The organism is Phenylobacterium sp. (genome assembly GCF_037968635.1).
Lineage (GTDB): Bacteria > Pseudomonadota > Alphaproteobacteria > Caulobacterales > Caulobacteraceae > Phenylobacterium.
This window is the reverse complement of the sequence record NZ_JBBKVV010000104.1, coordinates 1-55,967: the sequence shown is the minus strand read 5'-3', so window position 1 is coordinate 55,967 and position 55,967 is coordinate 1. Positions and strand designations below refer to the sequence as shown.

Sequence of the window (55,967 nt, the reverse complement as noted above, 5' to 3'; positions counted from 1 at the left end):
GGAAGCCTATACGGTCGCCGACGAGGGGATGTTCTCCTATCCGGGCATGACCCGCGATGGGACCCTGTTCCTGGCCGACCAGGGGGCGAAGATCCTGGGCACCGACGCCATGGGCTGGGATCGCCCGTTCCCGGTGATGCGCAAGGCCTTCCTGGCGACCGGGAACGCCGGGGAGATATGGGACGGGCACTTCGCCGGCCGCGACCGGGAGGTTTTCATCGTCCAGCAGTTGGACAACCTGAGGAGTCTGCCGGCGAGCGGCTTCAAGGTGGGCTTCTTCCCCCTGCGGCTGGCCGGATGCAGCGCGGCCCCCGCACGGGTCGTGGCCTTCGTGGAGGCCTGACTATTCGGCGAGGAAGGTCTCCACCTCGGCCATGAAGCCGTCGAGCCGGTCATGGTGGACCCAGTGCCCGGCGCCCTCGAAGTTCACCAGCCGGGCGTTTCTGAAGTGCTGGATTCGGCCGTCGATGACCGGATCGGAGGCCCAGGACTCCGCGCCGCGCACCAGTAGGACCGGTGCAGTGATCTGGCCCCACAGTCGGTGCTGGTCGGCATGGCTGAGGCCGCCGACCCCGCCGCCGGTGTGGTTGTCGAACTTCCAGGAATAGGTCCCGTCCTCGTTCTGATTGACCCCGTAGATGGTCAGGTGTCGCGCCTGTTCGGCGGAAAGGTGGGGGTTCTGCTGCGCCATGCGGGCGACGGCCTCGTCGATGCTGGCGTAGCGGCGCGGGGTGCGGCCGGAGTTCTTGCGGCGGTCGGCGACCCAACCGCGCAGCCGTTCCTCCACCGTGCGCTTGGCTTGCTCGGCCATCACGGCGGGGGAGGGGCCGAGGCCCTCGATGGCGACGATCTTCTTCACGCTGTCGGGGAAGGCGCCGCAGTAGTTCAGCGCGATCCCCGCGCCCAGGGAATGGGAGATGATGGTGACCGGCGCCATGTCCTTCTGATGGATGATCTGGGCGAGGTCGTAGAGGTAGGCGGCGTTGTCGTAGCCGCCGCCCACCGCCCAGGCGCTGTCGCCATGTCCGCGAAGATCCGGCGCGATCACGTGGTAGCGGTCACGGAGCCGTTCGGCGACCCAGTCCCAGTTGCGGCAATGGTCGCGGCCGCCATGGACCAGGACCAGGGGCGGCGCCCCTTCGTTGCCCCAGTCGACATAGTGCAGGCGCAGCCGCTGCGAGAAGTAGAAGTGGGATGTCGGGCCTTCCATGGCGGTCTCCGTGAGCAGGGCGGGCCACCCTTAGCACAGCAGCTCGCCGCCTCCGCCAGTGGTCGCCCGCAGCCCCATCAAGGGGGCCTGCGCCTAGAGATCGCCCTGTTCGAGCTGGCTGAGGTAGAGGAACTGCGGCGCGCGGACACCGGCCCGCCGGCGGATCTCCACCAGGGCCGGGGACTCGAAGAAGGTTCGGGCGCCTTCCAGGCTGGCCCAGCGTGAGAAGTGGACGATGCGGTTGGCGTCATCGTCGTGGCGAAGGACCTGGAAGCTCAACTCGCCGGCCGCCTTGCGGATGGCCGCCGCGTCGTCGAACACGACCTTCCAGGCGGCATAGTCCTCGACCTCGTGCAGGATCAGGACGTAGGGGCCAGCGTCAGGCATGCAGTCTCCGGCGGAAGAAGGCGAGAATCTCGTCGCGCGCGGCCAGGGTCGGCTGACCAGCCTCGTCGATCAGGTGGGCGGTCACGACGCTGTGGGGGAAGGCGACATGGCGCTGGAAGAAGGGCGGCGGCGCGTCATGAGCGGCGCTGTCGGGCAAGGTTCTGCTGACGAACCGGTCGCCCAGCGCCTGGGCGAGGGCCACGAACCGCTCGGCGCGGCAGACCTGGTCGCCCTCGAAGCGGTAGCCCAGCACGGTGAGGTCCTCCCGGTCCAGGCGGTCGCGGACGGCGGCGAGGTCCTCCGGTGCGATGTCCAGGCCGCCGGGATCGTCGAGGGGCAGGGATGGCTGGGAGAGTACGGGGGCCAGCACGGCGCTCTCCAGCATCAGGGACAGGGCGAAGTTTCCGGTGAAGCACATGCCGATGGCGCCGACGCCAGGACCGCCGCAATCGGCGTGCGCCTGGCGCGCCAGGGCCCTGAGCCAGACGGTCACAGGCGCCGAGGCGCCCGCGCCGAAGGCCCGGAACTCCGCGCTGACGCAGGCGCGCCGGAAGACCGCCGCCCCCTCGTCGGCATCCGGGATCGCCCCATCCCGGCCAAACAGCGAGGGCATGTAGACGGTGAAGCCCGCGTCACGGACCCAGCGGGCGAAGCGGGCCACATGGGGGCTGATCCCGGGCATCTCGGTCATGACGATCACCGCCGGACCGGTCCCGGCGAGATGGACTCGCTTGGTGGCGCCTTCAAGGGTGAATTCTCGGGCCTTGAAGTCGTCCAGGGCGTCGTCCTGGGTCAGGGTCTGTTGGCGCATGGATGGGCTCCGATCGGGCGGGGGGAAGGTGCGGCGGAGGCTTGAGGCCGCCGGCCTTGGCCAAGTCGAACGCACCCAGACGGACCTTGGCGATGAGGGTTGGCATGGCGACTTCCGGAGGGCGACGTTCCACCCATGTTTGCGATAGGCGGCCGCTGTTGATAGGGTCGAAATCGACACCTTTCGGGGATAACTTGCCAATGACACGGGTCGCGGTTCTTGCCCTGCCCGGCGGGCTGGCCTCCAGCCTCGCCATCACCCTGGACGCTCTGGAGACGGCCAACGACGTTAGTCTGCGCGGTGGGCGAAAGGCCCCGTTCGAGGTCATCGCTGTCCGGGCCGAGCGGGGGGGCATGCCGGAGCTGGGGCGCGGGGACCTGCTCATCATGCCGGGCCTGGGGGTCCGTTCGGAGGCGGAGCTGATTGAGGGACTGGCTACCCCGGCGGTGCGCCGCGCCGCCCGTTTCGCGGCGCAGGCCCATATGGCGGGCGCCTGCGTTGCGGCCTCCTGCGCCAGCACCTTCATCCTGGCCCAGGCCGGCCTGCTGTCGGGCCGGCGGGCGACCACAACCTGGTGGTTGGCGCCGGTATTTCGGCGTCTGCACCCCGAGGTGGCGCTCGTCACCGAGCAGATCGTCGTGGCCGACTGGCCGATCGCCACCGCCGGCGCGGCCATGGCGCAGATGGATCTGATGCTGGCGGTGGTCGCCAAGTTCGCCAGCCCGGGCCTTTCCGAGGCCTGCGCCCGCTACCTGTTGCTGGACCAGCGCCGCTCGCAGGCGCCCTATATGGCGGTGACCTTCCTGGCGGGACAGGACGCCCAGATCTCCCGGGCGGAGGCCTGGGCGCGGGAACACATCGCTCGCGACTTCAGCATGGACGAGCTGGCGGCCGCGGCCGGCCTGTCGCCCCGCACCTTCGCGCGGCGGCTCGCCTCTGTCTGCGGCCTGTCGCCGGTGAAGTTCGCCCAGCGGATCCGCATGGAAGCTGCCGAACGCCTGCTGGAGACCACGCGCCTGTCGGTGGACGAGGTCGCGCGTCGGGTCGGCTATGCCGAGCCTTCCACCCTGCGGCGGTTGATCCGGCGGGAGGCGCGGCGCTCGCCGGCCGAACTTCGGCGGCCGTGAAACTGGCGAGCCAACGCCGGCTGTGAAATACTGCCGGCATGACCGACACGCTCGCCCCCGTGATTTCGGAAGAATACCGCAGGCAGCAGCAGGTGCTGCACCAGAACCCCAACTACGGCGTCGCCTCCATCTGGTTCGCCCCTCATGTGGCGGAGGTGCTCAGCCGGAACGGCGCCAAGACCCTGAGCGACTACGGGGCAGCCGGCTCGGCGAGACGTGATCAGGGGCGAACCACGCAGCGGAAGCCGACGTGGGAGGTGGAACTGTCGAGGCTCTGCGCATGGCGCGCGGCCGGCCGATAGCGGCGGCAGTAGGAGGGCGCGCAGAGGTGCGAACCGCCCTTCAGGACCTTGCGGGCGATGGTGGGGGCGTCGGGATCGAAGGTCTCCGCCGGCGCGGCGCAGCAGGCCGATACCGTCCGACGCGTGTCCGCGGTGGACCAGCTGTCCGCGGTCCATTCCCAGACATTGCCGATCATGTCGGAAAGTCCGTAGCCGTTGGCTGGGAAGCTGCCGACCTTTGAGGTGCGGAAGCGGCCGTTCGGCTTGAGGCTCTGGTGCGGAAATTGCCCTTGCCAGGTATTGGCCATCGGCTTGCCCTTCGGCGACAGTTCGTCGCCCCACGCGAATTCCGTGTCGGCGAGACCGCCGCGGGCGGCGAACTCCCATTCCGCCTCGGTGGGCAGATCGGCGCCGGCCCAGGCGGCGTAGGCCTCGGCGTCGATCCAGGCGACATGGACGACAGGATGTTCCCAGAGGCCCGCCAAGCCGCTGTTGGGGCCAAGCGGATGACGCCAGACGGCGCCGGGCTCATAGCGCCACCAAGCCCCAGGATTGTCCAAGGCGACGGGGCCCGCGGGCGGGGTGAAGACCAGGGAGCCGGCCACCAGGGTTTCCGGCGTCGCGCCGGGATAATCGGCGGGATCGGGCGGGATTTCGGCGAAGGTGATCCAGCCGGTCTCCCGCACGAAACGGGCGAACTGGCGGTTGGTGACGGGTGCGGTGTCGATCCAGAACCCGTCCACCCATGCGTCGCGGGCCGGGGCCTCCTCGGGATAGTGACGCTCGGATCCCATGCGGAACGCCCCGCCGGGAATCCATGACATGCCGGGACGTCGCGCGCCCGGCGCGATGGCGGGGTCGGATTTCGTGTCTCTCATGGCCGCTCCCTGTCGCGCATTGTCACCACCGACGCCAAACCGTATCGCTCAAGGCGCGGGTCATGGCGACTCGGGGAGTTGGGCATGGCTGATCACGAGGCGTGGTTCGCAGCCGGCGGCGGCATGGAGAGCGTGGCGGGTTTCATCTCGCCGCGATCGGCCCGCGTCTTCTCGACCCTGCTGTCCTGGCAGACCCAGGCCGGCTTGCGGGGGCCCCTGGCCGAGATCGGCACCTACCATGGCAAGACCTTCGTGGGCATGGCCCTTGCGGCCGGTGAGGACAGGTTGCTGGGTGTCGACGTGTTCGAGGGCGACATCGCCGAGGTGCTGGTGGGGCACCTGACCCGTGTGGTCAGCCCGGAGGCTGTGGCCAATGTACGGTTCGCCAAGGCCGATTCCCGTACCATCGATCCGGCGGGATGGGCCGACCTTCTGGGGGCGCCGGCGCGCTTCGTCCACATCGACGGTGACCATGCCTATGAGGCGGTGTTCAACGACATCCAGTTGGCGGCCAGCTACCTGGTGGAGGGCGCGATCGTGGTGATCGACGACTACCTGCATGACTGGTTCCCTGACGTGACCGAGGGGATTATCGACAGCCTGAGGCAGGCGCCGAACCTCTATCCGGTGGCGGTGATCCCCCGATCTGGTCCGCTGATGGGCGGCGGCACCAAGCTGGTCTGCACAACAGAACACGCTGTGGAGCCCTGCTTCCGGCTGATCCAGGCGACCCTGCCGGAGCTGACCTTCCGCGCCGCGCGGATCGCCGACCGGCAGGCCCGCGCCTTCATGAATTACGACTAGGGCCGCCATGGCCGAACACTTCGACTACATCATCGTCGGCGGCGGCTCGGCCGGCTGCGTGCTGGCCAACCGGCTGTCGGCCGACCCGGCCAAGCGCGTGCTGGTTCTGGAGGCGGGCGGCAAGGACGACTGGATCTGGTTCCACATCCCGGTTGGCTATCTCTTCTCCATCGGCAACCCCCGCGCCGACTGGATGTTCGAGACTCAGGCCATCCCGGGGCTCGCGGACCGCAAGCTCGCCTATCCGCGGGGCAAGGTGATCGGTGGCTCATCGGCCATCAACGCCATGATCTATATGCGCGGCCAGGCCGCCGACTATGACGCCTGGCGGCAGACGGGGCTGGCCGGCTGGGGCTGGGATGATGTCCTGCCGCTGTTCCTGTCCCAGGAGGACCACATCGCGCCGGAGGGCGACCATCACCGCAGCGGCGGCGAATGGCGGGTGGAACATCCGCGCATGCGCTGGGAGGTGCTGGACTCCTTCGCGCAGGCCGCCGAGATGGCCGGCATCCCGGCGGTTGGAGATTTCAACGGCGGCGACAATGCCGGCGTCGGCTATTTCCAGGTGAACCAGAAGGCGGGGCGGCGTTGGAGCGCGGCGCGGGGGTTCCTCAAACCGGTGCTGACCCGGCCGAACCTGAAACTTGTGACCGGCGCCCAGGTGAGCCGGGTGTTGATCCAGGAGGGCCGCGCCATCGGGGTGGCCTGGACCCATGGGAGCGAGGCCTTCGAGGCCCGAGCCGACGGCGAGGTCGTGCTGGCGGCCGGGGCGGTGGGGACGCCGCAGATCCTGGAATTGTCGGGGATCGGCGACGGCCGCCGGCTGCGGGCCCTGGGGGTCGAGACCGTGCGACATCTGCCCGGCGTGGGTGAGAACCTGCAGGACCACCTGCAGATCCGGCCCTATTACGGGGTCACCGGCGTGCCGACCATGAACGAGCTCTACGCCTCCTGGTGGCGCCGGCCGCTGATGGCGGCGGAGTACGCCCTGTTCCGCAGAGGGCCGATGTCGATGGCGCCGTCGCAGCTGGGGGCTTTCGCCAGGTCTTCGCCCGAGCAGGCGACGCCGAACCTGCAGTTCCATGTCCAGCCCTTGTCCCTCGACAGGTTCGGAGAGGCGCTGCACCTGGCGCCGGCCATCACGGTCAGCGTCTGCAACCTGCGCCCCGCCAGCCGGGGCTCCATCCATGCCGCCAGCGCTGATCCGCGCGAGGCTCCCCTGATCCAGCCCAACTACCTCTCGACCCGCGAGGATGAGCGGGTGGCGGTGGACGCCATGCGCCTGGTTCGCGCCATCGTCGCCCAACCGCCCCTGGCGCAGTTCGCGCCGGTGGAGCAGCGACCGGGCGCGCAGGCCCAGAGCGACGACGAGTTGCTGGCTGCGGCCCGCACCCTGGGCACGACGATCTTCCATCCGGTTGGGACCGCCAGGATGGGCCTGGAGAGCGACCTCGGCGCGGTGGTGGATGCGCGGCTGCGGGTGCATGGCGTCGGCGCCTTGCGGGTCGCCGACGCTTCGGTGATGCCCACCATCACCTCGGGCAACACCAACTCCCCCACCATGATGATCGCCGAGAAGGCCGCGCGGATGATGGTCGAGGACGCCCGGCGTCAAGCCTGAGAATTTTCAGGTCGGGCTCGCAACCGCGCCCCGCGCCCCCTAAGTGAAGACGAGACGCGCCTCGGGCGCGGATAAGACCACAACACGGGATTGGAAACGCAGATGAGCAACGAAACTCAAGGGCTGGAGCTGCGCTCCCTGGTGAAGTCGAGCGGCGAGCTGGAATTGTCCCTGGCCACTGTTTCGCACCCTGAGCCCGGTCCCGACGAAATCCTGGTCCGCGTCCAGGCCTCGCCGATCAACCCGTCTGACCTCGGGCTGCTGCTGGGCCCCATCGACGTGGCCCAGGCCAAGACCTCGGGGACGGCTGATCGCCCGGTGACGACCGCCCCCATTCAGCCCAACTTCATGCGCGCCATGGCCGCCCGGGCCGATGAATCCATGCCCGTCGGCAATGAGGGCGCCGGCGAGGTCATCAAGGCCGGCGCCAACGTCCAGGCCCTGCTGGGCAAGACCGTCGCCATGCTGGGGGGCGCGATGTACGCCCAGTACCGCCTGCTGAAGGCCGCCGACGTCCTGGCGTTGCCGGCCGGCGCCACCGCCGCCGATGGCGCCTCGTGCTTCGTCAATCCGCTGACCGCTCTGGGCATGGTGGAGACGATGCGGATGGAGGGCCACAAGGCGTTGGTTCACACCGCCGCAGCCTCCAACCTCGGCCAGATGCTGAACAAGGTCTGCCTCAAGGACGGCGTCGACCTGGTGAACATCGTCCGCAGCGCCGAGCAGGCCAAGATCCTCAAGGACATCGGCGCCAAGCATGTGGTGGACTCCACCGCGCCTGACTTCATGGAAGAGCTGATCAAGGCGCTGGTCGCCACCGGCGCGACGCTCGCCTTCGACGCCATCGGCGGCGGCAAGCTGGCCGGCCAGATCCTCAGCGGGATGGAGGTCGCCGCCAACATGACGGCCAAGACCTACAGCCGCTACGGCTCCACCACCTACAAGCAGGTCTACATCTATGGCGGCCTGAACACGGGTCCCACCGAACTGAACCGCGCCTTTGGCATGTCCTGGGGCCTGGGAGGCTGGCTCCTGACGCCATTCCTGATGAAGATCGGCGCCGAGGCCGGCGGCAAGCTGCGCCAGCGGGTGCTGGACGAGCTGAAGACCACCTTCGCCAGCCACTATTCGCACGAGATCTCGCTGGCCGAGACCCTGAACCCCGAGATCATGGCCGGGTACAACCGCCGCGCCACGGGCGAGAAGTACCTGATCAACCCGAGCAAAGGCCTCACCTAGCTGTGAGCGGCGGGCTGACCCGGCGCGCCGCTGCGGGCGCGATCGGCGGCACGATGCTGCTGGGCGGCGGGCTGGGTTATGCCCAGACCCCGCCCGCCATGGCCCCGCAGATAACGCCGGACGATGAGGCGACGCTCGAGCCCACCCAGGTCGACAGCGGCAAAGACGCCTTCTCCCGCATCACCGTGCCGGTGACGATCGACGGCCAGGGTCCCTTCGACTTCATGGTGGATACCGGGGCCAATCGCTCGTGTATCTCCACGACCCTGGCTGCAAGGCTCGCCCTGCCGTCCGCAGGCAAGGTGGTGGTGAACACAATCATCGGCCGGCGCACCCGTCAGAGCGTGCTGGTTGACCGTCTGCAGGTTGGCAGCCGCGCCCAGCGTCGCGTGAAGGTCCCCGTCCTGCCCTTCGTGGGCACCGATATCGAGGGCCTGCTGGCGGTGGACTGGCTGCGCGGCCAGCGGCTGGTGCTGAACATGGCGCAGAAGCATGTCGCCATCACCAGCTCACGGCGTGATGTGAGCACGGTGAAGAGCGTGGTGGTGCCGGCGCGGCGGCATGCGGGGCAACTGACCATCGTCGACGCCGACATGGGCGCCAGGCCGATCAGCTGCATGATCGACTCCGGGGCCCAGCTCTCCATCGGCAATCCGACCTTGCGCAGGATGCTCGACCCGAGGATCGAGCGGAAGCTGGAGAAGGTGACCATGGTCTCGGTGACCGGTGAGACCTTCGTGGGGGACTTGCTCTATCTGCCGTTCCTACGGGTCGGCGGCTTGCAGTTGGGCAATGTGCCGGTGGTGTTCGCCGACCTGTCGGTCTTCGGCCTGTGGGGCCTTGGGACGAAGCCCGCCCTGGTGCTGGGAATGGATCTGATGGCGGAGTTCACCTCGGTGGCTCTGGACTTTGGGCGCTCCACCGTCACCTTCGAGATCGCGTAGCGCTGCCGCGCGGGTCGGGGTCAGCGCCCGGCCACGCCACCCGACCTTGGCGTATCGGCAAGACCGCCAGCCACGTCTGCATGATCGAGACCGGCCAGCGGCGGATCGACACCCTGAAATTCTATAAGGTCGCGCGCTCGGTGGGCGTGGAGCCGGTGGCCCTGTTCGAGCGACTGTCGGCGCGGCTGGATGGGTTGGCGAAGCCGGGCAGGGCCTAGAGGGTCTTCTCCAGAACGACGAAGGCCAGGTCGTCCCGCAGGGGGTCGCCGAAACGTTTGTCGCCATAGGGAAACGGCCGGGTCTCGCCGGTGGGGTCGTAGCCGCGGCGGGCGTACCAGGCGATCAGGGTGTCGCGGATGTTGACCACGGTCATGCGGATGCGGCGCGCGCCCTTGCGCTCGGCGATGGCTTCGGCGGCGTGCAGCAAGGTTCGGCCCAGGCGCCGCGCCTGGCGGTCAGGGCGAACAGTCAGCATGCCCAGGTGCCAGACACCGGCTTCCGCCGGCTCCAGCCAGACCGTCCCCAGCAGGGGGGTGTCGGGATCGTCTCGCCACATGAAAAGCCCCGCGCCTGGTGTCTCAGCGAGATCGCGGGTCAGGGTCACGAGATCCGTGCGCTGGCCCTCGAGAAAGTCAGCTTCGGTGGTCCAGCCCTGGCGGGACGTCTCGCCGCGATAGGCGGCGTTCACGAGGTCGACGATGACGGGCAGGTCGGCGGCGGTGGCGGGATAGAGCGGCATGAATTCCTAAAGTCATGGGCGGTGTTTCGCCGCAAGCCCGGGCCTGGGCCTATTCTCCTTGCGCGGCGTTCGACCCCTAGCGGCCGAACGGCGCCTCGAGGCTGTCCTGGGGCTGCGTGAACCAGGCGGCCCCGTCCTGCGTGACATGGAAGTGGTCTTCCAGCCGGACGCCGAAGGTCTCGGGGATGACGATCATGGGTTCGTTGGAGAAGCACATGCCGACCGCCAGCGGCGTCTTGTCCCCGCGCACCAGATAGGGCGCCTCGTGGATCGACAGGCCGATGCCGTGGCCGGTGCGGTGGGGCAGGCCGGGCAGATCGTAGTCTGGGCTGAAGCCTCCGGCGGCGAGCACGCGGCGGGCGACGGCGTCGATCTCCTCGCAGAGAACGCCGGGCTTCACGGCGGCGAAGGCGGCGGCCTGGGCGCGTTTCTCGATCTCCCAGACACGGGCCTGGTCCGGGGTCGCGTGGCCGAAGACGTAGGTGCGGGTGATGTCGGAGTTGTAGCCCTCAACCTTGCAGCCGGTGTCGATGAGCACGAGGTCGTTCTTGACCAGGGCCTGCTCCCCCGGCAGGCCGTGGGGATAGGCGCTGGCCACCCCGAACTGCACCGCGCAGAAGGACGAACCATCGTCGGCCCCGAGCGCGCGGTGGGCCTGGTCGATGAACCGACGGACCTCACCCGTGGTGATCCCCGGCGCCAGGATACGGGCGGCGCGGCGGTGGACCTCCAGGGTCATGGCCTTGGCCTGGGACATCAGGGCCAGTTCGGCGGGCGACTTGATGGATCGGCAGCCGTCCACAGCCGGAGCGCCGTCCAATAGGGCGAGCTCGGGGGCGGCCAGGCGCAGACCGTTGAAGACGAAGAAGGGCAGGGCGGGGTCTATGGCCAGGGACGTGGCGCCCAGGTCGGCCAGGGCCCGGGCGGTGAGGACGTAGGGGCTTTCATGCTCCTCCCAGAGCAGGAGTTCGGCCTCCACCAGCAGGGCGGCCTGCAGCGAGCCCAGCTCGAACCGGGGGCAGATCATCTTCAGCGGGCCGGTGATCGGCAGGATCATCGCCACAAGTCGCTCTGTGGGGTTCCAGGCGACGCCGGTGAAATAGCGCAGGGACGGCCCGGCCCCGATGATCAGGGCCTCGGCGCCGATCTGACCCATCAGTTCGCGGGCGCGGGCGAGGCGGGCGGCGCGTTCCGCAGGCCCGATGGCCGGCGCCTTGGGCCAGGGCGCGAGGTCGGCCAGCTGGTCTTCCGCCGTCGATCCGCCGATGCCGTGGGTCATCCGATGCTCCTGGTCTAGCTCTACGCCGCCTCCACCCCTACAACGTCACGCCATGGCAGGCAGTCAGGATTTCGCCGTCGATCCGCGCAACGCGGCGGCCCGGCTCTATCTCAACGGCGATCTCGTCAGGCGCGAGGACGCCAAGGTGTCGGTGTTCGACGCCGGGTTCGTGCTGGGGGACGGTGTCTGGGAAGGCCTGCGCCTGCACAAGGGCAGACTGCTGTTCCTGGAGACCCATCTCGACAGGCTCTATGCGGGGCTGAAGGCCATCGCTCTGGACATCGGCCTGACGCGCGAGCAACTCACGGCCGAGATCTGGAAGCTGCTGGACGGCAACGGCATGACCGACGGCGCCCACCTGCGCCTGATGATCACCCGGGGCGAGAAGGCCGCCGCCAACCAGGACCCGCGCAACTGGCTAGGCACGCCCACCATCGTCATCACCGCGGAGTACAAGTCGCCGAGCCCGGAGATCGTCACTCGAGGCCTGTCGCTGTTCACCTCCAGCATCCTCTGCACCCCGGTCCAGATGTTCGACATGCGGCTGAATTCCCACTCACGCCTCAACCTGATCACCGCCCTGCTGCAGGCCATCGAGGCCGGCTGCGACGAGGCGCTGATGCTCGATCCCAGCGGCTTTGTCTCGAGCTGCAACGCCACCAACTTCTTCTTTGTCCGCGAGGGCCGGGTGATGACCTCCACCGGCGACTTCTGTTTCAACGGGGTGACGCGGGGCAATGTCATCGCGCTCTGCCGCGCCAAGGGTATTCCGATCACGCTGGGCGACTTCAGCCTGGACGATGTCTACGACGCCGACGAGGCCTTCGTGACCGGCACTTTCGGCGGCTTGACCCCCGTGCGGGAGATCGACGGCCACCTCCTGCCAAACGCCCTGCCGGGGCCGGTGACCGCCGGGCTGCGGGCAGCCTATGAGGACCTGAAGGACGCGCAGGCGTCATGACGGAGACCGTGCGGATCGCCATGTGGTCGGGGCCGCGCAACATCTCCACGGCCATGATGCGCAGCTTCGAGAACCGCCCCGATACCGCTGTGGTGGATGAACCGTTCTACGCGGCCTATCTGGCCAGGACCGGCCTGAACCACCCGATGCGGGACGAGGTCCTGGCCTCGCAGCCGCAGGACTGGCGCGAGGTGGCCGCCGCGATGGCCGGACCGGCGCCGGGCGGGGCGGCTGTCTTCTACCAGAAGCACATGACCCACCACATGTTCGACGGGGTCGGCCTGGCCTGGATGGACGCCTGCCGCAGCGCGTTTCTGATCCGGGATCCAGTCGCCGTCCTGGCCTCCTACACCGTCAAGCGGGCCGAGGTGACACTGGCCGACATTGGTGTCGCCCGTCAGAGGGAGCTGTTTGATCGCGAGGCCGATCGCCTGGGCGCGGCGCCTCCCGTGGTGGAAGGCCGCGACGTGCTGGCCGATCCGGCGCGTATGCTGCGCGCCTTGTGCGAAGCCCTTGGCATTCCATTCCGCGCCGAGATGTTGAACTGGCCCGCGGGCCGGCGCGATACCGACGGGGTCTGGGCGCCGGCCTGGTATGACGCGGTGGAGCGGTCCACCGGGTTCGAGCGGCCCAAGGAGAGCCGCGAGGTCCAACTCTCCGGCGATCTGCGCCGCATCGCCGACCAGGCCCGGCCGCACTACGAAGCCTTGGCCGCCCACGTTCTCCGTTAGCCAGGGTCAGCGACCCGACATTTCCCGGCGCCATAAACCCGATCTCAATGCTCACCGAGCATGTTCGCCAAGGTTTGGGGATTTTTGGGGCCGATGAGTTCGCAACGACGTTTGCCAAGTGCGAACCTGACGCCCGACGATCTGTCGGGTCTCAAGATCCTCGTGGTGGATGACCACGCCAACACCCTGCGTCTGATCACCGACGTGCTGCGGGCCGGTGGCGTAGGGGATGTCTATACCGCCCCGGACGGCCATCGCGCGCGCGAACTGCTGCGCCACCGCTGTCCGCACATAATCTTCACCGACTGGTCGATGCCGGTGATGGACGGGCTGGAGCTGGTGCGCTCGATCCGGCGCGCCGCGATCCATCCCGATCCCCTGGTGCCCAACGCCGAGGTGCCGGTGGTGATGGTCACCGGCCAACGGAGTGAGCGCGACGTGCAGGTCGCCCGCCTGGCCGGGGTCAATGAATTTGTGATCAAGCCCTTCACGCCGGCGGCCCTGCTGTCGCGCATTCAGCTGGTGCTGAGGAAGCCCAGGCCCTTCATCATCAGCGAGGCCTATGTCGGCCCCGACCGGCGCCGGAAGGTGGAGTTGAACTATTCGGGGCCGCTGCGCCGCACCTGTGACCCCGAAGAGGTGGCCGACGAGGTGGAACGCGAGATCGCCCGCGAGACCATCAGTGTCGAGCTGGAGGCCATGCGCCGCCTGATCGCGGCGCGCGGCGGCGTGGACCGCGCCACCCTGCAGATGATCTACCGCGTCATGCAGCACACGACCTTCCGCGCCCGGCAGGTGCGCGACAAGTCCGTGGAGCGCGCCTCCCAGTCGATGATCGCCTATGTGGACGCCATGGGCGGTCCGGACGCCTGCGACCCGGCGGTGATCGAGATCCACTTCGACGCCATCCGCAATCTGCTGAGTCAGAACGAGATTGAGCCTGTCGAGGCTGACCGCATCGCCCGCAACCTGGAGGCGGTGGTCTCCCGCAAGAGCGCGCGGCGTCTGGTGGCGGTGGGCTAGAGGCCTATATAGGTCGCCCATGGCCGAAGCTTTCAACGACCTGACCCTGCCCGACGACAAGGCCACCCGCTATGCAGCGGTGGCCGAGGAGATCGCGTCCGTTCTGGACGGCGAACCCAATCGCACCGCGCGGATGGCCACCATCGCCTCCATGCTGGCCGCCAGCTTCGAGCACTATTTCTGGACCGGCTTCTATGTGGTCGACCCCGACAAGGAACGGGAACTGGTGGTGGGACCCTATCAAGGGACGCTCGGCTGCCTGCGCATCGCCTACGGGCGCGGGGTCTGCGGCGCGGCGGCCGCGACGGGCGAGACCCAACTGGTGCCCGACGTCCACGCCTTCCCGGGCCATATCGCCTGTGACGGGCGGTCGGCTAGCGAGGTGGTGGTGCCGGTCTTCGATCACGCCGGAAAGCTGATCGCTGTCTTCGATGTCGACGCCACCGAACCCGCGGCGTTCGACGCGGTGGACGCCGCCTGGTTGGAGAAAATCCTCAAGGCGTCGTTCGCCGCGGATCGTTAGGATTCAGGTAAGGCTGACGGCCGGTTAATTTCATATAAAACAATAAGATAGCCCCCGTCGAAGACCCGCCTTGCGACCGCTGGTTCCGGTCGCCTCTGGCGCGAAAGAGCACACCTTCCAGGGCATGTGAATTGCAGCGCGGAAGTCCACCTTTCCCTAACCGGGACAAGCTAGGGCTTAAGACGATGCTGAGTGCCGAAACCTTCCACCCGAGCGACCTTTCGCAGGCCGACATCGCCACCTGGCGGATGCTGTGCGCCAGCCGGCCGGAATTCGCCAATCCGCTGATGGGCCCTGATTTCGCCCAGGCGGTGGGCCGGGTTCGCGCCGATGCCCGGGTCACCGTCTGGCGCTGGCCGGGTCGCACCGCAGGGTTCCTGGCCTATCACCGCCGTCCGGGATGCTATGCCCGGCCCATCGGCGCGCCGCTGTCGGACTATCACGGCCTGGTGGCCGAGCAGGGTCTGGACGCCGACGAGGCGATGGCCGCCGCCGGCCTGTCGGTCTATCGCTTCACCGGCCTGACCGACCCGAACCTGGCCTTCAAGGGCTTCGGAGCCGTGGCGCGCGAGAGCTTCGTGATCGACCTTACGACCACCGCTGAGGCCTATCTGGAGGCCCTGCGCGCCGCCAGCCCCAAGCGGTTCAAGAACTATCGCCGGCTGGATCACAAGCTGGACCGCGAGGTCGGCGAGTTGTCGATCCGGGGCGCGGATCGCGACACTTCGGCCTTCAACACCCTGCTGCGCTGGAAGCGTGAACAACTGGCCCGGACCGGGGCGCACGGCTTCCTGGACGCCGACTGGACGCAAGGGCTGTTGCAGGCGCTGTTCGAGCGCCAGGACGGCGATTTCCAGGGGCTGATGGTCAACCTCTATGCCGGCGATCGGCTGGTGGCGGGACATTTCGGCGTTCGTCAGGGGGGCGTCTACCACCCCTGGATCGCGTCGACAGACCCTGAACTCGGCGCCTGGTCGCCGGGCCAGGTGTTTCTGGGCCGCGCCATCGCGGCCATGCCGGAGATGGACCTGACCACCTATGACCTCGGCCCGGGTCACGAACACTATAAGCGCCCCTATGCGCTGACGACGCGGATGATCGGTGAGGGCGTGGCCACGGCCGCCAACCTCGGCGGTCGGGCGGCCCAGATCTCGGAGCAGGCCTGGAGCCTGGCCGGCGCCCATGGCGTGGGACCGGTGGGCAAGCTGCGCCGTCGCCTGGATATCATCGCCAGCAGCGAACTCTCCTTCGCCGGCCGCGCGCGCGGCGTGGCCCAGGCCATAGGCTCTCGCGTGCGCCGCCAGCCTGCCGAGCTGGAGTCCGTCTGACCCCATGCCCTCGCCGCGTGTCAGTCTGATCATTCCCACCCAGCGACGCCTGGATGGACTGGCCACGGCGGCGCGCTCGACCTTCCGCCAGGCCGGGGTTGATCCCACGACCCTGGAACTGGTGGTGGTGGACAACGACCAGGTTCCTTCGGCCCACGCCCTGGCGGAGACCCTGGCGGCTGAGGCGCCGTTCCCGGTGATCTACGTGCATGAGGCCGACCCCGGCGTCGCCAACGCCCGAAATGCGGCCATGGCCCAGGCGCGGGGCGACTACATCGCCTTCCTGGACGATGACGAGGAAGCGCCGACCGGCTGGCTGGCCGCCCTCCTGGCGGTCCAGGCCAGGTACGACGCCGACGTGGTGTTCGGTCCGGTTCGGGGCCGGGCGCCCGCCGGCGTGGTCAGGCACCGCGCCTATCTGGAATGGTTCTTCTCCCGCGTCGGCGACGGCGCGCGAGAGGGGCTGATCGACCACTATTACGGCTGCGGTGACAGCCTGCTACGTCGCGCCAGCCTTCCCGATCCCAAGGCCCCGTTCTCGGCGATCCGCAACCAAATCGGCGGCGAGGACGACCTGTTGTTCGGCGGCATGCACACCAAGGGCGCCAGGTTCGCCTGGGCGCCGGACGCCTGGGTCTGGGAAGACCCGGTCCCCAACCGCCTGACCCTCGGATACACGATCCCGCGAGCTTTCTCCTATGGCCAGGGCCCCACCAGCCACTGCGCCGCCCGCACGCCACCCGACCGCCTGGGCGTCGCGCGCTGGATGGTGATCGGGGTTGGCCAGGCCGGCGTGTTCGGCCTGCTGGCGGGCCTGCAATGGCTGATCCGCAGCCCGCGCTTCGCCTTCACCCTGGACCGCGCCGTCCGCGGCTTGGGCAAGACCCTGTGGGGCGGCCCTTTCAAGATCCACTTCTACGGCCTGAGGGCTCCGACATGAGCATCATCACCGATTGGACGCCTGAGAAGGGCGCCGCCTTCACAAGACAGAACCTCGCCTTCGAGCACGGACTGCACGAGCGGCCGATGTTCAATGACGAGGGTCTGGAGCAATTGCTGGACCGCTATCCGCGCGAGAAGCTGGGCGTCTTCACCATGGGCGAGGACCCGGTGGCCTGGACCACCTGGCGACGGGGTTCGGCCGGGACGCTGTCGGGTTCCAAGCTGTTGGAGGCCGCCCAGTCGGGCCGCATCTGGCTGAACCTGCGCGAGACCAACCTGCACCTGGCCGACTACGCTGCCCTGGGAGACGAAATCTTCGCCGAGAAGGCCGCCCATGCGCCGGGTCTGCGCACCTTCAAGCGGGACCTCGGGATGCTGATTTCCTCGGCCAACGCCCAGGTCTTCTACCATCTGGATGTGCCATTGGTGTCGTTGTGGCAGTTGCGGGGACAGAAGCGGGTCTGGGTCTATCCGGTGGCCGACCCCTATGTGGGCGACGAAGCGCTGGAGAAGATCGTACTGCGGGAAACCGCCGAACAGTTCGCCTTCAATCCCGCCTGGGACAAGGGGGCGGAGGTTCACGACCTGACGCCGGGCAAGATGGTGACCTGGGCCCAGAACGCTCCGCACCGGATCGAAAACGGCCCGATGCTGAACGTCTCACTCTCCATCGAATTCATGACCCCCCAGGCGCTGCTGCGCGCCAATGTGATCTACGCCAACGGCGTCCTGCGCCGCCGGCTGGGGGCTCGGCGACCCCGCATTCAGGACGGCTTCACGCCGGGCGCGCTGGGCAAGCTGGCCGTGGCGCGTGGCGCCAAGGCGCTGAAGCTGCAGAAGCCCAATCCCCGCGTCCTTCCCACCAGTTTCAAGCTGGACGGCGAGCGGCTGGGAAGCCTGCTGCCGGTCTAGCCGGCCCGGAAGATGACGCCCCGTTGGCTTCCGTGACGGCGCCCGCCTAGACTGGATTTCGACGCGCAAGAGACGCGCATTTCCAAAGGGAGCGGAACCATGGGCGAAGCCTATATCGTCGCGGCCTCACGCACGGCCGGCGGCCGCAAGGGCGGCAAACTGAAGGATTGGCATCCGGTCGACCTGGCCGCCAATGTCCTCAACGACCTCGTCGACCGCACCAAGGCCGATCCGGCCCTCATCGAGGACGTGATCATGGGCTGCGTCGGCCAGGTGGGCGAACAGGGGATCAATGTCGGCCGCAACGCCGTGCTGGCCTCGCGTCTGCCCGAGAGTGTGCCCGGCACCAGCGTCGACCGTCAGTGCGGCTCCTCGCAGCAGGCTCTGCAGTTCGCGGCCCAGGCCGTGATGAGCGGCACGATGGACATCGTCATCGCCGCCGGCGTCGAGAGCATGACCCGCGTGCCCATGGGCCTGTCGGCAGCGCTGCCGGCCCAGAACGGCTTTGGCAACTATATGAGCCCGGGCATCCAGGAGCAGTATCCGAATATTCAGTTCAGCCAGTTCATCGGCGCCGAGATGGTCGCCAAGAAGTACGGCCTGAACCGCGACCAGCTGGACGAGTACAGCTTCCAGTCCCACCAGCGCGCCATCGCCGCCACCCAGGCCGGCGCCTTCAAGAACGAGATCGTCGCCATCGAGGTGACCGACGCGGAGGGCGTCAAGACCCTTCACACCGTCGATGAGGGGATCCGCTTCGAGGCCAGCCTCGAGGGCATCAAGGGCGTGAAGCTCCTGCGCGAAGACGGCAGCCTGACGGCGGCGTCCTCCAGCCAGATCTGCGACGGCGCCTCGGGCGTGATGATCGTCTCTGAAAAGGGCCTGAAGGAACTGGGTGTGAAGCCGCTGGCCCGAATCCACCACATGAGCCTGCTGGGCCACGATCCCGTCATCATGCTGGAAGCCCCGCTGCCGGCCACCGAACGCGCCCTGAAGCGCGCTGGCATGACTGTCGACGACATCGACCTGTTTGAGGTCAACGAAGCCTTCGCCTCCGTGCCCGTGGCCTTCATGAACTCGCTGGGGGTCTCGCGGGACAAGATCAACGTCAACGGCGGCGCCATCGCGCTGGGTCACCCCCTGGGCGCCTCGGGCACCAAGCTGATGGCCACCCTGCTGAACGCCCTGGAATCCAGGGGCGGCAAGTACGGTCTGCAGACCATGTGCGAAGGCGGCGGCATGGCCAATGTGACCATCGTCGAACGCCTCTAGCCGGCTTGGCTTCCTTCTCCCCGTGCGGGAGAAGGAAGCCTCGCTGCATCGGGGACTTGAGTTGAGCCAGCCACGCATTGTCGCCGTCACCGGCGCGTACGGAATTCTCGGCGCCGCCGTGGCCCGCGCCGCGGTCGGGCAGGGGGCCAAGGTCGCCCTCATCGATTTTTCAAGGACTCCGCCCGCCGGGCTGTTGGAGGCCTGCGGGCCAGACGCGCGGGCGCTGCCGGGCGTGGACCTAACCGATCCCGACGCGGCCAAGGCCGCCGTCGATGAAGCCGCCGCGAAGTTCGGCGGGCTGGATGTCCTGATCAATGTTGCGGGCGGCTTCGCCTGGCAGACCCATGCCGATGGCGACCCGGCGGTCTGGGACAATCTCTACGCCATGAACGTGCGCACCACGGCCAATGCGGTCCGCGCCGCCATTCCGCACCTGAAGGCGAGCGTCGCCGGCCGGATCATCAACATCGGCGCGAATGGCGCAGTGAAATCCGCTGCGGGCATGGGCGCCTATGCCGCCTCCAAGGCCGGGGTTCATCGCCTGACCGAGAGCTTGGCTGAGGAACTGAAGGGCCAGGTCACGGTCAACGCCGTGCTGCCCTCGATCATCGACACGCCCACCAACCGCGCCGACATGCCCGACGCCGATTTCGCCAGCTGGGTTACCCCCGAGGAGCTGGCCGCAGTGATCCTGTTCCTGGCCTCGCCCGCCGCCAGCGCGGTCACCGGCGCCCTGATCCCGGTCACCGGCCGGGTCTGAACCGCCAAACTTGTTACGCCAAAGCCGCACGGAGGGGCGAATCGTCCCATCGAGGCGAGGACGGGTGGCGAGGGCTTACGAAGTAAGACAGAACCGTGCCCTGTTCCGGGGGAGGGGCGCGTGATGGGTATGCTGATGATCGCGGCGGCGGTGGCCGCTCTGGCTGCGGGCGAGCCTCCCGTCGCAGTGACCCCCGCGAAGGCCGCCACCTCCGAAACCGGCGTCATCGCCTATCCCGCCAGCTTCTTCGCGGAGGCCTCGCCCTCGACGGCCTACGACATGGTGATCCGGGTGCCAGGCTTCTCCTTCGAGAAGGGGACGGTGGTGCGTGGCCTGGCCGGCTCCGGCGGCAACGTCCTCATCGACGGCGAGCCGGCGGTGGCCAAGAACGACGCCCTCGACGAGATACTCAGACGCATTCCGGCCGGGGCCGTGGCCCACGTCGACCTGATCCGTGGCGGCGCGCCGGGCATCGACATGCAGGGCCGCACCGTCGTGGTCAACGTGGTGCGCAAGTCGACCGCCGGCTTCCGCGGCGCGACGACGACAGGCGCCTATGCGGTCTATGACGGCCGGATCCTGGGGAGCTTCCGGGCCGAGGGGCAGTGGCGCTGGGCCGGTGGAAGGTCGGCGGAGGCCTCGATCATCCTGGGCTATGGACCCGACGACCAGTTGGGGGACGGCCAGCGTATCCGCACCGCGGCGAACGGTTCGACCTTGATCCTCTCCGACGTGGACGCCGACGGTAAGGGCCTGAAGCAGTGGACCACCGGCGCCTATGAGACCCCGCTGGCCGGGGGCAAGCTGCGGCTGAACGCGGCCTACATGTTGACCCCCTATTCGGCCGAGATCACCGACCGGTTCCGCTTTCCGGGCGGCAAGGAATACCAGTACGACACCATGGACCGGCTGCAGGCCGAAGTGGGTGGGCGTTTCACCCGCCACCTGACGCCACGCCTGGACGTGGAGGCCGTGGCCTTCCAGCAGTGGAATAACAACAACACCAAGTCGCGGTTTGAGGGCGTCAACCTGGTCCGGCAGTTCGAGGGCGACCGGAAGACTACCGAGAGCGTTGGACGCGGACACGTGCGCTTCGCCCAGTCACCGGCCTTGACCTGGGAGTTCGGCGGCGAGGGCGCTTACAACAAGCTCGATAACACCACGACCCTGTTCCAGAACGCGGTGAAAGTCCGCTTGCCGGCCGCCAGCGTGCTGGTGACCGAGAAGCGCGGAGAACTATTCGCCACCGCGACCTGGCGTCCCAGCGAGGCGATCTCGGCGGAGGCCGGCCTGCGCCAGGAGCGGTCCACGATCGTGTCGGAGGGCGACGTCCTGCTGGAGAAGCAGTTGCAGTTCACCAAGCCGCGGATCGCGGTGACCTGGTCGGCGACGCCGACGACCCAGCTGCGTGTGCGGGTCGAGCGTGAGGTCGGGCAGCTCAACTTCGACGACTTCGTGGCCCCGTCGTCCGTGGCCAATACGGGTACGGTGATCGCGGGCAATCCCGATCTGTCGCCGCAGCAGGCCTGGGTGGTGGAGGCCGCCATCGAGCAGCGGTTCTGGAACAACGGCGCGGCGATCCTGACCCTACGGCACTACGAGCTCACCGACGTCATCGACCGGGCGCCGATCTTTGGGCCCGGCGGCAGCGTGGCCGATGCGCCGGGCAATATCGGCGAGGGGACCAAGGACGAACTGCAGGCCAGCCTCAGCCTGCCGCTCGACCGCTTCCGCATTCCCGCCGGCCAACTGAAGGCCCAGGCGGTGTGGCGGCGATCGGAAGTGACCGACCCGCTGACGCTCCAGCCGCGCCAGATCTCGGGCCTGCGCCACATGGAGTGGGACCTGCACTTCAGCCAGGACCTGCCCCGCTGGAAATCCAACTGGGGGATCGACGTCAACAAGGGCGGCTCCAACGCCAACGACGCCTATGGCTGGCGCGATCGCGCGTTCCGACTGTCGGAGATAGAAACCCGGAAGCTCGACCCCTGGGTCACCCTGTTCGGGGAGTACAAGCCCAAGCCAGACCTCAGTGTGCGGCTGGAGCTGATGAACCTCACCGAACGCAGCGCCCAGCGCACCCGCGAGGTCTATGCGGGGCCGCGCGACCGCAGCGCTCTGCTCTACACCGACGTGCGCGACCTCCGCTGGGGTCGGATGTGGAACCTGCGGATCCGCAAGAGCTTCTAGGGGGCGGTGGGGGCCTGGGCCGTCGGCGGGTTGGCGCTGGCCACGCGCCAGACAATGTCGCCGCTGTCGTCGGCGACCAGCAGGGCGCCGGTGTTGTCCACCGCCACCCCGGCTGGCCGGCCCTGCGCCTCGTCCTTGGCGTTCAGGAAGCCGGTGAGGAAGGCCTGCGGCGGGCCGGAGGGCTCGCCCTTCACGAAGGGGATGAAGACCACCCGATAGCCGTTCAGCGGCTTGCGGTTCCAGGAGCCGTGCTGGCCGATGAACACCCCGCCCTTGTAGGCCACCGGGAAGGCGTCGGCCCGGTAGAATGCCAGGCCCAGGGAGGCGGTGTGGGGGCCGAGCGCGTAGTCGGGAACCAGGGCCTTGGCCACTAGGTCCGGCTGCTGGGGGCTGACGCGGGTGTCCACGTGCTGGCCGTAATAGCTGTAGGGCCAGCCATAGAAGCCGCCCGATGTGACGCTGGTCATGTAGTCGGGGACCAGATCGTCGCCCAGTTCGTCTCGCTCGTTGACCGCGGTCCAGAGCTTGCCGGTGACCGGCTCCCAATCCATGCCGTTGGGATTGCGCAGGCCGGTGGCGTAGGGGCGGCTCGGGCCCTCGGGCAGGGTGAATTCGACGATCTGGGCGCGGCCCGCCTCGGCCGGCAGGCCGTTCTCCCCGATGTTGGAATTGGAGCCGACGGTGGCGTACAGCTTCTGCCCGTCCGGACTGGCGATGATGTTCTTGGTCCAGTGGTGATTGATCGGCCCGCCGGGCAGGTCGAAGACCTTGGTCCCGGTTCCCTTTACCTGGGTCTGGCCTTCGGAATAGGGGAAGGCGACGATGGAGTCGTCATTGGCCACGTAGAGGGTGTCGCCCACCAGGGCCATGCCGAAGGGGCGCTTCAGCCCTTGGGCGAAGATCGCCTTGGTGTCGGCCACGCCGTCTCCGTCGGAGTCGCGCAGCAGCATTATCTTGTTCGGGCTGACTTGCAGGGCGCCCGCCCGCTTCTGAATGACCTGGGCGATCCAGTCCTTGAAGGTCTCGGGCTTGCCGGCCTCCGACGATGACTCCGCGGCGAGCACATCGCCATTGGGCAGGACCAGCAGCCACCTTGGATGATCCAGGCCATCTGCGAACCGGGTGACGACGAAGCCGGGCGGCGCCTGGGGAGCGGCGTCCTTGGGCCAGCCGACGAACTTGGCGACGTTCACCGTCGGCAGTGCGCTCTGAGTTGGCTCGGGCAGGGCGGGCTTGGGGCCGAAGCCCACGAAGGGGTCGGAGGCGCCCTTGCCGCAGGCGGTCAGGCCCAGCGCCGCAAGGGTGGTGGCCAATATCACCGAACGCATGGGCGGCTCCCTGATCCCCGACCCTTGGACAATGCGCGGCTCGGCTTCGGGTTCAGCCTAACACGGGCGCGTTCGGCATGACGGCGTCGCTATGCCGAACCGGAAGGAATCATCGACAGAGAAGCTGCCGGTCGCGGTCTTGTGATGATGGCTGAGCGGGACCCAGCAGGTTGACGGATCCCTCACGCGGACGGAAGCTGGCAAGGTGAAGCTTCAACAGGAAGCGCATTCGGGGCGGCAATCATGAGCGTTGAACTGACGATGCTGACCTATTCGGTCGGCCTGCTTTTCGTGCTGGTCTTCATCCAGGCTCTCGCCGGCATCCGTGCTCAGGGCGCGGTGCCCCTCGCCAACTCCCGCGACGACCTGCCGCCGCCGAGCGGTTTCCACGCGCGGATGAAGCGGGTGGTGGACAACCATCGGGAGGGGCTGGTGATCTTCGCGCCCCTGGTGCTGGCGGCGGCGGTCGCCGGGGTGACCAGCGGGACAACGGTCCTGGGGGCGCAACTTTTCTTCTATTCGCGGGTCGCCCACGCGGTCCTCTACATCTTCGGCGTTCCCATGGTGCGGCCGATCGCCTGGGCCGTCGGTCTTGTGGGCACGGTGATGGTGTTTGCCGCCTTGGTGGGCCTGGCCTAGAGCGTTTTCTGGGCGCCTCCCGACCGGGGAGGCGTGACAGGAGGTTTGCATGACCCGCCATCTCGGCTCCTGCCATTGTGGGGCGGTGACCTTCGCCATCGAGGCGGAGATTGACCACCTCACCGCCTGCGACTGCTCTCTCTGCGTGAAGAAGAACGCGCGGATGGTGCGGGTACGCGAGGACGCCTTGGTGATCTTGTCGGGCGAGGATCAACTGGGCGCCTATGTGTGGAACACCCACCGGGCGCGGCACCACTTCTGCCGGACCTGCGGAATCTATGTCTTCCACCGCAAGCGCGCGGCGCCCGACATGTATGAGGTCAATGCCTTCTGCCTGGACGGGTTTGATCCCTCCAGATTTCCGGTGTGCGCCAGCGAGGGGATGGGCATGTCGGTGGAGGTCGATGGGGCTCGAGAGGTCTGGCCGGGACCAAGGGGGGCTTGAGGCGGGGTTGCAGCCTTCGTCGCGCGGGCGTATGGCGCGGCCATGCTCGATCACCTGAAGGCGAACAACAAGGCTTGGGCCGCGCGCAAGATCGCGGCTGACCCCGGCTTCTTCAAGCGACTGAAGGGGCAGCAGGCGCCGGACTATCTGTGGATCGGCTGCTCCGACAGCCGCGTTCCGGCCAATGAGATCGTCGATCTCGATCCCGGCGAGCTGTTCGTGCACCGCAACGTCGCAAACCTCGCCCCGCCGCAGGACGCCAATTACCTTTCGGTGCTGCAGTTCGCCGTCGACGTCCTGAAGGTGAAGCACATCATGGTGGTGGGTCACTACGGCTGCGGCGGCGTGGCCGCGGCGGTGGATGGACAGCGTCGGGGCTTGGTGGATCACTGGCTGCACCCCATTCGCGAAGTCCATGAGGAGCACAGCTGCGAACTGGCCGCCCTGGCCGACGACGCCGCTCGGCTGGACCGCCTGTGCGAGTTGAACGTGATCCGCCAAGTGAAGAACGTGGCCACCGACGTCTTCGTGCAGGACGCCTGGGCCAGGGGGCAGAACCTCTGCGTCCATGGCCTCGTCTACTCGCTGGAAAACGGCCTGTTGAAAGACCTCAATGTTTCGGTCGGCAACCACTGCGAAGAGTAGATCCGGCGCGGCCCGATCCTCGCCAGGACGCCTGATCCCTTACTGAGAAGCTCTTTGCGCGAATTTGGCCGCGCCATGAGCCGTCGCGTGCCTGCTGGTTCGCCTCGATTTTGTGTATAACTTAAGTAACGCAAAATACAGATTTGATTAAGTCCTTATTCACCGTGAAGATAAACCACAGTTTAAACGGAATGCCCGAAAAGCGTCTTCGACAAGTTCAATCAATAACCAAAACGCAAAACACAGTCGGGAAAACATTCATGAAGATCTTCGCCGCTTTCGCCGTTGCCGCCGCCGTCTCCGCCTTCGCCGTCCCCTCCTTCGCCGCCGATGGCGTGGTGAGCGTCGACAGCGTGCGCATCGCCCTGGCCGGCAAGTCCGACGCCCAGGTTCGCACCGAGATCCGCGACGCCGCCTCGACGGTCTGCGGCGCCCTGACCGGCGACTGCTGGGCGAACGCGGTGCGCAAGGCGAACGCCGACTTCAGCGCCATCAGCCGCGCTCGTCAGCCCGCCGCGCCGGCTCCGGTTCGCGCCGCCAAGCTTGAGGACGGTCGCGCCACCGTCGCTTCGGTTCGCGTCGCCCTGGTGGGTCGTTCGAACGACCAGATCCAGGCCGATATCGCCGCCGCCGCCAACACCGTCTGCAAGGCGACCAACGACTACGCCCCCGACTACCGCGCCTGCGTGACCGGCGCCGTGCGCTCGGCTCAGCTGCAACTGCGCCAGCTGGCCCGCCTCGAGGGTTCGAGCCAAGTCGCCTCGATGTAGGACACCTTACTCCGTAAGGTGTTGAAGCCGCCGGCGCTGGTCCCCCCAGCGTCGGCGGTTTTCGTTTGTGCGCCTGCCGCCACGTCACACTTGGCCTGATCGCCGGGAGGCCTAGACTAGGGTCAACGAACCAAGACGTGGAGGAACCGACATGGCCGATTTCGGAGGCGATCTCGAACTCGAGGAATTCCGGACGCAGGCGCGCGCCTGGCTGGAGGCCAACTTCCCAGCTTCGCTGAAGGGCAAGGGCTTCCTTGCCGCGACCGAGGTGACGACCACCAACGCCGAGCTCAACGCCTGGCGCAAGGCCATCGGCCTCAAGGGCTGGGCCACCCCTACCTGGCCAGCGGAATATGGCGGCGGCGGCATGTCACCCCAACATGCCCGGGTGCTGACCCAGGAGATGGGCAAGATCGGCGCCTTCAACCCCCTGATGTTCGGGATGGGCGTGACGATGATCGGGCCGACGATCCTGGACTACGGCACCGAAGAGCAGAAGAAGCAGCACATCCCGCCCATCGTGCGTGGCGAGGTCCAGTGGTGCGTGGGCTATTCCGAGCCCGGCGCCGGGTCGGACCTGGCCTCCCTGCAGATGAAGTGCGAGGACGCCGGCGACCACTATGTGATCAACGGCCAAAAGACGTGGACCAGCGGCGCCCAGTATTCCGACTGGTGCGGCGCTCTGGTGCGCACCGACTTCTCGGCCAAGAAGCATGAGGGCATCAGCTTCATGCTGATCGACATGCACCAGAAGGCCATCGATCCGCGGCCCATCGCCCTGATCGCCGGCGCCTCGCCGTTCTGCGAAACCTTCTTCACCGACGCGCGGGCCGAGAAGAACGGCCTTCTGGGCCCCTTGAACGGCGGCTGGACGGTGGGCAAGCGTCTGCTGCAGCACGAGCGCGCCAGCCAGACGGGAACCGGCGGCGGTGGCCGCACCGTGCCGCTGAACGAGATCGCCAAGCGCTATGTGGAGGTTGATGAGGACGGCCGCATCGCCGACCTGGACCTGCGCACCCGCCTGACCCGGCACTTGATGGACGCCCGCATCCACGGCCTGACCCTGGTCCGGGTGATGGCGGAATCCAAGGAAGCTTCGGGGGCCACCAACGGCGCCTCGGTGCTGAAGAACTCCGCCACGGTGGTGTCCCAGGGCCGCGCCGAGCTGACCCTGGAGATCATGGGGCACCAGGGCCTGGGCTGGCAGGGTTCGGACTTCAACCAGGAAGAGATCGAGACCGTGCGCGGCTGGCTGTCGGGCAAGGCGATGTCGATCTATGGCGGCTCGGTCGAGATCCAGAACAACATCATCTCCAAGCGGATCCTGAACCTGCCGGACAACACCCAGTCCACCTGACGGGTGACGTCAAACCGACTCAATCGCGGTGGTATGTCGGGCGAACCACTTTAGCGAGACGCATGCCTTGCCGAGTCCCGACACCCGCCCGTGGCGCCAGCGCCTGGCCGCCTATCAGCAGCCGCACGCCGGACGCTCGATCCTGGAGATCGTGATCACCGCCGCACCCCTGGCGGCGATCTGGGTTGGGGCCTGGGTGGCCTCCCACTTCGGGCTGTGGTGGCTGGCCCTGTTGCTGGCGGTTCCGGCGGCGTTGTTTCTGGTGCGCCTGTTCATGGTGCAGCACGATTGTAGTCACCGGTCCTTTTTTCGCACGCCCGCCGCCAATGACTGGATCGGCCGGGTGATCGGGGTGCTGACCCTGACGCCCTACGACTGCTGGCGCCAGACCCACGCCATCCACCACGCCACCTCCGGCGACCTCGACCGCCGAGGCCTGGGCGACATCCTGACCCTCACCGTAGACGAGTACCGCGCCCTCCCGCTGTGGCGGCGGATCGGCTACCGGCTCTATCGCCATCCGGTGGTGCTGTTCGGCATCGGCCCGGCCTATGTCTTCCTGCTGGAGCAGCGCCTGCCCAGCGGGCTGATGAAGGGCGGCTGGCGGCCCTGGTTGAGCGCCATGGGCACCAACCTGGCCATCGCCGCCTTCCTGCTGATCGTCGCCCTGCTGGCCGGCTGGCCCGCCCTGCTGCTGGTCAACCTGCCGACCCTGGTGATCGCCGCCTCCATCGGGGTCTGGCTGTTCTACGTCCAGCACCAGTTCGAGGGCACCTACTGGGCGCGCCGGGACGACTGGGACCTGACGGAGGCGGCGCTGAAGGGGGCGTCGCACTATCACCTGCCGCAGCCCCTGCGGTGGATGACCGCCAATATCGGCGTGCACCACGTGCACCACATCTCCAGCCGCATCCCCTTCTATCGGCTGCCCGCCGTGCTCAAGGACCATCCGGAACTGCGTGAAGCCGCCCGCCTGTCCGTGCCCCAGAGCATCCGTGCGGTGCCGCTCTCGCTATGGGACGAGGCCAGCGAGCAGCTGATCTCCTTCCGCCAACTCGCGCGCCAGACCCGCCTGGCCAGGGCCGCCTAGAGGTTCAGCTTCACCACGGCGGCGTCGAAGGCCGCCATCTCGGCGGCGGAGCCGACCGTCACGCGGCTGCGGGTCGGCCAGATCGGCCAGGAGCGGCCGATGGCGACGTTCTCCTTGGCGAAGGCGGCCTGGACCTCCTTGGCCGGCTTCTTCCAGTCCACCATGAAGAAGTTGGCGTCCGAGGGGACATGCTCAATGCCGCGCTTGTCGAGGAGCGCCAGGCTCTTGGAGCGCACCGCGATCATCTCGTCGCGCCGGGCCTTGATCAGCCCGGCGGCGGTCAGGCTGGCCGTGCCGCAGACCAGGGACGGATTGGGCAGGGCGAAGCTGGCCATGCCGCCGTCATAGCGCATGGTCTTGGTCATCAGGTCAGGCCGGGCGATCGTCGCGCCCAGACGCATGCCGGCCATGCCGAACAGCTTGGAGAAGGTGCGCAGGACGATGATGTCCTTGTTCTGCGCGGCCAGGTAGGCGCCGGGCTTGGCCTCCGAAAAATGGATATAGGCCTCGTCCAGCAGGACGATGGAGCCGGCGGGCTTGTTGGCCAGCAACCACTCCACATCGGGCAGGCCGGTCAGGGTCGCGCTCGGATTGTTGGGGGTGCAGATGTAGTAGACCCCGGCGTTGGGATCGGCGGCCAGCATGGCCTTCACATCGTGGGCGTAGTCGGCCTTCAGCGGAACCTTGGACACCTTCACCCCCAGGTACTGGGCGACGCTCCCGGCCAGTTCAAAGGTGGGGTCGGCGGTGACCAGGCCGCGGGTCGGCGAGCAATAGGTGACGATGATGCGCGACAGCGGATCGCTGGACCCCGGCCAGGTCATGATGTGGCTGGTGGGCACGCCTTCCACCGAGGACAGCGCCTGGGCGAAGGCCTCGCGCTGGGAGCCGGTGTAGCGGTTACCGGTGGCGATGGCGTCCGCCGCAGCCTTGGCGCCGGGCGCGAGAGGGCCGGTCCAGCACTCGTTGGCCCCGATCAGCACCATGCTCTTGGCCTCCTGCGCCACGGCGGGGCCGGCGAGCGCCGTGCCCAGGGCTGGGGCGGCGGCGAACAGGCTGAGCACCTTGCCGATGCTGCGACGGGAGTAGCCGCGGCTGGTGAGGTCGGAGAGGGCCTCGTCGGTGAGTTCGGTGCGGGCGGTCATGTGGAAGTCCCCAGGGTTGGCCCTTGGAGCTTAGGCGTGTGGGGACCGGTGGCAATGACGGTGGGCGTTCGGGACCACGATGGCGGCCGCCTGTTCATTTGTTGAGCGCTGCGGCGTCCAGGCGCCGTCAGAAGTTCTTGTTATGTTCTGGACACGATGAGGCACTTATGCACTTGAGATACCACGATTGATTTGATAGGGTTTTCTCAACAAGCGAGAAACCCGATGTCTACCGACCTGACCGCCCCGATTTTCCACGATGAAGACGCCGCCCGCGCTCACTTCCAAGCGCTGCGCTGGCCGCATGGTCCGGTCTGCCCGCATTGCGGCGTGGTCGATAACGCCACGGAGATGAAGGGCCGCACAACCCGTCCGGGTCTGTTCAAGTGCAAGGAAAAGGAATGCCGCAAGCCGTTCACCGCCACGATGGGCACGGTTTACGAGCGCTCGCATATCCCGCTGCATAAGTGGCTGCTGGCGACGCACCTGATGTGCTCGTCAAAGAAGGGGATCAGCGCTCACCAACTGTTCCGGATGCTCGGCTTCGGCTCCTACAAGACGGCCTGGTTCATGGCGCACCGCATCCGCGAGGCGATGAACCTGCCCGCCGAACCGTCCCCGCTGGGCGGCGAAGGCAAGTTCGTTGAGGTCGATGAGACCTACGTGGGCGGCAAAGAGGCCAACAAGCACAAGAACAAGCGCAACTCGCGCGACATGTTCGGCCGCAAGGAAGCCGTGATCACCCTCGTTGAGCGCGGCGGTCGCGCCCGTTCTTTCCACGTCGCCAACGTCACGGCGAAGACCCTGCGCCCGATCATCGTCAAGACCGCCGACCGGGCCTCTCACCTGATGACGGACGGCGCCCGCATGTACCCAGCGGTTGGCAAGGAGTTCGCCGCTCACAGCGCCGTCGATCACGCCGCTGGCGAGTATGTCCGCCACGGCCTGCATCACTCCAACACGGTCGAGAACTACTTCTCGATCCTCAAGCGCGGGATCACCGGCACGTTCCACCACGTCTCGGAAGCGCACCTCTCGCGTTATCTAGTGGAGTTCGATTTCCGCTACTCGAACCGCTCGGGCCTCGGGATCACCGACAGCATGCGAGCCGACGAGGCCGTGCGCGGCGTGGTCGGCAAGCGCCTGACCTACCGACAGCCTCGTAAAGCCGCGTAGCCGGAAGCAGAAGGCGCGGAAGCTTCAGGCGAAGCGGCACCTTGGGACTCGGAACGGATCGTGAATCACCCTAGACGGGTAGTGCCCGGCGACGCGCCAACGTCGACCGGGCGTTCCGAAACCGCCTGTGTGGGGCGGGCCGAAGGCAAAGGGATACTCTCTGAGTCACCCTAGACGGTCAACCCACGCAGGCACCCAAACAAGGATGCCTTTATGTCAAACCTCTACTGGTTGACCTTCAGGATTGCCCAAGTCGGCAATCACACCGCCCGCTATGACGGCCTAACAGGCGCCGTTGGCAGCATCGCCACCATGCCGTGGTGGGTCGAGCCTACGTCGTTCATCCTCTTCCAAGCTCAGCAGAATATCGATGAAGTCGCCGCCATCATCAGTGGTGAGATCGACGTCAGTACCGACCTCGCCCTGCTGGGTATGCCGCTCTTCAAGAGCGCTCGGGCTATCGGCGCAATCACCGATCAGGACCTCTTCAAGATGATGCCCTTCACGAAGTGGGCTTGATCGGGGAACACGCTGACGCCCAGACGGCGCGCAATCCAAAGCGCAAGACGGAGCCTTAGGTGTCTCATTTCATTTTCGGCGCGGGCTTCGGCTCGCGCCCCTTCTTTGGATCTCGCGGTTGCGGCGGCGTTGCCAGCATCCGCTTCACGACTTCGTCGCGACGGCGAGCGGCTTCCTCTTCCGAGATGTCGTCTTGGCTGTCCGTCACGCTAGCCCCTTCCGCACCGTGAAAGTTCAGTTATGCCATAGCCCATGAATGTTCGGGACTGGGATAGCTTCATACGCAGGGGTCGAGGCAGAACTATCCAGCTAGCGCAGCTGTCTCCCAACCTAACCGAGCACCTAGGCGCGGCTTCCAATGTCGTGCGGATAGAACACTCGTACGCGGTGAAGTGCGTTCAGGAGCACCAACTTCTTCCGAACCATTTTCCGATGCTGGACGAAACGATTGATCAGGGAGCTGTCGTGCGCGACGGCGACCAACATCTCGTCTTCCTGCACTTTGATGAGTACGTCTGGAACAAGTGGTTTCGCGTGACGGTCAAGCGCTGCAACGAAAGGCGCTTGCTGTTCGTGGTCACGTTCCACAAGACGGAGTGGCCGCAGGTGCGGAGCAAGATGCGCCGCTTTCCGGTCTTGCGAGACTTGAAGAAGTGAGGGGCGGCCGAAGCCGCCCCCTAGTGCGTGGTGGGGACTCCATATCGTTGTCCCCCACAAAGCTCACCCATCTCAGAAGAGCCCAACGTTAAAGCTCTAAGGACAGGGCTACGGCCTGGAGATTCACCGCGTCGCACGCAACTCCAAAAGGTAATGAGTCGGTAAAGGTTTCCCTACCGAAAAATCTAGCGAGCGCCGGCCTGTCCGAATCAGTCTAGGGCCGCCGACGTGGTATCTCAAGTGCATAAGTGCCCACGATGAGACTTGGAGTGTAGCTTGAGCGTGCGGAAGAGATCGTCGCCGGGCGCGCCGGTCTTATGGGGATTTGCGTTTTTCTGGTCAGAAAAGGTGAGTTTGCATGGCGCGTATGCCGAACGGGGAGCCGCGTTCCGTCCCCGACATTAATGACGAAGACTATGACGAGATGATCCGCCGTCAGGCCGCGAACAATGCGCGGGCGGCGGGTGAGCCTGAAATGAAGTCGGGAAGCGGTGGCCGGATTGGCCATCCCGGCGAACTGGAGTCCCTTATCCCAGTGTGGGGATCTGGCCGTGAGGCGTTGGCGGATTTCGAAGACGGCGACTATATCGGAGCCGGCCTGAATGGAGCGCTGGCGGTGTCCGATCTGGCTGTCGCAGGCTCGCTTGGCAAAGGACTGGTGAAGGGCGGGGTCTTCATCGCAAACAAGGCGACTAGGCGGGCGGCTCCTTACGGGTGGAAAGGGAATGTCCGAACCTGGATGGGCGAGCAGAAGTTTCTGAAGCCTGGCCAGCACGGCCACCATTGGGCGATCCCACAAAACGAGGGCTGGGGTAAGGCTGTTCCGGATTTCATCAAGAACCAGCCCTGGAACATCAAGCCGATGCCAAGCCCGCAGGTCCACGGGCGTATCCACGGTCGATACGGCGGTCAGCCGCAGTTCAAGCCGGCGCAACGCTACTGGTACGGAACGCCGGCTTGGTCGAAGTGGGCGACGGGCTCGGCCGTCGGTCATCCGGCCATGGGGGCCGCAGAGCAAGGCAGGCGCTCGAAGTGACGGGCCTTCCTTTCAAGTACCCCTTGTTGGCGTTCGGCAAGGACGTTGGCGGCCACGCGATCGCGGGACGCGAGCGGCTTGCGTGGTTTGGATCGGACGAAGATTTCTCGACGGGCACGCAGTGGGACATCAAGCACGATGCTCGACGCGGCATGATCCTGGTCGACGCGACGGGGCGAAGCTGGGAGGTCGTCGGCGTCAGGAATCTCGGGATTGTTGGATCCTTCCTGGGCCGCATCGTCAGGTTCGTATTCCAGCAGAGCAACTATGCGCTCGAACACGAACTCGCGGAGCGGCCGCCAATGTCGCTGGAAGTCGCGAAGGTGCGAATCTGTGCGTCGATCAAAGCCAATCCAGACGCCTGGCGTGACGACGAGGCGATCGCTGGGGAGAACGGGGAACCGCAGGAGGAGTCCAAGCTCCTCACCCGGATGCTTGCCCGCGTTCATAGGGTGAAGACCTTCAGGGGGCTGCGCGGCGCAGTGGAGTCGTAGGACATCAGCCTGACGCGCGTGAAAACGCGTGAACCTCCGTCCAATCTGCATTGACGAGTTGGCGGGATTATATATCGTCATCTGGCAATATAGCTGGATGACGATATATGCAGGCGGCGACGCAACAGATGGATCTCGTGTTCGGCGCCCTGGCCGATCCGACGCGGCGGGCGATCCTGGCGCGGTTGGCGGACGGGGAGGCGACGGTGAACGAGCTGGTGGCGCCCTTCGACCTCAGCCAGCCGACGATCTCCAAGCACCTGAAGGTCCTGGAAGGGGCTGGGCTGGTTTCGCGAGGGCGGAACGCGCAGTTCCGGCCGGTGCGGCTGAACGCCGAGCCCCTGGCCGAGGCCGCCCGCTGGATCGGCGATTACCGCCGGTTCTGGGACGAGAGCCTCGACCAGCTGGAAGCCTATGTGAAGGACCTGCAGGCCAGGGGCGACGCGTCGTGAACCGCGTGGACCGGCGGCGGGTTCTTGGGGCGGGGGCCTTGCTGGGGGCCGGATTGGCGACGAAGGGATTTGCCATGGAAACCGCGGCCACCGGCTACGCCGGCGTCGACGGCCTGAAGGTCTATTACGAAGTCCATGGCGGGCCGCTGGCCGGGCGGAGGCCCTTCGTGCTGCTGCACGGCGGCATGATGACCATTGAGACGGCTTTCCCCGACGGCTTCCTGGCGCGTCTGGCGAGGGATCGTCCGCTGATCGCCGTCGAGCAGCAAGGGCACGGCCATACCGCCGACCGTGACACAGCCCCGAGCCTGGACCAGATGACCGCCGACACGGCGGGTGTCCTGGCCCACCTGGGGGTGAAGTCGGCGCACCTCGTCGGCCACAGCCTGGGGGGCATGGTGGCCATGAACATGGCCGTCCGTCGCCCAAACCTGGCGCGGACGGTCAGCGTCGTCAGCATCAGCTACACCCTGGATGGCTATCAGCCCGAACTCGTGAAACTGCAGCGCGATCCGACCCACCAGCCGTCGCCCGAACTCGTGGCGATCCTGCCGACGGAGGCGGACTTCGCCTCATGGCAGGCCAGCTACAGGCGCACCGCGCCCGATCCCACCGCCTTCGAGCGCGTGCTGGCCAAGACCAACGCCATGCTCAGCGCCTGGACCGGCTGGACGCCCGACCAGCTGAGGGCGGTCAAGACCCCGACCCTGCTGGCCATCGGCGACAACGACTTCGTGCGCATCGACCATGCCGCCGAGATGGCCCGGCTGATCCCCGGCGCGCAGCTCGCCGTCCTGCCTGACACCACTCACATGAACATCCTGACCCGCGGCGCCTGGCTGGAGCCGATGATCGCCGCCCGTATCGGAGAGGCCTGATGAGCGAACCCGTCGCCGATCGCGAGATCACCATCACCCGCGTCATCGACGCCCCGGCCGCCCTGCTGTTCGAGGCCTATTCCCGGGCTGAGCACATCATGAAGTGGTTCGGCCCGGTCGGCTGGCCGGTGACCCTGGCGGAGATCGACTTCCGGGTCGGTGGCCAGTTCAAGTTCGCCATGACGGGGCCTAGCGGGGTGCAGAACGACCCGTTCGGCGGGACCTATCTGGAGATCGTTCCGGACAGGAAGATCGTCTACGACAACGGCTTCAACTTCGAGAAGATGATGGTGGTCACCGTCACCTTCGATGAGGTGGACGGCAAGACGAAGCTCACCATGCACACGGTGTTCGCCTCCGACGAGATGGCGAAGATGCACATCGGCGGTGGCTTCGAAGAGGGGACCAACTCCGGCCTGGATCAACTGGAGGATCTGGTCGCCGACCTGGCCTCACGGATCGGCGGCGGTTAAAGGCCAAGCTCCTCTGGGCAAGTGGGGATTGGGCGCCTATGTGGAATGTCGCCCGGCGCTGGACCGGAGCCTGAAGCCTCAAGGACCACCCATGCCTTCGCTCTTCGATCCGCTGGTCGTCGGTGACCTGACCCTGCCCAACCGGGTGATCATGGCGCCGCTGACCCGCAGCCGCGCGGGCGACAGCCGCATCCCCAACGCCCTGATGGCCAAATATTATGAGCAGCGGGCCTCGGCGGGCCTGTTGATCTCCGAGGGCGTGCCGGTCGATCCGATGGGTGTGGGTTATGCCGGCGTCCCCGGCGTCTGGTCCGCCGAGCAGACTCAGGCTTGGCGGCAGGTCACCTCGGCGGTGCACGCCGCGGGCGGACGCATCTTCATGCAGATATGGCACGTGGGCCGCATTTCCGATCCGACCTTCCTGGACGGCCGTGCGCCGGTCGGTCCCAGCGCCATCGCCGCCAAGGGTCACGTCAGCCTGCTGCGCCCTGAGCGGCCCTATCCGACCCCACGCGCCCTGGAGACCGGCGAGGTCCAGGACGTGGTGGAGGCCTTCCGCCTGGGCGCCCAGAACGCCCAGAAGGCCGGCTTCGACGGGGTCGAGCTGCACGGCGCCAATGGCTACCTGCTCGACCAGTTCCTGCAGGACAGCTCCAACCAGCGCACCGACGAGTACGGCGGCTCCATCGCCAACCGCGCCCGGCTGATGCTGGAATGCGCCGACGCCGCCGTCTCGGTCTGGGGATCAGATCGGGTGGGCATGCACCTGGCGCCTCGCGGCGACGCCCACAGTGTTGGCGACAGTGACCTCGCGGCCACCTTCACCCACGTCGCCACCGAACTGGGAAAGCGAAAGCTGGCCTTCCTCTGCGCCCGCGAGGCGGAGGGGCCCGACAGCCTGGGGCCGCAGCTGAAGAAGGCCTTTGGCGGCGTCTATATCGCCAACGAGAAGTTCACGGGCGCCACCGCCCAGGCCGCTCTCGACGCCGGCTGGGCCGACGCCGTGGCCTTCGGCAAGGACTTCCTGGCCACCCCCGACCTGGTGGAACGGCTGCGCACCGGCGCGCCGCTGAACCGGTGGGTTCCGGCCACCTTCTATACGCCCGGCGCCGAGGGCTACACCGACTACCCGGCCCTGTCGGAGATGCAGACCGCCGGTTGAGCCGAGGCGGTCAGTGAGGGCGCGGCCCCGGTATCTGGCCTGCAAGGTCGCGTTGGATGGGGGAGCGCGCGCCGCACCGCGGCGAGTGACGTGGATGAAAGTTCATCTTCCGCCGATCGTTTGGTGAGGACAGCTTGGCGGTCGCCCGCCATTCTGCACCGACAAATTTCCAAGGGGGCGTGGATGCGCAGTCAATTCATGTGTGCGGCGGCTGTGGCCGTTCTGCTGGTCGCCGGAACCGCCGGCGCGGCGGTCAAACCGGAATTCGGCGAGGTCGGTCTCGACCTCGCGAGCATGGACAAATCCGTCGCGCCTGGGGACGATTTCTTCGCCTACGTGAACGGTGGGTGGCTGAAGAGCACGACCATCCCCGCCGACCGCTCCAACTACAGCGACGTGGCGCGCCTGCGCGAGCAGAGTCTGGCCAGGGTGCGTGGCATCGTCGAGGACGGCGCCAAATCTCCGGGCTCAGCCGATGCGAAGAAGTTCGGTGAATTCTACGCCAGCTTCATGGACGAGGCGGCCATCGAGGCGGCCGGGATCACCCCGCTGAAGGCCGACCTGGCGATGATCGCCGCGGTGAAGACTCCCCAGGACCTAGCGAGAACCATGGCGGCCCTGGAGCGCAAGCAGCGCCCCTTCGGCTACGGGTCTCCCCAGCCCAGCTTCCCGGTCTATCCGGCCGTGGGCATAGACGCCAGGGACCCCACGAAGGGCTCTTCGGAACTGGTGCAGGGTGGCCTGGGCCTGCCGGATCGCGACTACTACCTGACCGACGATCCGAAGTTCGCCGCGGCCCGGGCGGCCTACAAGACCTACCTCACCCAGATCTTCACCCTGGCCGGGTTTGCGGACGGCGCGGCGCGCGCCGATCGGATCCTCGCCTTCGAGACGGCCCTGGCCAAGGTTCACTGGAACCGTGTGGATTCCCGCGACGCCGACAAGGTCTACAATCCCATGACCCCGGCCCAACTGGCGGCCGCCGCGCCGGGCTTCGACTGGAAAACCTATCTCGAGGGGGTGGGATTTGGCGCCCGGCCGGTGCTGATCCTCAACCAGACCTCGGCCATCACCGGCTTCGCGAAGCTGGCCGGCGAGACTGACCTGGAGACCTGGCGCGACTACCTGGCTTCGCGCCTGATCAATGACGCCGCGCCGGTCCTGCCCAAGGCCTTCGTCGAGGCCGACTTCGCTTTCCACGGCAAGGCGCTCACCGGCACGCCGGAGCTCAACGCCCGCTGGAAGCGCGGCGTCGGCGCGGTGAACCTCGCCATGGGCGACGCGGTGGGCAAGGCCTATGCGGCCCAGTATTTCCCCCCGGAAGCCAAGGCCAAGATCGAGGACCTGGTGGGAGAGGTGAAGGCCGCCTTCGCCCGCCGCATCGACCGCCTGGACTGGATGGCGCCGGAGACCAAGGTCCGCGCCAAGCTCAAGCTCGCCAATCTGCGTGTCGAGGTGGGGTATCCCGAAAAGTGGCGGGACTATTCGACCCTGACGGTGGTGCGGGGCGACCCCTTCGGCAACAGCCAGCGGGCGGCGGCGTTCGAATACGCCCGCAATCTTGCGGAAATGGAAAAGCCCGTGGACCGCGCCCAGTGGTGGCTGACCCTGACGCCCCAGACGGTCAACGCCTTCAATGCCGGGCCGCTGAACAAGCTGGCCTTCCCGGCCGGCTTCCTGTCGCCGCCCTGGTTCGATCCGGCCGCCGACCCGGCGGTGAACTACGGCGCCATCGGCTCGGTGATCGGCCACGAAATCAGCCACAGCTTCGACGATCAGGGCTCCAAGCTCGACGAACAGGGGCGGCTGATCACCTGGTGGACGCCGGCGGACCTCAAGGCCTTCGAGGCCTCCACCGGCAAGCTGGCCGCGCAGTATGACGCCTATCAGGCCCTGCCGGACCTGAAGCTCAACGGCAAGCTTACTCTTGGCGAGAACGTCGGGGACCTGGGTGGCGTGGCCGCGGCTCTGGACGCCTACCACGCCAGCCTCGGCGGCAAGCCCGCCCCGGTGATCGGCGGGCTGACCGGGGACCAGCGGTTCTTCATGTCCTTCGCCCAGAGCTACCGCAACCTGATGCGCGAGCCCTTCCTGCGCCAGATCATCGCCACCGACCCCCATGCGCCGGGCCAGTTCCGGGCCTATGAGGTGCGCAACTTCGACGCCTGGTATACGGCCTTCGACGTCAAGCCGGGCCAGAAGCTCTATCTGGCGCCTGCGGATCGGGTCCGTATCTGGTAAGGCGGGCGGGAGCCGCCCCCGCGCGGCTCCCCTCGTTCGCCGCCTGAGACCCAATGCCCGTGCCGTTTTCCCCCCATCGCTTGTCCATTGCCCCCATGATGGACTGGTGAGATTGTTGAGTAATATCAACTAATTGTCGGGGTTGGGGTGCAAATCTAGCGCATTCATGTTCCGGTTCTCTTTCGCTTTCGTTCTCCCTAGGGGGGCCGATTGAAAGCGTCCTGATCCCACATCAGCGCCCATTCCACGCGATTTCCGCGCTACGTTTCCGACGTTGCGACGGAGTATCCAACAGCTTCAGCCATCTAGCTGCCGCTGAGGTACGCAACTTCCGCTGAGGGCTCATCGCTGACCTTGGGAACGTCCGCTTCCCGGCAATGGCGATATCTCGCCAGTCAGTGCGGGTGCTTCTTCGACGGCGCCGGGCGCAAAACGATTGCCTAGCCTTGATCCAGACCAGCCTCCTGCCCAGTGGCCGCACCGCTCTGGCCCGCATGTTGAACGCGGCGCTTAGCCCAACCTGACGCGTCGTCGCCGAGGGTTCGCCGTTCGGGATGAATGACCGCCTCAGGGCGCGCGGCTATCGCTGGAGCGGCACAAGGCCGCACGCCCCAAGGCCTGGTTCATCGACCTCGCCGAGGCCGACTGCGAAACCGAACTGGCCCGCCTTGCCCAAGAGATCTACGGCTACGATACGGTCTCTCTCCCCGCCGGATCACCGCCTTCGATTGGTTCTCCGAGCGGGCCTGAAACTGCAACCCACCGTTCAGCGCCGACGCGGCCCAAAATTCATCGGCGCGTCATAGCCGCCCGCGTCCTGCGCGTCGGCGGCCAGAACATCCAAGGCCTCGCGGCGCGCCTGGTCGCGGCGGTGACGATAGGCGGCAAGGTCCTCGGCGCGCACCCGGCGGTGAGCGCCAACCTTGTGGGAGGGCAGGTCGCCGCGATCGATCAGGCGCACGAGGTACTGGCGCGACACATTGAGCGTGTCGGCCGCCTCTTGGGTCGTCAGCTCGGTGTGGCTGGGCAGGACGGTGACACTGGCGCCGCCCGTCACCATTTCCGCGACCGTTTCTAGGACACTCACCAAGGCGGGAGACAGTGCGATTGAATAGCCATCGCCGCGCGCTAGGCACAGCCGGCCAGGCCCGCCAGCCGCGCCCAACAACAGGTCCGACAGCTGCGCAGCCATCTGGCGATCGTCGAACGACAGCACCGCCGGCACCGCGTGGCGAGCCAGCTTGTCGATCTTTCTGGAGGCAGTCGTGCGGGTCATCATCGTCAGGTGCGGTATAAACGCTACAAACGCAACCAAGGCTCCCCCTTGGCCGATCCCCCAGTCAGCACCGGGAGCACATGGTCAGCACAGCCGAGCACCCGATCACCGCCAGCACATCGGGATAGACTATTACCCGTGCTAGATCAGTAGCTTACGCGACCCGATAGGCACAAACAAGCCAGGCCACCATTCGAGTTGCCCTTGATGTGACAAGCTCGCAATCACTTCTGACATCAATGCGCCAGGTTAAATGGGCTGAGTGCATATCTACGTCGCTGACTCTATTGATGTTTCATTCTATAAGCCTACCAATCAGCGGAATTTATGTCCGCCTCAAAGGAGCCCTCCCATGCCGAGCGTGAAAGGCAAGGCCATCCGCGATCGCGACGTCGAGCTGCGCGACAGTCTGTTCCCTGACGCCGAGGCGCGGATGTGGGATCGCAACCGCTTCCATGGCTTCACCACCATGCCCAAGACCATGCCCTATATCTGCCGGATCCTGGACGAGCTGTCCAAGGGCCAGCCGTTGTCGGACACCTATGTCGCCTTGTGGTGCGCGACCTGGGACAACGCCTTCGTGCGCCTGGGCCGCATGCCGGACCTGGCCTTCGCGGCTGGGTTCGCCGGACAGCGCGGGCCCCGAACCTTCCAGGATCGCCTGCGTCGCCTGGTCGATCTCGGCTTCGTCGAGGTCGCGCCCAGCGGGGCGCACGCCATGGGCCTGGCCTTCCTGCCCAACCCGCACGCGGTCATCGTCTCGCTCTACCAGGCCAAGACTGATCCGAGCGGCGACCCGGCCTTGAAACTAAAGGCCGCCGGCCTGCAGGCGGCGACCTACAATGCCTTCGTGGAACGCGCGCAGGAGCTGGGTGCCACCGACGTGGCCGCCAGCCTACGGGCCTCGCGCGAGCCCAAGACGGCCAAGCCCGCGCCGAAGTCCAAGCTCGCCCAGATGCTCGCCAACCCGCAGAAGGCCAAGACCGGGCCCAAGTCCGCCGCGACCGCCGAAGAGCTCCTGTCCAAGCCCTCCGAAACGGCCCTGAAGCCTGGTGGCCGTCGGCCGCTGATCCGAAAGGCCAAACCCCAGTGATCGTCGCTGTCCTCGACGCCGATGTCCTTTATCCGTTGCCCCTGCGCGACACCCTTCTGTCGGCGGCGGCGGCCGGCTGTTTTCAGCCGCGCTGGAGCGTGTTCATCGTCGAGGAAGCTACCCGCAACCTGGTGGCGGACGGCCGCCTGACCGCCCCCAAGGCCAAACGTCTTCGCGCGACCCTTGATCTTCAGTTCGAGGACGCCTTCGTCGAGGGCCACGAGCCCCTGATCCTCACCATGCCCAACCACGTCAAGGACCGCCACGTCGCGGCGTGCGCGGTCCAGGGCGGGGCCAGCCTGATCGTCACCAGCAACCTTAAGGACTTCGCCAAGCTGCCGCCCGGCGTGACCGCCATTAGCCCGGACGACTTTCTCTGCCTGTTGCTGGAAAAGACGCCTCAAGCCCTGGCGGTCGCTCTGACCGCGCAGGTCGCCCGGCTAAAGAATCCACCGATGACCTTGGAGGTTCTCCTAGACCGTCTCGCCGAGCTGACGCCCAGTTTCGTCGCCGCCTGGAAGGCGTCGTCCAAGATCTAGGCGCTCACGGTCTCGAGGCGCATGGGCCAAGTGCTCACGCGAACCCTGGAGCGATCACCGCTTTCGGCGACAGGATCGTCAGCCGGTGGGTCGCCCGCGTCAAGGCGACGTACCAGTCCTTGTTGTTCATGTTCGTCGAGTGGATGACCACGACGTTGGCAAACTCCAACCCCTTCACCAGGAGCGTGCTGCCGACGCTATAGTAGGGGATCTGCCGACCCGCGTGTCGGATCTTCGTCTGCACGTGCCACAAGGCTTCCGACAGATCTGCGGCATCGCCCGCCACCTTCATCCTCAGCGCCGAACGCATTGAATATAGCATTTCACGGCGGAAGACGACCGTCATCGCCTGGGCGGCGAACCCATCGACCAAGGCCAGACAGACCTCATCATCCGCACCATGGTCGAAGGCCACGCCAAGCTCGACAAGGTCCCCGAACTTGGCGCTACCGAGCTTGCCGCCAGCCTTGCGCGACGCGACGGCCTTGAGAAACTCACCCTTCGCGACGCCGGACATGCATTGCTCGAGGAACGCCAGGAGCGCGACCAGGCGCCTTGGCCCCGAGGTCGCCGCCAGCCTCTTGGCCGCGGCATACACCGTCTTGCACTCGATGGGCTCGATGTTGGAAAAGCCCTGTCGGCCGAGCTTCTTGGCGATCAACGCCCGTCCATTGAGGTTGGCCGGATCGGCGATCACCACCAGGTTTCCCTCGCCTTTCATCGCCTTGAGGCAGGTGGAGACAATTTTTGATTGGCGTGGCCCGTCCTGGTCAGGCAACCATTCCCAGGTCACGCAAGCGGGTCGGGCCGCAAGATCCAGCGGGCGTCCAGCCTCGAGGACGGGGCGCACCGTTTCTAGCCAATTGGCCATCTCGGCGTTTCCATGCCGATGCCATCGCCAGGGTTTGGTCAGGGTCGAAAGCTGGGGAAACCGCGCAAACACCTCGCCGCGCCAATCGACGGGCGTCTGCCCAAAATCAAAGATCGCCTGCAGGGGATCACCGAACACGCAGACGGGCAGCACTTTCGACAGAGCCGCGAAGACCTGATGCTGAGCGCCGCCGCAGTCCTGGTACTCGTCGACGAACACACCGCAGTAGGAGACCTTCAAAACCTGGGTGACAGCACCGCTCTCCAGCAACGCGATCGCCCCAGCATAGACCGCTGTCCAGTCTTGATCACCCTTGGGCGTGGCCACTTTCAGCCCGGACCGGCGCGGATAGGCGGCCGCGTAGCGCAGGCACCAGCCCGCGATGGTGTCGATGGCGTACTGGCTGGTCGACACCCCTTTCTCCCGCATACGCTTGCGCAGGGCGTCGACCCCGGCGTGGGTGTGGGTGAGGATGAGCCGCCGTCCCTGGCTCAGGACGGTGGCGTTGACGATCTGCTCCGTCTTGCCGCAGCCGGCCGCCGCCACGATCGACCCGGCCTGTACCCTGCAGATCCTGGCGGCCAGGTCGTCAACGTGCGGATCAGCCATCGACCCACGCGCGCAGATGAGACAGATGCTTGGCCAAGGGTGTGGCCGGGATGTGCTTCAGGCACGGATACACCAGCGCCGCGAGCCGTTCGCCGCGCGGAATGGTCTTGAACCAGGACTTCTCGCGCGCGGTGAGACCAAGCGCGGCGCGGACTTGAGGTGTATCGAGGCTGACCGGAAGGCTCAGATCCACCGGTTCGGCGAGCTTCATGGACTTGCAGGTCGCCCGAAGGGTCGCCAGCACGCTGTCTTCGGTGTTGCACTGGATTGCCAGCCCCACCAAAGCGTCCACCGTCGCCCACGGGACATCACGGAAGAGGCGCTCTTCGGTCGAGCAGTCGTCTCCCCATTCCAAGACCACGCCGCCAACCGCTTCGACCTTGGCCACGGATTCTTGAGACGGCGGTTTGTCGGAGTCGAGCAGGGCCAAGCACTCGTATCCCAAATCGAGCAGGGACTGGGTCAGGGTCACGGCGTTAGGGACGCCGCCGCCGTCGATCGCCACCACGCCGCGGAGCGCGAAGGAGTCTCTGCCGTCCGCGATCCAGCAAGCGTCCAGACCGCGCAACAGGCCACATTCCGTCCGGCCCTCGCCGACCAGGATGCGCCTCGCCAGGAAGGCTTCGGGCGACGCGCGCAGCTGGCGCTGGGCGATGTCCGGGGTCGCGGCGGCCTGTTCAACTGACCGCACCTGGGTTCGGCCCTCATGGGAGCGAACGGCGTGGATGTCGCCTGCGTCGAGTTCGCGGATCACGACGTTGGAATGGGTGGTCAGGAAGGTCTGCGGCGCGGCGGTGCCAGCCTTGGCGGCCTCATCCTCCAGCGCCGGCGGGTTGCGGAGATATTTCAGCAGCCGGGCGATGCGGTGTGGCTCAAGGCCATGTTCGATCTCATCGACCAGGGCGATATGAGACCCGCCGGCATTGTGCTGCAGGGCCGAGACGATCAACCGCGAAGACCCGGTGCCCAAGGTGCGGAGCGGCAGGTCGCCGTCATGGAGAACGACGCCGCCGGAGGTGATCGCCGAGCCTTGGACATCGAGTTCGGCGGTAAAGGCCTGCCGAACCCGGACCGAGAAGTGCTTGCCCAACTTCTCGGCACGAGCTGTGGGGATGGCGAACACGTCCTTATTGCTGGTCTTGAACGCCGCGCGGGCGGCGCGGCTGGCGCTGGCCAGCTGCTCGCTCATCCGCCCGCCTTCGCCGATGCGATTGAGGATCGATTGTCGGCCCCAGCCCAGATGCCGCTCGGCGTACGGACCCAGCCGCGTCGTCGCCAGCTGCTGCGCATCCTTGTAGCGCAAGGACGGCGGATCGCCGTCCTCGGCCAAGCGATCATTATAGATCGCCCAGCGCCCTTCGAGGGTCGATGGATCAATCTCGACCCGAACCGACAACGCCTCCATCAGCCCATCGCCCGGTTCGTCAACGAGCTTCGCGGCCGTCTCGTCCCAGCCGCGCAGATGCAGCCCGTAGCGCGTATCGATGCAGAACTCGGCCGGAATGCCGACCAGAGTCACCGTCACCCTGACGGGGAGATCGAAGTTGAGATCGTGGAAGTCGGTGTCATCGCCCAGATAGTTTGACCGGGGATTGAGGGCCAGCTCGATCGCATCGAGGATTGTGGTCTTGGTGGAATCGCCAGGCCCAATCAGGCAGTTCATGCCAGGCGAGGGCTGCCAGTCGAGCGTCCCAATGCCGCGGTAGTTCTGGATTTCGACCCTGACGATCCGCACGGCGATCCTTTTGATTACGAGGTCGGCGGGCGGTCGCGATCTAGTCGTTGCCCGCGAGCGGCCCACGCTGCCGCGTAGCATCCCGCCCAACGCTAAAGCTGAGCGAAAACCGGTGCAAGGCGCGTCTCGAAACCTGATCTAGACGCCGTTGATTGAGCCAGAGCCGACATTGCTGCACGCCAACGGATCGCCATAGATGTGGAGGGTGTGAGCATGACACACCGCATCGCTTTGCCCTCAACGCCGAGGACTTCGCGACCTTCCGCCGAGAGAGCGAATTTCCTGGCCACACCATTGGGCCAGCGGCGCATTATGAACCTCAATTCGAAGGCGTCCTTGTTCGTGGCTTGGACGGGGATTTGAGCTTCCTCATGACACAGCTCAATGGCGTCGCCGGCCACGGCCGCATCCAGTTCTAGTTCCCGTTGGCTTGGGTCCGGTTGGGTTCACTGCTTCAGCGTCTGAAAGGGTCTAGCCGTTGAAGCGCCGCGCCGGCCGTTTGGGACGAAAACCTCTGAGCTTGCCAAGATGCCGGGCACCGCAGGCTGAGTCGCCGCGGGAGGAGACGCCTAGACCATGGACGCCCGGGAAAAGCAGATCCCGCCACCAAAGCACTGGCAGGCCTTCGAGGATTTGTGCTTGGCGCTGTTCCGGGCAGTCTGGTCCGACAAGCTGGCGCAGAAGAACGGTCGCGGCGGCCAGGCCCAGGCCGGTGTCGACGTCTGGGGGGCTCCCGCCGGGCGTGACGAGACTTTCTTCGGCGTCCAGTGCAAGGGCAAGGACGGAACCTACGGCACCAGGGCCACGATCGCCGAGGTCAGACGCGAACTGGCCAAGGCCGAAACTTTCGCCCCGGAGCTCAGCCACTGGACCTTCGCCACCACCGCGCCTGCCGACGCCAAGCTGCAGGAAGCCTTACGCGAGATTTCGGCAGCGCGCGTCGCCGGGGGCGCCTTTCCGGTCCGTATTCTCGGCTGGGAGGATATCTGCGGCCTTCTCGTCGCCCACCCCCAGGTGCTCGACCAGTTCTATGGCGAGCTTGGCCTTGATCTCTCGGCCCTCGCGCCCGCACTCAAGGCGGTCTCTGCCGACGAGATCAGGGGCCTGCGGGAGGACATCAAGCACCTGGCCCAGGCGCCGTCCCCCGCGCCAACCCATGCCTACTGGCGACGAGTGACCTTCGCGCAGTCGCGAGATCTTGGCCCGGCGCTGATGGGGCGAGGGCTCGGCCCGTCAGACGTCTTGGCCTGTCCAACCTTGCCCGAGGCTAACGCAGCGGTCGCCGATCTTCGCCGCGCGTACTCTTCTCGCTTGGAAGGCCAGCCAGGCGCGGGCAAGTCGGTCTGCGCCTGGCAAGCAGCCAAGGCCTTCGCCGACGACGGTTGGAAGGTGTTCCAGATGACCGATCCTCGGGCTCCGGTCATCGACTGGCCGCCCGCCGCCGGCAAGGTACTCTGCCTCATCGACGACGCTCACCTAACTGCCCCGCATCTCTTGGCTTTGGCCGAGAGCGAGACTCGTCAGGACCGACTGCTGCTGTCGACCCACAACGCCTTGGGCCACGGCGGGGCCGGCCGCGGCGCGATCGTCATGGACCCCAAGCGCGCGGTCCAGGTGATCGCCGCCGAGCTGCGGCGCGACCGGGCCGCGACCCTAGCGGCGGTCCGGAGCGCCGATAGCCGGATAGGGGACAAGCCGTTCGAAGAGTCCCTAGACCGCCGCCTAGACTTTGCCGAGACCCATGCCGAGCTCCCCTGGCAGTTTTGCTTCATTCTCGGCGGCGGGGAGGCGAGAGCCTCGGATGCGGCGCGGGCCGCACGAGCCAAGGGCGCGGACCTCGTGCTGGCCGCCGCGGCCATGTGCCAACTGGCCTCTCGCGACGCTAGGCCCGAACGGGCCGAGTTCGAGGTCTTGCTCGCGGTCGCAGGGCTGCAGACGGGAACCATCGACAACGCGATTGACTGGCTGGTTGATGAACGGCTGCTCCTGGGCCCTTCGGACCTGCGCACACCTCACCAGCGGTTCGCGTCGGTGGCCATCCGGCGGATCATGGCTTTGCAGGAGGGCGAGGAGCGGCAAGCCTTTAGTCGCCTCCTCGATGCGACGCTCGGCGATCCGGTCCATCCGCTCGCCGGCCTTCGGCTGTTCCTGGACGAGATGCGTCAGGTCCGTTGGGACAATCAATGGCTCTACGAGATGGATCCGGAGGTCGAGAAGCGGCTCGTGGCGCGATGCTGGGCCGCTAAGGATCCTGAAGAGCGAACCTTCGCCAGCCTGATCCTGGTCGAACTTCACTACCTAAACCAGACACCGTTCGAGATCCTCTTGGCCGACGGCCTTGAACTTCTACCGCGCTGGATCGAGGCGCCGTTGGAGCCAATGGGCTACGGGGTTCGCCGGCTGATCAATGCCATGCGTGACAGCTCTGCCATCGTGGAAGCCCTTTTCGAGGCCGCCGATCCGGAGAAGGCGGCCGCGAGCGTGTCGGCCGCCGCACCTCAGAGTGCATACCACCTTGGCGAATACATCAGCTTCACGGGCAACGCATGGCCAGAGGCCTGGAAAGCCAGGTTCAGCGCCGCCGTGGACCGAGAAGCGCTGAAGCGATTGGGGCGTGAGTGGCCGCAGGACGTCTGGATCGGCGCCTATTCCAATCTCACCAAGTCGACCGGATGGTTTGACGAGGATCTGGGGCTCGACATGGTCGAGGCCGTGACGCCTATGGCTGTGACGCTCCTGAAGGCTAGCCCAGTCGACACCTTTCACCAGCTCGACGACATCGCCCACCAGACCTTGAGGATTCTCGACATCCTCGGCGCCTATACCGGAAAGTATGCGCCTCGCGCCCGTCATAAGGCGTTGGCCGCCCGGCTGTGCGAGGGCTTCGAGCCGGCGGTTCTGGCGGGGCAGCTGTCGGCTACCGAGACCCGTAATTTCCAGCAAGCCGGTTACCTGCTGCTCTTCCTGAGCAAGGCTGCGCCGAAAATCTATGAGGCGACCGTCCTGGCGTTGGACTGGAAGCAACTGGGAAACACCATCGGCGAGGATTGGTCGCATCTCTTCCGCGAGGCCGAGCACTTGCTGGGGATCTGCTGTCGCGGCAAGCGGCCATTGGCCGCCATCAGGGCTGTGATCGGGGAGCGGGCCGACGAGATCAATGTCATGCCCGCGCGGCTCGCGGTGATTGCTCCCAAGGTCGCGTTACAGCATCTGGAGGCCGGCAGAGCAATTGAGTTTGGCCACCACTGGAGCTTCACGTTCGGTGTGCTTGGCTATGTCGCCCAGGACCGGCGCGAACTTTTCGGGCCGGCCTATGCCTGCGCGAAGAAGAACCTCGTCAAGGCCCTGACTGAGGGGCCCGCAAAGGATGAGCCTCATTTCGTATCGGTAGTGAGGCTTGTTCGGACCATCGCGCCCGAGACATTCGACGCTACGCTCGCAGAGCTCGACCTCGCCAAGCTCGAACCCAATCTTCGCAAGGGTCTGAAGGCGGGCGGGACCCCACGACGCGCCGCAGCCCTACTGGTCGAGACGGCGCTGACACGTAAGGACGGGCTGGGCGATCTCGCTCGGCGGCTGCGGCAGTCCTATCCTGGCACTTCCAAGCCAAAGGCGAAGGATCTGGAACCTTACGAGCCCTGAGGAAAAAGTCCGCGGTGCCTGGACTTTCGTTTTCGCCGGATTGTGGGAAAGGCCGAGCGGGAGAGAGGCGGCGCGAACGGCGGGTGATGGCCTAGGCCGCAGCGGGCCCCCCTCACTCAGCCTGTTACAAAAACGTCGCGTGCCCGCAATCTGAACGTCCGGTTTCCGGAGGCGCGCCAATGTCGGCTGCTGGCGCACAAGCGACCTATTCGGCAGCGATCTGCGTTTCCAACGCTTCTAACCGCTCCTCACAAACGGCTGTGACCGCTGTCTTTAACGCTGCCACCCGCTGACCGAGCCACTCCAACTCGTCCGCCGTGACTTTGAAGTGCCGCGAGTAGCGCGCCTTGATGTACGCCGCGCGCAACAACTCGAAGCAGCGCTTTTCAAACTTTGTGTCGAAGGCCCAGACGGCGATCAGGCGAGGGTCAAGTGGCTCGGCCAGATTTCGAAGGCGCACTAGATTGTGGGACTTTGGTGTGTAGAGGGTTAGAACCAGCAGAACGCAGTTGTAGAAATGCTCCGCCGCCTGATGCATTTGGAAGGCTGCGTTTTTGAGCCTACCTTTCGAAACCGCGTAGGTAGCCTGATCCTCGAAGTCTGCGGCGCTCTCCAGCCATTGGTCGAAATACCCCTTCGCTTCGTCGAGCGCCGTTGCTGGGGCCAGATCCTTCGGAGTGGTGAGAGGGTGACCTGGGACGTCAAGCAGCAGGACGCCGTCGCGGACGATATCGACGAAGAAGTAGCGACCACGCTCAAGCTGGTGGTTCACATCCTGCAGGCTGTGGACGATGAAGTTGACCGGTGTCCGAAGGACTTTGCCAGCCGACAGCTCCTTAAGCAGGCGAGCCTCAGCGATATCCCAGAACTCAACCGTGTCGGCTAGATCGTCGTCGTCCACCACCACGAGTAAGTCAAAGTCAGAGAAGTAACGTCCGACCGGATCCTCGACCCAGTCCCCGCGAGCATACGATCCAAATAGGATGATTTTCAGGATCTTGCCGTTCTTCAGACGGTCGACCTTTCGATCCGCAACTGCCTTTGCAAATGATGCCGCCAGGATCTCCACGACGAGTTCGAGCTCGCGTCGCTTGCCCGCCGGTAGGTGATCCAGACTGGTCTTCATCTCATGTATGTCGCCTGAGCCGGGGGAGGTGACAAGCTGCTCCCGGTCCAATCGCGAGTTGCGGTCGTCAGTCCGACTATGCATCGAAGAGGCCCGCAAACTGCTGGTCCCGATAGTAGCGAACCTTCTGCGCCACCACGGGCGACATGCCAGGGCGCAGGAGTAGCAACTCTTCCTGACCCAGACGCATCACCTCGTCGGGCGTCATGAGGTCTCGGCGACTGAGGTTGAGCGTCGTTGTGGGCGTGTAAGACCGCCACCAAGGTCGGGACTCCGGCCGTTCCGCCCACGACATCGTGTTGAACACTTCCGTCGCTGCGCCAAGGGTGCGGGACACCCAGGTCGCGGTGTCGATGTCAGCGACATTGAAGACCTGGATCAGGCCAGCGTTGGATAGGAAACTTCCAGCCTGTTCTCCGTACAGGCCCTTCAATTGATGGAGGTCCTGCAGGATCGCCCAGAGTTGCAGGCCGTAGCCGGCCATCAGTGCGAAGGCACGCTCGACAGGTTCGACGCGTCCCAACGCCGCAAACTCGTCAAGCATCATCAGAACGGGATGCGGTGGTGGCGCATCCTTCGCCTGCGTCTGCGCCAACTCACCGATCGCCTGGACTACCAACAGCCGCAGCCAGCGAGCATGCGTCGCCAGGCGCTCCGGTGGCAGCACCAGGAAGACGCTGGTTGGCCCTCGCTTGAGATCGCTAAAAGCAAAGTCGGACTTCTGCAGCACCCGTACCATGCGCGGGCTGTCGAGGAAGTGGGTGTGCCTCTGAGCGGCCGACAGAACGCCCGCGCCCTCACGTTCACTCTTGCTGAGATGCCGGTTGGCGGCGCGGGCCACGAGACCGCGAGCAGCGTAGCTACCTTGCATGTCAAAGAGCGCCTGATCGAACTTCTCAGGCGTGGTAGTGAGGAGGGCGCGAACCGCTGCAAGCGACCGGTGGGCGGGAGATCGGTTCGTCACAATGTGGAGAATGAGCCCGGCGATGAGCGCGCGGGCCTCCTCGTTCCAGTGCGCCTCACTCACCTGGCCGGGCGGGTCGTAGACCAAAGCATCGGCGATCATTGCCGCGTCTTCCGCTAGGTCGACACCGGCCGGGTCCAACCGGCTCAGTGGATTGAACGCCGCGCAGGGCTCACCCGAGATTCCAAACGGATCGAGGACATGCACTGGGCCGCGCAACGCACGTGCGCGAGCCGTGATGCGGGCGTTCTCGCCTTTCGGATCGATGCAAAGGATCGAGTAGTCCGTCGTGAGCAAGTTCGGGATGATCGCGCCGACGCCCTTGCCAGATCGGGTCGGTGCAATTGTCAGCAGGTGCGCGGGTCCGTCGTAACGCAAAAGTTCCCCGCGTCTGTCGCGACCGACAATGAGGCCGCGACTCACCCCGAGGGTGGCCCTGGTGATCTTGGCGCCTTGAAAGTGCGCCGAACCATGGACGTCCGACCGAAGCGGTCGGTTCTTGAACCGCCACCAAAGATAGCCAGAGAATGCGCCGAGAACCTCTCCGGCCACCTGGAGCGGAAGCAGCCAGGCTGGCCAAATGGGGTGTCCAGCGAACCGCGCCGCATAGAGCGCGATGTTCATGAGCAGGCTTCCACCGAAGAAGCCGACGATCAGCCAAACGGCTAGTCGCAAGTACTTCATGGCTCGGTCCGATCTCGCTCGGCAACCGCCATGGCGTGAGCCTGAAACGCCCGCCGGCCAGAGTGGCGCCAGTTGGCCAAGGCCGCCTGTCTCTGCTCCCCTGACAACATCTGGGCGACAGCTAGGAATGCGCCAAGCAATACGGCGCGGTCGTCGTCCGTGAGTTCGACCAGTCCCGCCTTCTGCACCAAGCCGCCGAGTTCGATCAGATGGCGTGTTCGTTCGCGCCGCGCCGCCATCCAGGTCCTTGTCTCAGTTCTGGCCTGCAAGGCTTCAGCTCTATGTTTCTGAGCCAGGGTGCGGCGTAGCGCTGTCAGTGTCCTGGCCAGCGCCCGCCCCAACGCGACGTGTGGCCGTCCGCCGAAAGAAGGCTTCTCCCTGTCGGCGCCACGTGGTGATCGCGGTCTCATCACGGGTCTTGGCCGCCGCGAGTAGGGCGCCGGCCAACACTTCAACCGACAGAGCGTCGGCTCCGGTGGCGATCGCCAGTTCCCCCAGCTGGCTCACCTTGCGGCTCTTCAGGCCCTTGGCCCGTTCGGCCAGAGCCTGCAGCTCGGCATCTATGTCTCGAGGTTTTCGCATGGCCAACTCCGCAGCTGTGCATGCGGAAGAGTTTCGCGCGCTCTCGCCTAGCGCGCGACGCGTAAGGCTACGGGCTCTGACCGGGTAGGACTGCGTATTCCCTGAAAATCCCGACCGACCGAAAGTCGGGAGGGCGCGCTTATACGTCGTGCCGACGTCGCTTTAAGATCAACCTGCGGGGAGCGCCGGGATGGCGATCTACCACTTCTCCGCCAAAGTCATCAGCCGGGCCAAAGGCTCGAGCGCCGTGGCTGCGGCGGCCTACCGCGCCGCCTCTCGTCTGCATGATGACCGGCTCGATCGCGCGCACGACTTCACCAACAAGGCCGGCGTCGTTCATTCGGAGATCCTGACGCCCGACGGCGCGCCGGAGCGATGGGCAGACCGCGCGACGCTGTGGAACGAGGTCGAGGTCGCGGAGAAGCGCAAGGATGCCCAGCTTGCCCGCGAGGTAGAGTTCGCCCTGCCGCGGGAGATTGGCCAGGCCGACGCCGTCGGCCTGGCGCGCGACTTCGTACAAAACGAAATTGTCCATCGCGGCATGGTGGCCGACCTCAACGTGCACTGGGACATTGGTGCGGATGGCGAAGCCAGACCGCATGCGCATGTGATGCTAGCCATGCGGGAGGCAACGCCTGACGGTTTCGGCGCAAAGGTTCGCGCCTGGAACCAGACAGAGCTTTTGGAACACTGGCGGGAGGCCTGGGAAGGCCACCTCAACCGGCGACTGGCTGAGCTCGATATCAATGCCCGTGTCGATCACAGGTCGTTGGAGGCGCAGGGAATTGACCTTGAGCCGCAGCATAAAATCGGCGCCGCGGGATCCCGTCGAGAGGGGAGAGGGGAGGACGCCGAGCGGGCGCAAGATCATCGCGAAATCGCCAGGCGAAACGGCGAGAGGATCATCGCAGAGCCGAGCATCGCATTGGAGGCGATCACCCATCACCAAGCCACCTTCACGCGGCAGGACGTGTCACGGTTCATCCACCGGCACACGGATGACAAAGCCCAGTTCGACCGGGCGCTTGCCGCTGTCTGGAGCGCGCCCGACCTGGGCTACCTCGGGCGCGATGGAGCCGGACAGGAACGCTTCACGACGCGAGAGATGGTCGAGGTCGAAGCGCAATTGGAGACGTCGGCAGCGGACTTGGACGTCCGCAATGGGCATCGTGTTTCGCCCGCCATTGCGAGGGAGGCTGCTCGGTACTCGGAAGGCCGAGGGCTGACTCTCTCTGCCGAACAGGCCTCCGCCCTACGCCATGTCACGGGCGACACCGATCTCGCCTTGGTCGTGGGGTACGCGGGTTCGGGCAAGAGCAGCATGCTCGCCGTGGCTCGGCGCGCCTGGGAAGGGGAGGGCTACAAGGTCCTTGGAGGCGCCCTCTCAGGTATCGCGGCGGAGAGCCTGGAGACGGGGTCGGGTATCAACTCAAGGACACTCGCGAGTCTTGAGCACGCTTGGGCGCGAGGTCGCGAATTGCTGACCGACAAGGACATACTCGTGGTCGACGAGGCAGGTCTTGTCGGTTCACGGCAGATGCAGCGTGTGCTCGGCGAGGCGCGCGATGCCGGCGCGAAGGTCGTCCTTGTTGGCGACCCGCAGCAGCTGCAGGCCATCGAGGCCGGAGCTGCATTTCGGGCGCTAGCCGAGCGTCATGGCGCAGTCGAGATCACCCAGGTTCGACGGCAGCGGGACGATTGGCAGAGGCAGGCCACCCGCGAGCTTGCAACCGGTCGTACTGACGTCGCGCTGGCGCGCTATGCGGAGGCTGACGCTGTCCATGCGCATGACGAGATAGCCGACGCGCGTACCTCCCTGATCGCCGGCTGGGCACGAGATCGACGGGAAGATTCCAACAGCTCTCAGATGATCCTCACCTACACTCGGAAGGATGTCGCGGCTCTCAACCAACTCGCGCGAGCGCAGGTGCGAGGAATGGGCGGTCTTGGCGAAGATCTGCCTGTCGAGACCGTGCACGGCGAGCGGATGATGGCGCAGGGGGACCGCGTGATGTTCCTGCGAAATGAGCGGTCACTCGGAGTGAAGAACGGGGCCTTGGGTGACCTTATCGAGCTAACCAAGTCAGGTGCGACTGTGCGCCTCCACGATGGTCGGTCCGTCACGTTCGACTTCAAGGACTACGCCGATCTTGATCACGGCTACGCGGCCACCGTTCACAAGGCGCAGGGGGTCACGGTCGATCGCAGCTATGTCCTCGCCACAGAGCACATGGACAGCCATGCCGCCTACGTGGCGCTCTCGCGCCACCGCCAGTCAGTCTCCCTGCACTACAGCCGACAGGATTTTTCCTCCGACGAGCAGCTTGCGAGCAGTCTCGGTCGCGAACGGCGAAAGGACATGGCGTCCGACTACCTCGGGTTTGGCGGCAACAGGGACGGTCAGACCGTGAACTCTGATCGGGGTTTTGGAAGCGCACTGCAGGCGTTCGCGAGGGCTTCTGGTGAGATCGCCCGGGCGCGATCCAGGGGCCGGGAGCCACGGCCTGAGCTTCAAGAGATGTTGGAGTTCAGCCGCGGGAAGCTCGAAGAAGCGCAGCCTGGATCCTCCAGAGAAATTTCGGCCGCCTTCAGCATTGATCCGACACTGCGCGAGGTGGCCGCTCGCGGCGCGACGGGTAGGGCCGTGCGTGGAATTGAGAACCTGCAGCGGGAGATGAGGCGCCCTCCAGAACGCGAACGCATTCGTGGCCGGGAGCAGGAGCGTGAGCGCCAGCGATGAGCTCGCTTCACGTGCTCCTATGGGCGCAGGAGCTTGGCGCAGTGCGCCAGGGCTTTGGACATGCGCCACTCTACCGTTTTCACCGAAATTCCCAGGTGCGAGGCGATCTCTTCGTAAGACAGGTTCGCAAACCGATTGAGAACAAGAACGTCTCGTTGGGCCGGCGGGAGCGATAGAACGATCTGCTTGAGCAGCAGAGCTTCGACCTGTTCGGCCTGGTTTACGAGTTGGCGAACGTGGCGAGCCTCCTCAAGCGATGTCACGCCGCGGCCGACACGCACCTTGGCGCGTCGCGCTCGATCGTATGCGAGGTTCGTCGCGATGCGGAGTAGCAGGGCCTTGGGATGCCGCACCACGTTTGAAGCTTGGTAGGCACGCACGCGCAGATAGGTCTCTTGAACCAGATCTTCGGCGCCATCGGCCCCAAATTTCCCACGGACCAAACGTTCCAACCAACCCGCATACCTGCGGTAAAGCTGGGACAGCGAATCCTCGGCGGCGCTTGCGCCCTTCTTCACGTCATCACGCGCGCTCATAGGCCCGCTCCTCAACTGGTGAGAGGGGCGTCGGGCGAACTGGCCCGTTGGCTGGAATCCACCACGTGAGAGCATTGTCTCTCGCCGAGGGGCGCGTGACATCCAGCAGTCGATGGTTTCATCCCTTCGGACGCCACCACGTGCTTCGATTTCTGCGAAGGGGATTCCACGCCCCTACCGACACTCACGCGTCGGCAGGAGGAGCCTGAATCAATTGATCTGGGAACGCAACTGTTGGATGCGTTCATGTGGGGCCGGGCGTTGGAATCCCCTCGCTGAGAGGCCTGCTACTTGGGGACGACCGCAACCGAATGGCGGACTTCCACCATTCCCCCGGCTCTAGGTCGGCTCCTATCTCACAGCGCCCGTGGACCACCACTAGGTTGAGTTCCCAGCGCTCGCAAGAGAGCGCCTGCCAAGTTTTCGATGCTGACGTGATGGTGTGGACGACCTCGACACCATCACGTCCCTGCGATTTCCACCTGGAATGGTGAGTCTTCTGGGCCGTGCTGCGGTTACCTGCCTCGCTGACCGATATAGTTTTGTCGCTCGATTAATGGAGCGCGCCTGAGAGTTCCCGGCGCAACTAGATCCCTATCCCCCGACCGCTATCCAGAAGATCACCGGGGCGCCTTACTCGAACGGCGCCCGCCACCCTTTTCGACGTTCATTGCCTCACCATTCTTGGGCAGGGCATATCCGGCGCATGCTACGGGGCATCCCAAACTGCACTGCCGCGGCGTTAGGTTAGGCAGTCACACCCCACATATTTCGCGGCTTCGGGGCGAAGACCGTTCCCGGAATCCTATCTCTCAACTCCCCTTGGGCTCTTACAGTGCGAAACCGGCCTAGCTGTTTGGTCCCAGAAGGAAGAATCCGGTTGTCAGTTTCCCCCACATTCAGGGACCAGCCACCTAGCACTGGTCCCTGCGCGCCGCGTCGGAAGCCTAATTCAAGCGTAGACGTCCCACGCCCGCAGTCGCGCCAGCCGAACCGCGATCTGAGTCCGCGGTGTTCCCGGGCGTGGTGCCGACGGCGGCCGTGAGCACGCTGTTGATGACATCCAACGCGTCTGCATAGCCGGATCCGCCGCCGCCGCCG

At 66.2% G+C, this 55,967-nt stretch carries 53 protein-coding genes (1 of these 53 running past the window's edge); 37 read left to right on the top strand and 16 right to left on the bottom strand.

The window, feature by feature from the left end; genetic code table 11:
* Positions 1-343, top strand: partial view of a cyclase family protein gene (locus AAC997_RS12565; RefSeq protein WP_340646041.1) — the 3' end only. The gene continues 449 nt to the left of window position 1, outside the view; the window shows 343 of its 792 coding nt (coding positions 450-792); the start codon falls outside the window, past its left edge; the stop codon is at positions 341-343.
* On the opposite strand, the gene AAC997_RS12560 is transcribed toward AAC997_RS12565, so the two are convergent.
* The 3 genes from AAC997_RS12560 to AAC997_RS12550 all read right to left on the bottom strand — a co-directional run bounded on the left by AAC997_RS12560 (position 344) and on the right by AAC997_RS12550 (position 2,408).
* Positions 344-1,210 (bottom strand): alpha/beta hydrolase, encoded by an 867-nt coding sequence (locus AAC997_RS12560; protein ID WP_340646040.1) that lies wholly within the window; start codon positions 1,208-1,210, stop codon positions 344-346.
* Between the two features lie 93 nt (positions 1,211-1,303).
* Positions 1,304-1,597, bottom strand: coding sequence for an antibiotic biosynthesis monooxygenase (locus tag AAC997_RS12555; protein ID WP_340646039.1), 294 nt, complete (start codon positions 1,595-1,597; stop codon positions 1,304-1,306).
* A complete protein-coding gene (locus AAC997_RS12550) occupies positions 1,590-2,408 on the bottom strand; it encodes a dienelactone hydrolase family protein (protein ID WP_340646038.1) in 819 nt (272 codons plus the stop codon). The genes AAC997_RS12555 and AAC997_RS12550 overlap by 8 nt, the downstream gene beginning before the upstream one ends.
* A gap of 200 nt (positions 2,409-2,608) precedes the next feature.
* Here AAC997_RS12550 and AAC997_RS12545 point away from each other — a divergent pair, with 200 nt between their 5' ends.
* Complete coding sequence (locus AAC997_RS12545; RefSeq protein ID WP_340646037.1) at positions 2,609-3,535, top strand: helix-turn-helix domain-containing protein; 927 nt, start codon at positions 2,609-2,611, stop codon at positions 3,533-3,535.
* 220 nt (positions 3,536-3,755) lie between these two features.
* On the opposite strand, the gene AAC997_RS12540 is transcribed toward AAC997_RS12545, so the two are convergent.
* A complete protein-coding gene (locus AAC997_RS12540) occupies positions 3,756-4,694 on the bottom strand; it encodes a formylglycine-generating enzyme family protein (protein ID WP_340646036.1) in 939 nt (312 codons plus the stop codon).
* An 84-nt stretch (positions 4,695-4,778) separates the two neighbouring features.
* Between AAC997_RS12540 and AAC997_RS12535 the strand changes: the two genes are divergently transcribed.
* From AAC997_RS12535 to AAC997_RS12515, 5 genes are all read left to right on the top strand, one after another.
* The gene (locus tag AAC997_RS12535) at positions 4,779-5,498 is read left to right on the top strand and encodes a class I SAM-dependent methyltransferase (RefSeq protein WP_340646035.1); all 720 of its coding nucleotides are present in this window, start codon (positions 4,779-4,781) and stop codon (positions 5,496-5,498) included.
* A gap of 7 nt (positions 5,499-5,505) precedes the next feature.
* The gene (locus tag AAC997_RS12530; protein WP_340646034.1) at positions 5,506-7,119 is read left to right on the top strand and encodes a GMC family oxidoreductase N-terminal domain-containing protein; all 1,614 of its coding nucleotides are present in this window, start codon (positions 5,506-5,508) and stop codon (positions 7,117-7,119) included.
* 102 nt (positions 7,120-7,221) lie between these two features.
* A complete protein-coding gene (locus AAC997_RS12525; protein ID WP_340646033.1) occupies positions 7,222-8,358 on the top strand; it encodes a zinc-binding dehydrogenase in 1,137 nt (378 codons plus the stop codon).
* A gap of 2 nt (positions 8,359-8,360) precedes the next feature.
* Complete coding sequence (locus AAC997_RS12520) at positions 8,361-9,302, top strand: retroviral-like aspartic protease family protein (RefSeq protein WP_340646032.1); 942 nt, start codon at positions 8,361-8,363, stop codon at positions 9,300-9,302.
* 80 nt (positions 9,303-9,382) lie between these two features.
* Positions 9,383-9,520, top strand: coding sequence for a hypothetical protein (locus tag AAC997_RS12515; RefSeq protein WP_340646031.1), 138 nt, complete (start codon positions 9,383-9,385; stop codon positions 9,518-9,520).
* On the opposite strand, the gene AAC997_RS12510 is transcribed toward AAC997_RS12515, so the two are convergent.
* Complete coding sequence (locus AAC997_RS12510; RefSeq protein ID WP_340646030.1) at positions 9,517-10,041, bottom strand: GNAT family N-acetyltransferase; 525 nt, start codon at positions 10,039-10,041, stop codon at positions 9,517-9,519. The two genes, AAC997_RS12515 and AAC997_RS12510, sit on opposite strands and share 4 nt — an antisense overlap.
* 76 nt (positions 10,042-10,117) lie before the next feature.
* Positions 10,118-11,320: a Xaa-Pro peptidase family protein gene (locus tag AAC997_RS12505; RefSeq protein WP_340646029.1), complete on the bottom strand. Its 1,203-nt coding sequence runs from the start codon at positions 11,318-11,320 to the stop codon at positions 10,118-10,120.
* A 52-nt stretch (positions 11,321-11,372) separates the two neighbouring features.
* Here AAC997_RS12505 and AAC997_RS12500 point away from each other — a divergent pair, with 52 nt between their 5' ends.
* The 10 genes from AAC997_RS12500 to AAC997_RS12455 all read left to right on the top strand — a co-directional run bounded on the left by AAC997_RS12500 (position 11,373) and on the right by AAC997_RS12455 (position 21,962).
* Positions 11,373-12,281, top strand: coding sequence for an aminotransferase class IV (locus tag AAC997_RS12500; protein WP_340646028.1), 909 nt, complete (start codon positions 11,373-11,375; stop codon positions 12,279-12,281).
* A complete protein-coding gene (locus AAC997_RS12495) occupies positions 12,278-13,012 on the top strand; it encodes a hypothetical protein (protein WP_340646027.1) in 735 nt (244 codons plus the stop codon). Before AAC997_RS12500 ends, AAC997_RS12495 begins: the two co-directional genes overlap by 4 nt.
* Positions 13,013-13,105: 93 nt before the next feature.
* Positions 13,106-14,035, top strand: coding sequence for a response regulator (locus AAC997_RS12490; protein ID WP_340646026.1), 930 nt, complete (start codon positions 13,106-13,108; stop codon positions 14,033-14,035).
* Between the two features lie 19 nt (positions 14,036-14,054).
* Entirely contained in the window at positions 14,055-14,558 is a 504-nt protein-coding gene (locus AAC997_RS12485; protein WP_340646025.1) for a GAF domain-containing protein, read from the top strand.
* 185 nt (positions 14,559-14,743) lie between these two features.
* Positions 14,744-15,886: a GNAT family N-acetyltransferase gene (locus AAC997_RS12480; RefSeq protein WP_340646024.1), complete on the top strand. Its 1,143-nt coding sequence runs from the start codon at positions 14,744-14,746 to the stop codon at positions 15,884-15,886.
* Between the two features lie 4 nt (positions 15,887-15,890).
* Positions 15,891-16,826 (top strand): glycosyltransferase family 2 protein, encoded by a 936-nt coding sequence (locus AAC997_RS12475; RefSeq protein ID WP_340646023.1) that lies wholly within the window; start codon positions 15,891-15,893, stop codon positions 16,824-16,826.
* Entirely contained in the window at positions 16,823-17,740 is a 918-nt protein-coding gene (locus AAC997_RS12470; RefSeq protein ID WP_340646022.1) for a hypothetical protein, read from the top strand. The genes AAC997_RS12475 and AAC997_RS12470 overlap by 4 nt, the downstream gene beginning before the upstream one ends.
* Before the next feature lie 99 nt (positions 17,741-17,839).
* Entirely contained in the window at positions 17,840-19,012 is a 1,173-nt protein-coding gene (locus AAC997_RS12465) for an acetyl-CoA C-acetyltransferase (RefSeq protein ID WP_340646021.1), read from the top strand.
* A gap of 61 nt (positions 19,013-19,073) precedes the next feature.
* Positions 19,074-19,772, top strand: coding sequence for an SDR family NAD(P)-dependent oxidoreductase (locus AAC997_RS12460; protein WP_340646020.1), 699 nt, complete (start codon positions 19,074-19,076; stop codon positions 19,770-19,772).
* 123 nt (positions 19,773-19,895) lie between these two features.
* Complete coding sequence (locus AAC997_RS12455) at positions 19,896-21,962, top strand: TonB-dependent receptor (RefSeq protein WP_340646019.1); 2,067 nt, start codon at positions 19,896-19,898, stop codon at positions 21,960-21,962.
* Here AAC997_RS12455 and AAC997_RS12450 read toward each other — a convergent pair.
* Complete coding sequence (locus tag AAC997_RS12450) at positions 21,959-23,290, bottom strand: sorbosone dehydrogenase family protein (RefSeq protein WP_340646018.1); 1,332 nt, start codon at positions 23,288-23,290, stop codon at positions 21,959-21,961. The genes AAC997_RS12455 and AAC997_RS12450 overlap by 4 nt on opposite strands.
* A gap of 243 nt (positions 23,291-23,533) precedes the next feature.
* Between AAC997_RS12450 and AAC997_RS12445 the strand changes: the two genes are divergently transcribed.
* From AAC997_RS12445 to AAC997_RS12420, 6 genes are all read left to right on the top strand, one after another.
* Complete coding sequence (locus AAC997_RS12445) at positions 23,534-23,929, top strand: MAPEG family protein (RefSeq protein ID WP_340646017.1); 396 nt, start codon at positions 23,534-23,536, stop codon at positions 23,927-23,929.
* A gap of 49 nt (positions 23,930-23,978) precedes the next feature.
* Entirely contained in the window at positions 23,979-24,374 is a 396-nt protein-coding gene (locus AAC997_RS12440; RefSeq protein WP_340646016.1) for a GFA family protein, read from the top strand.
* 42 nt (positions 24,375-24,416) lie between these two features.
* Positions 24,417-25,019, top strand: coding sequence for a carbonic anhydrase (locus AAC997_RS12435; RefSeq protein WP_340646015.1), 603 nt, complete (start codon positions 24,417-24,419; stop codon positions 25,017-25,019).
* Positions 25,020-25,279: 260 nt separating this feature from the next.
* The gene (locus AAC997_RS12430) at positions 25,280-25,789 is read left to right on the top strand and encodes a hypothetical protein (RefSeq protein ID WP_340646014.1); all 510 of its coding nucleotides are present in this window, start codon (positions 25,280-25,282) and stop codon (positions 25,787-25,789) included.
* A 151-nt stretch (positions 25,790-25,940) separates the two neighbouring features.
* Positions 25,941-27,146, top strand: a complete 1,206-nt coding sequence (locus AAC997_RS12425) for an acyl-CoA dehydrogenase family protein (protein ID WP_340646013.1) — start codon at positions 25,941-25,943, stop codon at positions 27,144-27,146.
* A 67-nt stretch (positions 27,147-27,213) separates the two neighbouring features.
* Complete coding sequence (locus tag AAC997_RS12420) at positions 27,214-28,236, top strand: fatty acid desaturase (RefSeq protein ID WP_340646012.1); 1,023 nt, start codon at positions 27,214-27,216, stop codon at positions 28,234-28,236.
* Here the strand turns inward: AAC997_RS12420 and AAC997_RS12415 are convergent.
* On the bottom strand, positions 28,233-29,381 hold the full coding sequence (locus tag AAC997_RS12415; protein ID WP_340646011.1) for a pyridoxal phosphate-dependent aminotransferase: 1,149 nt from the start codon (positions 29,379-29,381) through the stop codon (positions 28,233-28,235). The genes AAC997_RS12420 and AAC997_RS12415 overlap by 4 nt on opposite strands.
* Before the next feature lie 225 nt (positions 29,382-29,606).
* Here AAC997_RS12415 and AAC997_RS12410 point away from each other — a divergent pair, with 225 nt between their 5' ends.
* The 10 genes from AAC997_RS12410 to AAC997_RS12365 all read left to right on the top strand — a co-directional run bounded on the left by AAC997_RS12410 (position 29,607) and on the right by AAC997_RS12365 (position 38,469).
* Positions 29,607-30,557: an IS1595 family transposase gene (locus AAC997_RS12410; RefSeq protein ID WP_340646010.1), complete on the top strand. Its 951-nt coding sequence runs from the start codon at positions 29,607-29,609 to the stop codon at positions 30,555-30,557.
* A gap of 213 nt (positions 30,558-30,770) precedes the next feature.
* Positions 30,771-31,076: a hypothetical protein gene (locus AAC997_RS12405; protein WP_340646009.1), complete on the top strand. Its 306-nt coding sequence runs from the start codon at positions 30,771-30,773 to the stop codon at positions 31,074-31,076.
* Positions 31,077-31,508: 432 nt separating this feature from the next.
* Positions 31,509-31,733, top strand: coding sequence for a hypothetical protein (locus AAC997_RS12400; protein ID WP_340646008.1), 225 nt, complete (start codon positions 31,509-31,511; stop codon positions 31,731-31,733).
* A gap of 358 nt (positions 31,734-32,091) precedes the next feature.
* Entirely contained in the window at positions 32,092-32,769 is a 678-nt protein-coding gene (locus AAC997_RS12395) for a hypothetical protein (RefSeq protein ID WP_340646007.1), read from the top strand.
* Between the two features lie 26 nt (positions 32,770-32,795).
* On the top strand, positions 32,796-33,263 hold the full coding sequence (locus AAC997_RS12390) for a hypothetical protein (protein WP_340646006.1): 468 nt from the start codon (positions 32,796-32,798) through the stop codon (positions 33,261-33,263).
* 128 nt (positions 33,264-33,391) lie between these two features.
* Positions 33,392-33,715, top strand: a complete 324-nt coding sequence (locus AAC997_RS12385; protein ID WP_340646005.1) for a metalloregulator ArsR/SmtB family transcription factor — start codon at positions 33,392-33,394, stop codon at positions 33,713-33,715.
* 74 nt (positions 33,716-33,789) lie between these two features.
* A complete protein-coding gene (locus tag AAC997_RS12380; RefSeq protein WP_340646004.1) occupies positions 33,790-34,593 on the top strand; it encodes an alpha/beta hydrolase in 804 nt (267 codons plus the stop codon).
* Positions 34,593-35,066, top strand: a complete 474-nt coding sequence (locus AAC997_RS12375) for an SRPBCC domain-containing protein (RefSeq protein ID WP_340646003.1) — start codon at positions 34,593-34,595, stop codon at positions 35,064-35,066. Before AAC997_RS12380 ends, AAC997_RS12375 begins: the two co-directional genes overlap by 1 nt.
* A 91-nt stretch (positions 35,067-35,157) precedes the next feature.
* Positions 35,158-36,228, top strand: coding sequence for an alkene reductase (locus AAC997_RS12370; RefSeq protein ID WP_340646002.1), 1,071 nt, complete (start codon positions 35,158-35,160; stop codon positions 36,226-36,228).
* 183 nt (positions 36,229-36,411) lie between these two features.
* The gene (locus tag AAC997_RS12365; protein WP_340646001.1) at positions 36,412-38,469 is read left to right on the top strand and encodes a M13 family metallopeptidase; all 2,058 of its coding nucleotides are present in this window, start codon (positions 36,412-36,414) and stop codon (positions 38,467-38,469) included.
* Between the two features lie 766 nt (positions 38,470-39,235).
* Here AAC997_RS12365 and AAC997_RS12360 read toward each other — a convergent pair.
* Positions 39,236-39,748, bottom strand: coding sequence for a helix-turn-helix domain-containing protein (locus AAC997_RS12360; protein ID WP_340646000.1), 513 nt, complete (start codon positions 39,746-39,748; stop codon positions 39,236-39,238).
* Between the two features lie 349 nt (positions 39,749-40,097).
* On the opposite strand from AAC997_RS12360, the gene AAC997_RS12355 reads away from it, so the two are divergent.
* Both AAC997_RS12355 and AAC997_RS12350 read left to right on the top strand, forming a co-directional pair.
* Positions 40,098-40,838 carry a hypothetical protein gene (locus tag AAC997_RS12355; RefSeq protein ID WP_340645999.1) on the top strand — a complete coding sequence of 247 codons (741 nt, stop codon included), beginning with the start codon at positions 40,098-40,100 and terminating at the stop codon, positions 40,836-40,838.
* Positions 40,835-41,377 carry a PIN domain-containing protein gene (locus AAC997_RS12350; RefSeq protein ID WP_340645998.1) on the top strand — a complete coding sequence of 181 codons (543 nt, stop codon included), beginning with the start codon at positions 40,835-40,837 and terminating at the stop codon, positions 41,375-41,377. The genes AAC997_RS12355 and AAC997_RS12350 overlap by 4 nt, the downstream gene beginning before the upstream one ends.
* A 34-nt stretch (positions 41,378-41,411) precedes the next feature.
* Here the strand turns inward: AAC997_RS12350 and AAC997_RS12345 are convergent, their stop codons facing one another.
* Both AAC997_RS12345 and AAC997_RS12340 read right to left on the bottom strand, forming a co-directional pair.
* Complete coding sequence (locus AAC997_RS12345) at positions 41,412-42,857, bottom strand: UvrD-helicase domain-containing protein (RefSeq protein WP_340645997.1); 1,446 nt, start codon at positions 42,855-42,857, stop codon at positions 41,412-41,414.
* Positions 42,850-44,592 (bottom strand): AAA family ATPase, encoded by a 1,743-nt coding sequence (locus tag AAC997_RS12340; RefSeq protein ID WP_340645996.1) that lies wholly within the window; start codon positions 44,590-44,592, stop codon positions 42,850-42,852. Before AAC997_RS12340 ends, AAC997_RS12345 begins: the two co-directional genes overlap by 8 nt.
* Positions 44,593-45,168: 576 nt before the next feature.
* Between AAC997_RS12340 and AAC997_RS12335 the strand changes: the two genes are divergently transcribed.
* Positions 45,169-48,234, top strand: coding sequence for a hypothetical protein (locus AAC997_RS12335; RefSeq protein ID WP_340645995.1), 3,066 nt, complete (start codon positions 45,169-45,171; stop codon positions 48,232-48,234).
* A gap of 205 nt (positions 48,235-48,439) precedes the next feature.
* Here AAC997_RS12335 and AAC997_RS12330 read toward each other — a convergent pair whose 3' ends face one another.
* The 4 genes from AAC997_RS12330 to traD all read right to left on the bottom strand — a co-directional run bounded on the left by AAC997_RS12330 (position 48,440) and on the right by traD (position 51,590).
* A complete protein-coding gene (locus AAC997_RS12330) occupies positions 48,440-49,360 on the bottom strand; it encodes a HEPN domain-containing protein (RefSeq protein WP_340645994.1) in 921 nt (306 codons plus the stop codon).
* Positions 49,361-49,436: 76 nt separating this feature from the next.
* Positions 49,437-51,008, bottom strand: coding sequence for a type IV secretory system conjugative DNA transfer family protein (locus AAC997_RS12325; protein WP_340645993.1), 1,572 nt, complete (start codon positions 51,006-51,008; stop codon positions 49,437-49,439).
* Positions 51,005-51,247 carry a conjugal transfer protein TraD gene (locus AAC997_RS12320; protein ID WP_340646050.1) on the bottom strand — a complete coding sequence of 81 codons (243 nt, stop codon included), beginning with the start codon at positions 51,245-51,247 and terminating at the stop codon, positions 51,005-51,007. Before AAC997_RS12320 ends, AAC997_RS12325 begins: the two co-directional genes overlap by 4 nt.
* 40 nt (positions 51,248-51,287) lie before the next feature.
* A complete protein-coding gene (gene traD / locus AAC997_RS12315) occupies positions 51,288-51,590 on the bottom strand; it encodes a conjugal transfer protein TraD (RefSeq protein ID WP_340645992.1) in 303 nt (100 codons plus the stop codon).
* 190 nt (positions 51,591-51,780) lie between these two features.
* Here traD and traA point away from each other — a divergent pair, with 190 nt between their 5' ends.
* Positions 51,781-54,330: a Ti-type conjugative transfer relaxase TraA gene (gene traA, locus AAC997_RS12310; protein ID WP_340645991.1), complete on the top strand. Its 2,550-nt coding sequence runs from the start codon at positions 51,781-51,783 to the stop codon at positions 54,328-54,330.
* A gap of 17 nt (positions 54,331-54,347) precedes the next feature.
* Here the strand turns inward: traA and AAC997_RS12305 are convergent, their stop codons facing one another.
* A complete protein-coding gene (locus AAC997_RS12305; RefSeq protein WP_340645990.1) occupies positions 54,348-54,866 on the bottom strand; it encodes an RNA polymerase sigma factor in 519 nt (172 codons plus the stop codon).
* Positions 54,867-55,967: the final 1,101 nt, after the last annotated feature.

Bases quoted from the DNA above. Each gene is read 5' to 3' on its own strand.
- AAC997_RS12335 (WP_340645995.1), top strand. From the start codon at position 45,169: ATGGACGCCCGGGAAAAGCAGATCCCGCCACCAAAGCACTGGCAGGCC.
- AAC997_RS12555 (WP_340646039.1), bottom strand. From the start codon at position 1,597: ATGCCTGACGCTGGCCCCTACGTCCTGATCCTGCACGAGGTCGAGGAC.
- AAC997_RS12395 (WP_340646007.1), top strand. From the start codon at position 32,092: ATGGCGCGTATGCCGAACGGGGAGCCGCGTTCCGTCCCCGACATTAAT.
- traA (WP_340645991.1), top strand. From the start codon at position 51,781: ATGGCGATCTACCACTTCTCCGCCAAAGTCATCAGCCGGGCCAAAGGC.
- AAC997_RS12505 (WP_340646029.1), bottom strand. From the start codon at position 11,320: ATGACCCACGGCATCGGCGGATCGACGGCGGAAGACCAGCTGGCCGAC.
- AAC997_RS12410 (WP_340646010.1), top strand. From the start codon at position 29,607: ATGTCTACCGACCTGACCGCCCCGATTTTCCACGATGAAGACGCCGCC.
- AAC997_RS12425 (WP_340646013.1), top strand. From the start codon at position 25,941: ATGGCCGATTTCGGAGGCGATCTCGAACTCGAGGAATTCCGGACGCAG.
- AAC997_RS12515 (WP_340646031.1), top strand. From the start codon at position 9,383: ATGATCGAGACCGGCCAGCGGCGGATCGACACCCTGAAATTCTATAAG.
- AAC997_RS12545 (WP_340646037.1), top strand. From the start codon at position 2,609: ATGACACGGGTCGCGGTTCTTGCCCTGCCCGGCGGGCTGGCCTCCAGC.
- AAC997_RS12405 (WP_340646009.1), top strand. From the start codon at position 30,771: ATGTCAAACCTCTACTGGTTGACCTTCAGGATTGCCCAAGTCGGCAAT.
- AAC997_RS12380 (WP_340646004.1), top strand. From the start codon at position 33,790: ATGGAAACCGCGGCCACCGGCTACGCCGGCGTCGACGGCCTGAAGGTC.
- AAC997_RS12500 (WP_340646028.1), top strand. From the start codon at position 11,373: ATGGCAGGCAGTCAGGATTTCGCCGTCGATCCGCGCAACGCGGCGGCC.
- AAC997_RS12475 (WP_340646023.1), top strand. From the start codon at position 15,891: ATGCCCTCGCCGCGTGTCAGTCTGATCATTCCCACCCAGCGACGCCTG.
- AAC997_RS12305 (WP_340645990.1), bottom strand. From the start codon at position 54,866: ATGAGCGCGCGTGATGACGTGAAGAAGGGCGCAAGCGCCGCCGAGGAT.
- AAC997_RS12355 (WP_340645999.1), top strand. From the start codon at position 40,098: ATGCCGAGCGTGAAAGGCAAGGCCATCCGCGATCGCGACGTCGAGCTG.
- AAC997_RS12320 (WP_340646050.1), bottom strand. From the start codon at position 51,247: ATGGCGGCGCGGCGCGAACGAACACGCCATCTGATCGAACTCGGCGGC.
- AAC997_RS12360 (WP_340646000.1), bottom strand. From the start codon at position 39,748: ATGATGACCCGCACGACTGCCTCCAGAAAGATCGACAAGCTGGCTCGC.
- AAC997_RS12560 (WP_340646040.1), bottom strand. From the start codon at position 1,210: ATGGAAGGCCCGACATCCCACTTCTACTTCTCGCAGCGGCTGCGCCTG.
- AAC997_RS12525 (WP_340646033.1), top strand. From the start codon at position 7,222: ATGAGCAACGAAACTCAAGGGCTGGAGCTGCGCTCCCTGGTGAAGTCG.
- AAC997_RS12495 (WP_340646027.1), top strand. From the start codon at position 12,278: ATGACGGAGACCGTGCGGATCGCCATGTGGTCGGGGCCGCGCAACATC.
- AAC997_RS12430 (WP_340646014.1), top strand. From the start codon at position 25,280: ATGAAGATCTTCGCCGCTTTCGCCGTTGCCGCCGCCGTCTCCGCCTTC.
- AAC997_RS12325 (WP_340645993.1), bottom strand. From the start codon at position 51,008: ATGAAGTACTTGCGACTAGCCGTTTGGCTGATCGTCGGCTTCTTCGGT.
- AAC997_RS12435 (WP_340646015.1), top strand. From the start codon at position 24,417: ATGCTCGATCACCTGAAGGCGAACAACAAGGCTTGGGCCGCGCGCAAG.
- AAC997_RS12480 (WP_340646024.1), top strand. From the start codon at position 14,744: ATGCTGAGTGCCGAAACCTTCCACCCGAGCGACCTTTCGCAGGCCGAC.
- AAC997_RS12535 (WP_340646035.1), top strand. From the start codon at position 4,779: ATGGCTGATCACGAGGCGTGGTTCGCAGCCGGCGGCGGCATGGAGAGC.
- AAC997_RS12490 (WP_340646026.1), top strand. From the start codon at position 13,106: ATGAGTTCGCAACGACGTTTGCCAAGTGCGAACCTGACGCCCGACGAT.
- AAC997_RS12370 (WP_340646002.1), top strand. From the start codon at position 35,158: ATGCCTTCGCTCTTCGATCCGCTGGTCGTCGGTGACCTGACCCTGCCC.
- AAC997_RS12510 (WP_340646030.1), bottom strand. From the start codon at position 10,041: ATGCCGCTCTATCCCGCCACCGCCGCCGACCTGCCCGTCATCGTCGAC.
- AAC997_RS12330 (WP_340645994.1), bottom strand. From the start codon at position 49,360: ATGAAGACCAGTCTGGATCACCTACCGGCGGGCAAGCGACGCGAGCTC.
- AAC997_RS12485 (WP_340646025.1), top strand. From the start codon at position 14,055: ATGGCCGAAGCTTTCAACGACCTGACCCTGCCCGACGACAAGGCCACC.
- traD (WP_340645992.1), bottom strand. From the start codon at position 51,590: ATGCGAAAACCTCGAGACATAGATGCCGAGCTGCAGGCTCTGGCCGAA.
- AAC997_RS12345 (WP_340645997.1), bottom strand. From the start codon at position 42,857: ATGGCTGATCCGCACGTTGACGACCTGGCCGCCAGGATCTGCAGGGTA.
- AAC997_RS12440 (WP_340646016.1), top strand. From the start codon at position 23,979: ATGACCCGCCATCTCGGCTCCTGCCATTGTGGGGCGGTGACCTTCGCC.
- AAC997_RS12415 (WP_340646011.1), bottom strand. From the start codon at position 29,381: ATGACCGCCCGCACCGAACTCACCGACGAGGCCCTCTCCGACCTCACC.
- AAC997_RS12465 (WP_340646021.1), top strand. From the start codon at position 17,840: ATGGGCGAAGCCTATATCGTCGCGGCCTCACGCACGGCCGGCGGCCGC.
- AAC997_RS12530 (WP_340646034.1), top strand. From the start codon at position 5,506: ATGGCCGAACACTTCGACTACATCATCGTCGGCGGCGGCTCGGCCGGC.
- AAC997_RS12550 (WP_340646038.1), bottom strand. From the start codon at position 2,408: ATGCGCCAACAGACCCTGACCCAGGACGACGCCCTGGACGACTTCAAG.
- AAC997_RS12470 (WP_340646022.1), top strand. From the start codon at position 16,823: ATGAGCATCATCACCGATTGGACGCCTGAGAAGGGCGCCGCCTTCACA.
- AAC997_RS12385 (WP_340646005.1), top strand. From the start codon at position 33,392: ATGGATCTCGTGTTCGGCGCCCTGGCCGATCCGACGCGGCGGGCGATC.
- AAC997_RS12400 (WP_340646008.1), top strand. From the start codon at position 31,509: ATGCTGGACGAAACGATTGATCAGGGAGCTGTCGTGCGCGACGGCGAC.
- AAC997_RS12375 (WP_340646003.1), top strand. From the start codon at position 34,593: ATGAGCGAACCCGTCGCCGATCGCGAGATCACCATCACCCGCGTCATC.
- AAC997_RS12455 (WP_340646019.1), top strand. From the start codon at position 19,896: ATGGGTATGCTGATGATCGCGGCGGCGGTGGCCGCTCTGGCTGCGGGC.
- AAC997_RS12365 (WP_340646001.1), top strand. From the start codon at position 36,412: ATGCGCAGTCAATTCATGTGTGCGGCGGCTGTGGCCGTTCTGCTGGTC.
- AAC997_RS12445 (WP_340646017.1), top strand. From the start codon at position 23,534: ATGAGCGTTGAACTGACGATGCTGACCTATTCGGTCGGCCTGCTTTTC.
- AAC997_RS12540 (WP_340646036.1), bottom strand. From the start codon at position 4,694: ATGAGAGACACGAAATCCGACCCCGCCATCGCGCCGGGCGCGCGACGT.
- AAC997_RS12450 (WP_340646018.1), bottom strand. From the start codon at position 23,290: ATGCGTTCGGTGATATTGGCCACCACCCTTGCGGCGCTGGGCCTGACC.